The sequence below is a fragment of the Mycobacterium mantenii genome (assembly GCF_001667865.1).
In the GTDB taxonomy this organism is placed as follows: Bacteria; Actinomycetota; Actinomycetes; order Mycobacteriales; family Mycobacteriaceae; genus Mycobacterium; species Mycobacterium mantenii_A.
Genome location: NZ_LZJP01000128.1, coordinates 1 through 57,671, shown reverse-complemented (window position 1 = coordinate 57,671; position 57,671 = coordinate 1). Strand labels below are relative to the sequence as shown.

Annotated in this window: 44 protein-coding genes, 1 tRNA gene and 3 pseudogenes (1 of these 48 running past the window's edge); 25 read left to right on the top strand and 23 right to left on the bottom strand. The window is 67.1% G+C overall.

The features are described 5' to 3' along the window. On the top strand, window positions 1-2,690 hold the 3' portion of the coding sequence (locus tag A5688_RS24715) for an ATP-binding protein (protein WP_067909246.1). Its footprint begins 484 nt before the window's first position; only the last 2,690 of its 3,174 coding nucleotides appear in the window; its start codon lies off the left edge, out of view; it ends in the stop codon at window positions 2,688-2,690. 8 nt (window positions 2,691-2,698) lie between these two features. On the opposite strand, the gene A5688_RS24710 is transcribed toward A5688_RS24715, so the two are convergent. After that, complete coding sequence (locus A5688_RS24710; RefSeq protein WP_067837179.1) at window positions 2,699-4,186, bottom strand: FAD-dependent oxidoreductase; 1,488 nt, start codon at window positions 4,184-4,186, stop codon at window positions 2,699-2,701. Between the two features lie 172 nt (window positions 4,187-4,358). Between A5688_RS24710 and A5688_RS24705 the strand changes: the two genes are divergently transcribed. Beyond that, window positions 4,359-7,034, top strand: a complete 2,676-nt coding sequence (locus A5688_RS24705; RefSeq protein ID WP_067909305.1) for an ATP-binding protein — start codon at window positions 4,359-4,361, stop codon at window positions 7,032-7,034. 22 nt (window positions 7,035-7,056) lie between these two features. Beyond that, window positions 7,057-10,245 (top strand): adenylate/guanylate cyclase domain-containing protein, encoded by a 3,189-nt coding sequence (locus A5688_RS24700; RefSeq protein WP_242660225.1) that lies wholly within the window; start codon window positions 7,057-7,059, stop codon window positions 10,243-10,245. Window positions 10,246-10,280: 35 nt separating this feature from the next. Here the strand turns inward: A5688_RS24700 and A5688_RS24695 are convergent, their stop codons facing one another. Beyond that, window positions 10,281-10,472 carry a CsbD family protein gene (locus A5688_RS24695; RefSeq protein WP_067909248.1) on the bottom strand — a complete coding sequence of 64 codons (192 nt, stop codon included), beginning with the start codon at window positions 10,470-10,472 and terminating at the stop codon, window positions 10,281-10,283. A gap of 164 nt (window positions 10,473-10,636) precedes the next feature. Here A5688_RS24695 and A5688_RS24690 point away from each other — a divergent pair, with 164 nt between their 5' ends. Continuing rightward, on the top strand, window positions 10,637-13,288 hold the full coding sequence (locus A5688_RS24690) for an ATP-binding protein (protein WP_082955040.1): 2,652 nt from the start codon (window positions 10,637-10,639) through the stop codon (window positions 13,286-13,288). On the opposite strand, the gene A5688_RS24685 is transcribed toward A5688_RS24690, so the two are convergent. Continuing rightward, on the bottom strand, window positions 13,289-14,113 hold the full coding sequence (locus tag A5688_RS24685) for an SDR family oxidoreductase (protein ID WP_067909254.1): 825 nt from the start codon (window positions 14,111-14,113) through the stop codon (window positions 13,289-13,291). Between the two features lie 57 nt (window positions 14,114-14,170). Between A5688_RS24685 and A5688_RS24680 the strand changes: the two genes are divergently transcribed. Further along, window positions 14,171-14,863 carry a demethylmenaquinone methyltransferase gene (locus A5688_RS24680; RefSeq protein ID WP_067837334.1) on the top strand — a complete coding sequence of 231 codons (693 nt, stop codon included), beginning with the start codon at window positions 14,171-14,173 and terminating at the stop codon, window positions 14,861-14,863. A 7-nt stretch (window positions 14,864-14,870) separates the two neighbouring features. Here the strand turns inward: A5688_RS24680 and A5688_RS24675 are convergent, their stop codons facing one another. Next, window positions 14,871-15,281 (bottom strand): DUF732 domain-containing protein, encoded by a 411-nt coding sequence (locus A5688_RS24675; RefSeq protein ID WP_067837191.1) that lies wholly within the window; start codon window positions 15,279-15,281, stop codon window positions 14,871-14,873. A 113-nt stretch (window positions 15,282-15,394) separates the two neighbouring features. Beyond that, entirely contained in the window at window positions 15,395-16,633 is a 1,239-nt protein-coding gene (menJ, locus tag A5688_RS24670; RefSeq protein ID WP_067909257.1) for a menaquinone reductase, read from the bottom strand. Window positions 16,634-16,653: 20 nt separating this feature from the next. On the opposite strand from menJ, the gene grcC1 reads away from it, so the two are divergent. From grcC1 to A5688_RS24655, 3 genes are all read left to right on the top strand, one after another. Next, window positions 16,654-17,661, top strand: a complete 1,008-nt coding sequence (grcC1, locus tag A5688_RS24665) for a nonaprenyl/(2E,6E)-farnesyl/geranylgeranyl diphosphat synthase (RefSeq protein WP_067837195.1) — start codon at window positions 16,654-16,656, stop codon at window positions 17,659-17,661. Window positions 17,662-17,751: 90 nt separating this feature from the next. Continuing rightward, window positions 17,752-18,615 carry a zinc metalloprotease HtpX gene (gene htpX, locus A5688_RS24660; protein ID WP_067837198.1) on the top strand — a complete coding sequence of 288 codons (864 nt, stop codon included), beginning with the start codon at window positions 17,752-17,754 and terminating at the stop codon, window positions 18,613-18,615. A 41-nt stretch (window positions 18,616-18,656) separates the two neighbouring features. Continuing rightward, entirely contained in the window at window positions 18,657-18,899 is a 243-nt protein-coding gene (locus A5688_RS24655; protein ID WP_067837201.1) for a helix-turn-helix domain-containing protein, read from the top strand. Between the two features lie 163 nt (window positions 18,900-19,062). Here A5688_RS24655 and A5688_RS24650 read toward each other — a convergent pair whose 3' ends face one another. Together A5688_RS24650 and A5688_RS24645 are read right to left on the bottom strand one after the other, a co-directional pair. Continuing rightward, a complete protein-coding gene (locus A5688_RS24650; protein ID WP_067909260.1) occupies window positions 19,063-20,613 on the bottom strand; it encodes a SulP family inorganic anion transporter in 1,551 nt (516 codons plus the stop codon). Between the two features lie 243 nt (window positions 20,614-20,856). Next, window positions 20,857-21,882, bottom strand: a complete 1,026-nt coding sequence (locus tag A5688_RS24645; RefSeq protein ID WP_067837207.1) for an NAD(P)H-dependent glycerol-3-phosphate dehydrogenase — start codon at window positions 21,880-21,882, stop codon at window positions 20,857-20,859. A gap of 172 nt (window positions 21,883-22,054) precedes the next feature. Here A5688_RS24645 and A5688_RS24640 point away from each other — a divergent pair, with 172 nt between their 5' ends. Continuing rightward, a complete protein-coding gene (locus A5688_RS24640) occupies window positions 22,055-23,470 on the top strand; it encodes a trypsin-like peptidase domain-containing protein (protein WP_242660226.1) in 1,416 nt (471 codons plus the stop codon). A 12-nt stretch (window positions 23,471-23,482) separates the two neighbouring features. Here A5688_RS24640 and A5688_RS24635 read toward each other — a convergent pair whose 3' ends face one another. Together A5688_RS24635 and A5688_RS24630 are read right to left on the bottom strand one after the other, a co-directional pair. After that, complete coding sequence (locus A5688_RS24635; RefSeq protein WP_067909263.1) at window positions 23,483-24,994, bottom strand: flavin-containing monooxygenase; 1,512 nt, start codon at window positions 24,992-24,994, stop codon at window positions 23,483-23,485. Window positions 24,995-25,180: 186 nt separating this feature from the next. Next, window positions 25,181-25,672, bottom strand: a complete 492-nt coding sequence (locus A5688_RS24630; protein WP_067837214.1) for a YajQ family cyclic di-GMP-binding protein — start codon at window positions 25,670-25,672, stop codon at window positions 25,181-25,183. A 69-nt stretch (window positions 25,673-25,741) separates the two neighbouring features. Between A5688_RS24630 and A5688_RS24625 the strand changes: the two genes are divergently transcribed. From A5688_RS24625 to A5688_RS24615, 3 genes are all read left to right on the top strand, one after another. Beyond that, window positions 25,742-25,825, top strand: a tRNA-Tyr gene (locus A5688_RS24625). 149 nt (window positions 25,826-25,974) lie between these two features. Beyond that, complete coding sequence (locus A5688_RS24620) at window positions 25,975-27,915, top strand: alpha/beta hydrolase (RefSeq protein WP_067909266.1); 1,941 nt, start codon at window positions 25,975-25,977, stop codon at window positions 27,913-27,915. A gap of 95 nt (window positions 27,916-28,010) precedes the next feature. After that, window positions 28,011-28,484, top strand: a complete 474-nt coding sequence (locus A5688_RS24615; protein WP_067837229.1) for an LppA family lipoprotein — start codon at window positions 28,011-28,013, stop codon at window positions 28,482-28,484. Between the two features lie 9 nt (window positions 28,485-28,493). Here the strand turns inward: A5688_RS24615 and A5688_RS24610 are convergent, their stop codons facing one another. Continuing rightward, entirely contained in the window at window positions 28,494-29,456 is a 963-nt protein-coding gene (locus tag A5688_RS24610; RefSeq protein ID WP_067909269.1) for a DMT family transporter, read from the bottom strand. A 118-nt stretch (window positions 29,457-29,574) separates the two neighbouring features. On the opposite strand from A5688_RS24610, the gene A5688_RS24605 reads away from it, so the two are divergent. Next, on the top strand, window positions 29,575-30,075 hold the full coding sequence (locus A5688_RS24605) for a hypothetical protein (protein ID WP_067909271.1): 501 nt from the start codon (window positions 29,575-29,577) through the stop codon (window positions 30,073-30,075). A 53-nt stretch (window positions 30,076-30,128) separates the two neighbouring features. Here the strand turns inward: A5688_RS24605 and A5688_RS28615 are convergent. Then, window positions 30,129-30,320, bottom strand: a pseudogene (locus A5688_RS28615) (molybdopterin dinucleotide binding domain-containing protein); the annotation flags it as partial. 183 nt (window positions 30,321-30,503) lie between these two features. Between A5688_RS28615 and A5688_RS24595 the strand changes: the two are divergent. Further along, complete coding sequence (locus tag A5688_RS24595) at window positions 30,504-31,793, top strand: NRAMP family divalent metal transporter (protein WP_067909277.1); 1,290 nt, start codon at window positions 30,504-30,506, stop codon at window positions 31,791-31,793. Window positions 31,794-31,904: 111 nt separating this feature from the next. On the opposite strand, the gene A5688_RS27595 is transcribed toward A5688_RS24595, so the two are convergent. Then, on the bottom strand, window positions 31,905-32,261 hold the full coding sequence (locus tag A5688_RS27595) for a hypothetical protein (RefSeq protein WP_131812124.1): 357 nt from the start codon (window positions 32,259-32,261) through the stop codon (window positions 31,905-31,907). A 43-nt stretch (window positions 32,262-32,304) separates the two neighbouring features. Here A5688_RS27595 and A5688_RS24590 point away from each other — a divergent pair, with 43 nt between their 5' ends. After that, window positions 32,305-32,526 carry a hypothetical protein gene (locus A5688_RS24590; protein ID WP_067909280.1) on the top strand — a complete coding sequence of 74 codons (222 nt, stop codon included), beginning with the start codon at window positions 32,305-32,307 and terminating at the stop codon, window positions 32,524-32,526. Window positions 32,527-32,636: 110 nt separating this feature from the next. Here the strand turns inward: A5688_RS24590 and A5688_RS24585 are convergent, their stop codons facing one another. From A5688_RS24585 to A5688_RS24570, 4 genes are all read right to left on the bottom strand, one after another. Then, window positions 32,637-33,275 (bottom strand): hypothetical protein, encoded by a 639-nt coding sequence (locus A5688_RS24585; RefSeq protein WP_165607503.1) that lies wholly within the window; start codon window positions 33,273-33,275, stop codon window positions 32,637-32,639. A gap of 240 nt (window positions 33,276-33,515) precedes the next feature. Continuing rightward, window positions 33,516-34,859, bottom strand: a complete 1,344-nt coding sequence (locus A5688_RS24580) for a hypothetical protein (protein ID WP_067837248.1) — start codon at window positions 34,857-34,859, stop codon at window positions 33,516-33,518. Window positions 34,860-34,989: 130 nt separating this feature from the next. Then, the gene (locus A5688_RS24575) at window positions 34,990-36,219 is read right to left on the bottom strand and encodes a cytochrome P450 (protein WP_067837250.1); all 1,230 of its coding nucleotides are present in this window, start codon (window positions 36,217-36,219) and stop codon (window positions 34,990-34,992) included. Between the two features lie 151 nt (window positions 36,220-36,370). Then, window positions 36,371-37,261: an NYN domain-containing protein gene (locus A5688_RS24570; RefSeq protein ID WP_067909286.1), complete on the bottom strand. Its 891-nt coding sequence runs from the start codon at window positions 37,259-37,261 to the stop codon at window positions 36,371-36,373. Between the two features lie 46 nt (window positions 37,262-37,307). On the opposite strand from A5688_RS24570, the gene A5688_RS24565 reads away from it, so the two are divergent. Further along, the gene (locus A5688_RS24565) at window positions 37,308-38,180 is read left to right on the top strand and encodes an alpha/beta fold hydrolase (protein WP_067837255.1); all 873 of its coding nucleotides are present in this window, start codon (window positions 37,308-37,310) and stop codon (window positions 38,178-38,180) included. Between the two features lie 61 nt (window positions 38,181-38,241). Then, window positions 38,242-39,612 carry a cytochrome P450 gene (locus A5688_RS24560; RefSeq protein ID WP_067837258.1) on the top strand — a complete coding sequence of 457 codons (1,371 nt, stop codon included), beginning with the start codon at window positions 38,242-38,244 and terminating at the stop codon, window positions 39,610-39,612. On the opposite strand, the pseudogene A5688_RS24555 reads toward A5688_RS24560, so the two are convergent. Further along, window positions 39,609-39,839 (bottom strand): annotated as a pseudogene (locus A5688_RS24555) (IS630 family transposase); the annotation flags it as partial. The gene A5688_RS24560 and the pseudogene A5688_RS24555 sit on opposite strands and share 4 nt — an antisense overlap. A 160-nt stretch (window positions 39,840-39,999) precedes the next feature. On the opposite strand from A5688_RS24555, the gene A5688_RS24550 reads away from it, so the two are divergent. Next, the gene (locus A5688_RS24550) at window positions 40,000-41,394 is read left to right on the top strand and encodes an HNH endonuclease signature motif containing protein (RefSeq protein ID WP_068268296.1); all 1,395 of its coding nucleotides are present in this window, start codon (window positions 40,000-40,002) and stop codon (window positions 41,392-41,394) included. Between the two features lie 5 nt (window positions 41,395-41,399). Here the strand turns inward: A5688_RS24550 and A5688_RS24545 are convergent. Both A5688_RS24545 and A5688_RS24540 read right to left on the bottom strand, forming a co-directional pair. Further along, a pseudogene (locus A5688_RS24545) lies at window positions 41,400-42,650 on the bottom strand (cytochrome P450); the annotation flags it as partial. A gap of 86 nt (window positions 42,651-42,736) precedes the next feature. Next, window positions 42,737-44,914, bottom strand: coding sequence for an FUSC family protein (locus A5688_RS24540; RefSeq protein WP_067907488.1), 2,178 nt, complete (start codon window positions 44,912-44,914; stop codon window positions 42,737-42,739). A 37-nt stretch (window positions 44,915-44,951) separates the two neighbouring features. Between A5688_RS24540 and galT the strand changes: the two genes are divergently transcribed. The 4 genes from galT to A5688_RS24520 all read left to right on the top strand — a co-directional run bounded on the left by galT (window position 44,952) and on the right by A5688_RS24520 (window position 48,875). Next, window positions 44,952-46,139 carry a galactose-1-phosphate uridylyltransferase gene (gene galT / locus A5688_RS24535; protein WP_067837265.1) on the top strand — a complete coding sequence of 396 codons (1,188 nt, stop codon included), beginning with the start codon at window positions 44,952-44,954 and terminating at the stop codon, window positions 46,137-46,139. After that, the gene (locus tag A5688_RS24530) at window positions 46,136-47,236 is read left to right on the top strand and encodes a galactokinase (protein ID WP_067907486.1); all 1,101 of its coding nucleotides are present in this window, start codon (window positions 46,136-46,138) and stop codon (window positions 47,234-47,236) included. The genes galT and A5688_RS24530 overlap by 4 nt, the downstream gene beginning before the upstream one ends. After that, entirely contained in the window at window positions 47,237-47,992 is a 756-nt protein-coding gene (locus A5688_RS24525; RefSeq protein WP_067907484.1) for a Mut7-C RNAse domain-containing protein, read from the top strand. It begins immediately after the preceding gene. Between the two features lie 196 nt (window positions 47,993-48,188). Further along, complete coding sequence (locus A5688_RS24520; protein ID WP_067837273.1) at window positions 48,189-48,875, top strand: PAS and ANTAR domain-containing protein; 687 nt, start codon at window positions 48,189-48,191, stop codon at window positions 48,873-48,875. Window positions 48,876-48,878: 3 nt separating this feature from the next. Here A5688_RS24520 and A5688_RS24515 read toward each other — a convergent pair whose 3' ends face one another. Both A5688_RS24515 and A5688_RS24510 read right to left on the bottom strand, forming a co-directional pair. Next, window positions 48,879-49,364 (bottom strand): hypothetical protein, encoded by a 486-nt coding sequence (locus A5688_RS24515; protein ID WP_067907481.1) that lies wholly within the window; start codon window positions 49,362-49,364, stop codon window positions 48,879-48,881. A gap of 82 nt (window positions 49,365-49,446) precedes the next feature. Further along, entirely contained in the window at window positions 49,447-50,124 is a 678-nt protein-coding gene (locus tag A5688_RS24510) for an LpqN/LpqT family lipoprotein (protein WP_067907478.1), read from the bottom strand. A 203-nt stretch (window positions 50,125-50,327) separates the two neighbouring features. Between A5688_RS24510 and A5688_RS24505 the strand changes: the two genes are divergently transcribed. Continuing rightward, complete coding sequence (locus A5688_RS24505) at window positions 50,328-52,973, top strand: GH92 family glycosyl hydrolase (RefSeq protein WP_067907475.1); 2,646 nt, start codon at window positions 50,328-50,330, stop codon at window positions 52,971-52,973. A 4-nt stretch (window positions 52,974-52,977) separates the two neighbouring features. On the opposite strand, the gene A5688_RS24500 is transcribed toward A5688_RS24505, so the two are convergent. Further along, window positions 52,978-55,353 (bottom strand): lysylphosphatidylglycerol synthase transmembrane domain-containing protein, encoded by a 2,376-nt coding sequence (locus A5688_RS24500; RefSeq protein WP_067907472.1) that lies wholly within the window; start codon window positions 55,351-55,353, stop codon window positions 52,978-52,980. Window positions 55,354-55,511: 158 nt separating this feature from the next. Here A5688_RS24500 and A5688_RS24495 point away from each other — a divergent pair, with 158 nt between their 5' ends. Together A5688_RS24495 and A5688_RS24490 are read left to right on the top strand one after the other, a co-directional pair. Further along, window positions 55,512-56,474 carry a class I SAM-dependent methyltransferase gene (locus A5688_RS24495; RefSeq protein WP_067837286.1) on the top strand — a complete coding sequence of 321 codons (963 nt, stop codon included), beginning with the start codon at window positions 55,512-55,514 and terminating at the stop codon, window positions 56,472-56,474. A 2-nt stretch (window positions 56,475-56,476) separates the two neighbouring features. After that, a complete protein-coding gene (locus tag A5688_RS24490) occupies window positions 56,477-57,424 on the top strand; it encodes a class I SAM-dependent methyltransferase (protein WP_067907469.1) in 948 nt (315 codons plus the stop codon). Between the two features lie 173 nt (window positions 57,425-57,597). On the opposite strand, the gene A5688_RS28260 is transcribed toward A5688_RS24490, so the two are convergent. Beyond that, the coding region (locus tag A5688_RS28260) for a hypothetical protein (protein ID WP_242660170.1) at window positions 57,598-57,671 on the bottom strand (74 nt) is incomplete at its 5' end.

Sequence of the window (57,671 nt, the reverse complement as noted above, 5' to 3'; positions counted from 1 at the left end):
GCGAGCAGGTGGGTTTGGCGCAACGGATGGAATCGGTCGCTCCGCCGGGTGGGGTGACGCTCAGCGTCTCCACCGCGCGACTGGTTGCCGGCGCGGCGGCGCTGGGTGAACCGGAGATGGTCCACATCAAGGGCGTCGACGTACCGGTCACCGCCTACCGCCTGCGGGGCATGGGGGACCGGCATCGCGCGACCGAGCGCGCTGAGTCGATTCTGGTCGGCCGCGGGTGGGAATTGTCCGTCGTGGAGGGCTTGTTGGAGCGCGCACTCGGTGGACGGGGCACTGTGGTCGAGGTGGTGGGCGAACCCGGCATCGGCAAGAGTCGCCTGGTGCGCGAGGTCGTCGCGCTGGCCGGGGTCCGGGGCGCGGAGGTGTTCAGCACCTTCTGTGAATCGCACACCAGCCAGCTCCCGTTTCACGCCGTGGCACGCCTGCTGCGGGCGGCCATCGGCCTCGACGGTCTTGACGGGGAGGCGGCCCGGGCCCGGGTGCGAGACCGCATTCCAGACGCAGACCGCGAGGACGCGTTGCTGCTCGATGACCTGCTCGGCGTCGCCGACCCGGGCACCGCCATACCGGCGATCGATCCCGATGCGCGCCGGCGGCGGTTGGCCGCGCTGGTGAACGCCGACAGATTGTCCCGGCAAAGCCCGACGGTCTATGTCGTCGAGGACGCTCATTGGATCGATGAGGCCAGCGAGTCGATGCTGACCGATTTCCTTGCCGAAATTCCTCAGACACCCTCGCTGGTGCTGGTTACCTACCGACCCGAATATCACGGAGCGTTCACCCGAGTGGCCGGCGCCGACACCATAACCCTTGCACCACTGAGTGATTCAGACACCGCAGCACTGGTCGCGCATCTCCTCGGCGCCGACCCGTCGGTAGACGCACTGGGCCGAAGGGTCACCGAAAGGGCCGCCGGTAATCCGTTCTTCGCCGAGGAGTTGGTGCGCGAACTGGCCGAGCGCGGTGTGCTGCATGGGGGGCCCGGTGCCTATCGGTCGGCCGCGGAGGTTAGCGAGGTGAGCGTGCCCGCCACGTTGCAGGCGACCATTGCCGCGCGCATCGACCGGCTGGATCCGAAAGCCAAACGCACGCTGGGCGCGGCCGCGGTCATCGGCTCGCGCTTCGGCCTGGACCTGCTCACGGAACTGGGTGTTGAGCCGGTGGTTGACCAACTCGTGGCGGCCCAGGTCATCGACCAGGGCAGCCCTGCCCGGCAAGCGGAGTATGTGTTCCACCATCCGCTGATTCATTCGGTGGCCTACGGAGCGCAGCTCCGATCGGATCGCTCTGATCTGCACCGCCGGGTGGCCGCCGCGATCGAGGCCCGCGAGCCGGAATCGTGCGAAGAAAACGCGGCGTTGATTGCAGAACATCTGGAGGCCGCCGGTGATCTGCACGCCGCCTACGGCTGGCACATGCGCGCCGCAACCTGGGCGACCAACCGCGACATCAACGCGGCGCGACTGAGTTGGCAGCGAGCGGCGGAGATCGCCGACGCCCTGCCCGCCGAGCACCCTGGGCGGGAAGCCATGCGCATCGCCCCGCGCACCATGTTGTGCGGGACCGGCTGGCGAGTCCATGCCAGCATCGCCGGTGACCGCTTCGATGAGTTGCGCGAATTGTGCAGCGCCGCGGGGGATAAGGCCTCACTGGGAATCGCTACGGCTGGATTGGTGGTTGGCTGCGCGCATCAGGATCGGGTGCGCGAGGCGTCGCAGTTGGGATCGGAAGCCTGGGCGCTGGCCGAATCGATCGGAGATGCGACCTTGACCGTGGGGCTGTCCTTCCCGGTGATCTTCGGCAAGATCGAGAGCGCCGAATGGTGTGACGTGCTGCGGTGGTCACAGACCGTTGTCGATCTGGCTGACGGGGATCCGTCGAAGGGCAACTTCCTGGTCGGGTGTCCGTTGGCGCTGGCTTTCGCGTCGCGGGGTATTGCTCGTTATTTCTTGGGCCGGCCCGGATGGCTGGGGGACCTGCGGCACGGCGTGGCTATGGCCCGCCGCGCCGACCCCGCCTCCTACGCCGGGGTGGTCGGCTATGCCTATTTGCTGGGGATACCGTTCGGCGTGCTGAGGCCCGACGATCGTGCGCTGCACGAGATCGAGAATGCTCTACGGATCGCCGAGCGTACTAGTGACGACGTCGTGGTGGGTTTCATCGGGGCAACGTTGGGCGTTGCGCTGGTGCACCGCAACACGATTGCGGAACGCGACCGCGGGCAACGGTTGTTGGCCGAAGTCGGCGAGGTGTTTCTGAGTCGGGGACACAACCTGAGCGATCTGCCGATCGTCGAGGTCTACTCGGCACGGGAGACGGCACGGCGAGGAGATCCCGATGCCGCCATACCGGTGATCCGCGCCGCCACCGACCATCTGTTCCGCCCGGGACATCTGCTGTTGTGGGGCATTCCGGCGACGGCGACCCTGGTGGAGACGCTGCTCGATCGCGGGGCCGATGGCGACGTGGCCGAAGCCGAGGCCGCGATCGGCCGGTTAGCGGTCGCGCCGGCCGATGAGGGTCTGGTGATGCGCGACGTCTGGTCGTCGCGGCTGCGGGCGCTGCTGGCCCGGGTCCGGGGTGACGACGCCACTTACACGCACTTGCGGGACGAGTACCGCGACATGGCGAAAGCGCTTGGCTACGAGGCACATACCGCGTGGGCCGAGGCGATGCCGTGATGCGGTGCTTACGTCTTGGCGCCCGGAATGCACTGCGCGTCAAGGGGACCGCAGCGAATTTGGAATCGCTCCCGCACGGTGTCGAGAACGCGCCGCTGACGCTCGCATTCGCGGCGGTGCGTGAGCATGAACCGCGCCAGGCCCGGCACACGCCGCGGGAGCGGGTACCACTTGTCGAAATCGAGGCCGTTCTCGGTGAATACGCGGCTGGGCACGTTGTCGTAGATCACGCCGAGGTTGTGCTGGACAAGCGCGAACAGCACGTACGGGAATGCCAGCGGCGCCTTCTGCCTCAGGCTCATCCAGTCGATTTCGTACAGCGGGATCTCGGTGAGCTTGTTCAAGAACAGCAAGTGGCCCAGGAAATACCCCATGAACGCGGGCAAGTGCAGCATGGCCGACCGCACGTTGATGGAAACGACTGCGCCACTTGGCGAAACGTACGGTTCGTATGGATATTCGTCGGGGAATTTAACGTATCCCGTGCAGTTGACAACCCAGCTGCCCGGTTCGATCGTCTTGGTCGATCCGCTCCGGAACACCAACTCGGTCGTGCCATTGCGGTCGACTGCATCCTCGAAGTAGTCCATGACGAGATCGTTCAGCCCGGCGGAGATCGTGCGGTTCTCGGCCTCGGACAAGACTCCCAACACGAAGTTGTCCGCCTGCGGGGTCAGGAAGGTGCCATGGGTGGCGCGGTACCAGTCTTGGACTTCCGATTCGTTGGTGCCGTCGTAGCGGTGGCTTAGCTGCGTGGCGACGGCGCTCGGCGGCGTGCCCGTCCACCACCGCCGAGCGCCGCTTGGCAACAGATCGTCGCGGCTGGAGAAGAATGTTCCCCGGCCGGCGACGAGGTTGACCTCGCGTCCGGGATATGCCGTGATCAGTGCGTGTGCGGTGTCCATCGCGGTCTTCCCGCCGCCGATGATCCACACCGGCGCATGGCTCTCCCTGATGTCACCCGCCCGGACGTCGCAGTAGTCCGGTGACACCGAATGGATGCGTGCGCTCGAGACGGCGAGCGGTTCGTTCGGCGTGACTCCCAGGCCATACGCCTTGATCAATCGCTTGGCCTCGACGACGAGCCTGCGACCGTCGGCGGCGCTGCAGGCGACCCGCACGATTCCGTCCGCTTCTTCCTCCGACTCGAAGTCCCAGCCGAAATACTCGTCGACCTGGACTCTCTCCCTGATCACGTCGATGCAGTGCTGAAAATGATCGAGCACCTCGCCCTTGGTCGCCAGGTAGCTGCGGTCCTTGCCGAGGGTCCACTCGATGTTGCCCGCCGTGAACATCGGGTGGGGCTGGTGCAGGCGTACGTAGGGGTACACATCGACCCACATGCCGCCGACACGTGCCCGACGATCGATCAAGATCACCTTCTGATCGCGCGACAGGTACCGGCTCGCGGCGAACAGGGCGTTCAGCCCGGCGATGCCGGCTCCGACGATGCACACGTCGCAGGTTTCCACGGCGGACGGCTGGGGTGCGGACATCGGACCGCCTTTCCTCGCAGAGGTCATAAGTATCTGTCCAGACCGCGCCGCCGGGATGAGTAATCGACTACTCGATTGATCACAACTCGCGTCCGCAGCGGTTTGCTGGGTGGTGGTGGGCTTGGTGTGACATTCTGTGCGGGTGTCCGCAGGGGGCCCGCCTTCTGGGGTGGTGACCTTTCTATTCACCGATATCGAGGGTTCGACCCGTCGGTGGGAGTCAGACGCGGACGGGATGCGTGCGGCGCTGGCCGCCCATGACGAGGTGTTGCGCTCCGCGATTGAGACGCACGGTGGCTTGCTGTTCAAGCACACCGGCGATGGGGTCTGCGCGGCGTTCAGTTCTCCGAAGGCGGCGATGGAAGCGGCGGTCGCCGCGCAGCTGGCCCTGGAGTTGCCGGTGCGGATGGGGCTGGCGACCGGTGAAGCCGAGCTGCGGGACGGGGATTACTTCGGGGCGGTGTTGAACCGTGCGGCGCGGGTGATGGCGGCCGGTCATGGCGGTCAGATTCTGTTGGCCGAGTCGACGGCTGGTCTGCTCAGCGGGGTCGATCTGGTGGATTTGGGGCCGCGACGGCTGCGGGATGTGCCGATGCCGGTCGGGGTTTTCCAAGTGCGAACAGCAGGGCTACGCGCAGACTTTCCGCCGTTGCGGGCGCTGGATACGTCTCCAGGGAATCTGCGGTTGGCGACGAGCAGCTTCATCGGACGCGAGGCCGATCTCGATGAGGTGCAAGCAGCGGTCAAGGCGCACCGCTTGGTGACGCTGACCGGGGTGGGCGGCGTCGGCAAGACCCGGCTGGCGTTGGAGGTCGCAAGGCGTCTCACCGATGAATTCCCCGATGGGGTCTGGGTTTTCGAGTTGGCCGCGGTTACCGATTCCGCAGCGGTGCCCGATGCGGTCGCGTCGGTGCTGGGCATCACCCAGCAACCGGGTAAGAGCATGAGCGAGTCGGTGGCCGCTGCCATGGAAGGCACGATCCGGTTGTTGGTGATCGACAACTGCGAACACGTGCGCGAGGATGCGTCCGATCTGGTCGAGGCGATTTTGGCGCGATCGGCGACGGTGAAGATCCTGGCGACCAGCCGCGAAGGACTAAGGGTTGCCGATGAGCAAGCGTGGCTGGTGCCCTCTCTGGACGTCCGCGCTGGCACCGACTCCGCCGCGGTGGCGCTGTTCGTCGAACGCGCACGAGGCGAGGCATCGCGTTTCTCGGTGGCCGCACCTGATGAGGCGGCAGCGGTAGTTGAGATCTGCCGCCGTCTCGACGGGATCCCCTTGGCCATCGAGTTAGCGGCTTCCCGCATGGCGTCGATGACCGCCGGCGAGGTGCGGGATCGTCTCGACCAGCGGTTCCGTCTGCTGGTGGGCTCGCGACGCGCTCTGGAACGCCACCACACCCTGCGGCACGCCGTCGCCTGGTCTTTCGAACTCCTCGACCACACGGAAAAGGCGTTGCTGGAGCGGTGTTCGGTATTTTCCGGTGGATTTGACCTGAAAAGTGCTTGCGCGGTAGCAGGATTCGACCAGGCGGACGATCTCGCCGTCCTGGACTTGCTCGACGCGCTTGTGCGCAAGTCGCTGCTGGTCGCGGACCGCTCAGCCGGACGGACCCGCTATTCCATGCTTGAGACGATCCGCCAGTTCGCCGAGGAACAACTTGTCGTGCGCGGCGAAGCAACCGAGGTTCGGGCGGCCCACTCGAGGTACTTCGCGGGACGGGAAACCGACATCTTGGCCCTGTGGGACAGCCCCCGTCAGCGTGAGGCCTACGACTGGTTTACAACCGAGCTGGCCAACCTGCGCACCGCATTCCGGTGGGCTGCCGACCAAGGTGATCTCGACAGTGCTACATCTCTCGCCTTCTACGCGACACTTTTCGGCCTCATGGTCGAACAGTACGAGCCCGTTGGGTGGGCCGAGGAACTCATCGAACCTGCAGGCAAGGTGAACCATCGGCGGCTCGCGCACCTCTACGTCGTCGCCGCGCAGTGCCACGCGGCGGGGCGCTCACATGACGCCGTCGGGTATCTCGATGCCAGTCGGCAGCTAACGGAGAGCGGCGATTTCGACAAGATTCCCTACGAGTTGCAAAGCTCAACCGGAATTGTGTACACCCATGCCGGTCAGAGCGAGCGATGGGTTGAGTTGTGCCGCAGTGCGATCGAACGAGGGGCGGGTCCTCTAACGGTCACCCGTGCATGTCTGGTCATGGCGTTCTACTTCTTAGGTAATGGCGATGAAGCGATGGCGGCATCGCCGGGAATGCTTGCCGCCGCAGACGCCGCTAACAGTCCGAGTACGGCCTGCTTCGCGCTATTGGCGCACGGCCTTGCCCATTACGATGATGACCCCTCGGCGGCGTATGACGCCCTACGGCGATCCCTGACGATCGCTCAGGAGAGCGGCAACCGGCAAATGGAATCCGCTTCAGCGTCAACGGTGTTGCTTGTTGCGGCCACCTATCGTGAGCCCATCGAATGTTTTGAAACTCTGCTCGTATTGATCGGCCGCTATTACGACGTCGGCAACACGGCTCTCTTGCGAAACCCGCTGGCAATACTCGCGTCCCTGTTAGAAGGGCTCGGACACCACGAACAAGCCGCGATCATCAGCGGGTTCGCCTCCACCGACTTTTCACGCGCGAGTTATCCCCAATTGAACGCGGCGATCGCCCACCTTCGCGATGTCCTCGGTGATCAGACTTACGAATCGCTGGCACGCCAAGGCGAGACCATGACCCCCGCCGACATGGTGGCGTACGCCTACGACCAAATCGACCAGGCCCTTGCAGAACTGAACGCAGCCTCGGAATACACGACGAGGCAAAACGACGGACATCGCTGACCAGCAATGACACGATAATCACGTGGAATCCAGGCGGGATGGCGGCGGACATGTCGCGACGGAGCTGATCTGCGGTTCCTGCGGCGCGCAGTCGACCTCGGCGGCGAAGTTCTGCAGCGAGTGCGGTGCGCGACTGGCGCAGATCAACCAGTCGGCCGAGTACAAGCAAGTGACGGTCCTGTTCGCAGATGTTGTTCGCTCGATGGACATCGCCGCCGCGGTGGGGGCGGAGCGGCTCCGCGAGATCATGGCCGAACTGGTTGATCGCGCGGTGCTGGCGGTGCAGCGCTACGGCGGCACGGTGGACAAATTCACCGGCGACGGCATCATGGCCGTTTTCGGCGCGCCGGTGGCGTTGGAGGACCACGCCACGCGTGCCTGTCTGGCGGCCTTGGGTCTTCAGGAAGCGGCGCAGCGGCTTGCCACCGAAGTCCGAAACCTCGACGGCGTGGACCTGCGACTGAGGGTGGGCCTCAATTCCGGCCAGGTGATCGCCGGCGAGATCGGTTCGGGGCCGTTCGGATACACCGCGATCGGTGAGCAAGTCGGCATGGCTCAGCGGATGGAGTCGGTCGCCCCACCGGATGGGGTGATGCTCAGCGCCTCGACGGCCAGGTTGGCGGGAACCTCAGTAGTCCTCGGTGAGCCCGAACCGGTGCATATCAAAGGCGGCGATCGAGTGATCGCCAGGCGATTGTTGGCCACTGGCGAGCATCAGCCGCATCGTCGCACCGAATCCAAACTGGTCGGCCGCACATGGGAATTCACGACGATCGGCGGGATCCTCGAGGAAGCGATCGCCGGCACGGGTTGCATCGTCAACATCGTCGGACCGGCAGGTATCGGCAAGAGCAGATTGGTCCGTGAAGCTGCCGCGCTTGCCAGCGGTCGTGGTGTACCGGTGTTCGGCACCTATTGCGAATCGCATGCCAGCGATATCCCCTTCCACGTGGTAGCCCGGATGCTCTGCGCGGCAATAGGACTCGAGGGACTTGATGCCCACACAGCGCGCACGCGCGTACGCGAGCGGTTTCACCAGGCCGACCCTGAAGACCTGCTGTTGCTGGACGACCTGCTGGGGATCCGCGATCCGGCCGCGTCGCTGCCGGATATCGCCGCCGACGCGCGCCGCCGGCGATTGACCGCGCTGGTCAATGCCGGAGCACTGGACCGGCCCGAGGCGGCGGTGTACGTCATCGAGGATGCGCACTGGGTCGATGAAATCAGCGAATCGATGCTGGTCGAGTTCATGGCCGTCGCGCAACAGATCCCGTCGTTAACCCTGATCACTTTCCGCCCGGAATACCAAGGTGCGCTCAGCCGCATCCACGGTGCTCAAACAATTGCGTTGCGGCCGTTGAGCGATGTACACACAGTGGCGTTAACAGCGGAGCTTCTAGGCGCCGGTTCGTTGACGGGCGAGTTGGCGGCGCAAATCGCCGGCCGTGCGGCCGGAAACCCGTTCTTTGTCGAGGAAATCGTGCGCGATCTGGCCGAACGCGGGGTGTTGCAGGGCCGGCCCGGCGCCTATCGACCGCGTGGTGACGTCGCGGAGGTTGACGTACCGGCCACGCTGCAAGCCACCATCGGCGCACGCATAGATCGCCTCACGGCGTCGGCCAAACAGACGCTGAATGCGGCGGCGGTCATTGGGGCGCGATTCGACACCGATCTGCTGGCCGCACTAATTCCGGACGTGGACGTGGCGCCGCTGATCGAGGCGGAACTTGTCACTCAGGTGAGGTTCGCACCGAGCGCCGAGTATGCGTTTCGCCACCCGCTGATCCGCACGGTTGCCTACGAGTCACAACTCAAATCCGTTCGTGCGCACTCACATCGACGGCTCGCGGGAGCCATCGAGGCACGCGGTCCGGCGGACGAGAACGCGGCGCTGATCGCCGAACACCTGGAGGCGACCGGGGATTTGCACGCGGCCTTCGACTGGCACATGCGCGCCGGGACATGGTCGACCTTCCGGGACATGGGCGCGGCACAGACGAGTTGGCGGCGGGCCCGACAGGTCGCCGACCGGCTGTCTCACGATGATCCCGATCGGTTGACCATGCGCATCACGCCCCGAACGCTGTTGTGTGCTACCGCATTTCGGTCGGGCAGTGGGGCCGACACCGGCTTCGAGGAGCTTCGTGAGTTGTGCTCCGCCGCCGACGATCGGCGATCGCTCGCGATTGGGATGGCGGGCCAGGTGACGTGGCGGACGATGAAAGCGCACCGGCGGGAGGCATCACAACTCGCCGACGAACTCGTCGGGCTGCTGGAGGCGATCGGCGATCCTACGCTGACGGTCGCGCTGGCCTATGCCGCGATGCTCGCAAAACACGAGACCGCCGAAATGGGCGACATGCTTCGGTTCGCCCAACTCGTGATCGACCTCGCCGAGGGTGATCCCGCCAAAGGCAGCCTGATCTTCGAATCGCCCCTGACGGTCGCAACCACCATGCGCGGGTTCGCCCGATGGTGCCTGGGCATTGCCGGCTGGAAGGATGACTTTGACCAGGCTCTCACGGCGGCACGTGCGGGCATGACCGATCCCGGGACGTTGGCCGGCGTCCTGTGGTTCACGTACGTCCCCGCGATCCCGTACGGGGTACTGGTACCCGATGCAGCACTCCTGCGTGGGACCGCGGAATTCCTGTCGATAGCGGAGCAATCGGGCGACGATCTGGCGCTCGACCTGGCTCGGGGAATTCATGGCCTTGCGCTGGCGTATCAGGACGGCCCGAAGCGCAGAGGTGGCTTGGAGCTGCTCGCCAATGTGCGGGAGCGGGCCGCAAGCAACCGGTTCGCCTTGACCAATCTGCCGTTGATGGACCTGCATGTCGCCCGGGAAAAGGCGCGGACCGGCGATGTCGGCGGCGCCATCGAATTGGCTCGCGCCGTCGCCGACGAATTGTTCAACTCCGGCGGGTGCTTCTGGACCGCGCTTGCCGTCAGCGTCCTGGCGGACGCACTGGTACAACGTGGCGGTCAAAGCGAGCTCGACGAGGCCGAGAGCGCGATGGACCGGTTGGCGGCGGTGCCGAGCGATCCCGGCTTCGTGGTGCACGAGATTTCGCTGCTGCGATTGAGGGCGCTGCTGGCTCGCGCGCGGGGGGACGAGGGCAGCTATCGCGATCATCGCGACCGCTACCGCGACATGGCGGAAATGCTCGGCTTCGAGGGGCATATGCGGTGGGCCGAGGGAATGCCATGACGGGATGACTCGACATCCCGCGAAGGATTCGCCGGCTAGACCTGTCGGCGCCGACGGGGCCGGAATGCGTCTTTGACCTTTTCACCGGCATCTCTCAAATGGGCCGCCCGCTGGTCCGCCCTGCCCTCGGCTTCCAACGCCGGGTCGTTGGTGGCGCGGCCGGTTGCCGCCTTGAGCTTGCCCGTGACCAGCCGCACCTTGTTTCGGGCCTTATCCGCGCCGCTCATAGCGTGTCCTTCAATTTCGTTCCGAGTGGTAGTAGGGCGCTTACCCCTTTTCCTGCCGAGCCACGCGCCTGACCCACGGAAAGTCAGTCGCGGTTTGCTGGGTGGATGTGGGCTCCTTGTGAAATCCTGTGAACGTGTCCGCGGTACCCACCCCCTCGGGGGTGGTGACGTTTTTGTTCACCGATATCGAGGGTTCGACCCGACGGTGGGAATCGGACGCGGACAACATGCGTGCGGCGCTATTCACGCATGACGCGGTGTTGCGCTCTGCGATTGAGTCGCACGGCGGCTTCCTGTTCAAGCACACGGGCGACGGGGTGTGCGCGGCGTTCAGCTCCCCGAGGGCGGCGGTGGACGCCGCTGTAGCCGCACAGCTTGCGCTGGAGTTGCCGGTGCGGATGGGGCTGGCGACCGGCGAAGCCGAGCTGCGCGCCGGGGATTACTTCGGTGCGGTGCTCAACCGTGCGGCGCGGGTGATGGCGGCCGGGCACGGCGGTCAGATCCTGTTGGCCGAGTCGACGGCCGGTCTACTCGGCGGAGTAGGCCTCGTCGATCTGGGGCCGCGACGGTTACGGGATGTGCCGATGCCGGTCGGGGTGTTTCAGGTGCACGCACCCGGCCTGCGGGCAGACTTTCCGCCGTTGCGGGCGCTGGATGCGTCTCCGGGAAACCTGCGTCCGGCGACCACCAGCTTGATCGGACGTGAATCGGAGGTCGCCGAGGTCCAAGCGGCGGTCAAGGCGCATCGGTTGGTGACGCTGACCGGGGTGGGTGGTGTCGGTAAGACCCGCCTTGCGTTGGAGGTAGCGGCACGGTTGGCAGGTGAGTTCCCAGATGGGGTTTGGGTTTTCGAGCTGGCTGCGGTCACCGATCCCGCAGCGGTACCCGATGCCGTGGCGGCGGTGCTGGGGATTACACAACAACCGGGCGAGACCGTGAGTGAGTCGGTAGCCGCCGCATTGGAGGATCGGGTTTGCCTGTTGGTCATCGACAATTGCGAGCACATTTTGGACGCAGCCGCCGACTTGGTGGAGGCTGTCCTCGAGCGCTCGGCGACCGTGCGTGTATTGGCCACCAGCCGCGAAGGACTCGGGGCCGCTGACGAACAAATATGGCGCGTGCTGTCGCTCGATGTCAGTGCGGGCTTCCAATCCGCCGCCGTAAGCCTTCTCATTGAGCGGGCCCAGAGTGTCGCGTCGGACTTCTCGGTCGACCGCCCCGCCGAAGTGGACGCCGTAGTAGAAATCTGCCGCAGACTCGACGGCATTCCGTTGGCTGTTGAATTGGCCGCCTCACGGATGGCGTCGATGAGCGCGAGCGAGGTAAGTAGCCGTCTCGATCACCGATTCCGGCTGCTGGTCGGGTCCAGACGCGGACTGGCGCGGCACCAAACTTTGCGCCACGCGGTGGCATGGTCGTACGACCTGCTCGATGACGCGGAAAAGTCGCTACTGGAACGGTGCTCGGTGTTCGCGGGCGGTTTCGATCTCGAAAGCGCCCGCGCCGTAGCCGGTTTCAAGGATCACGATGATTACGCCACTCTTGAGGTACTCGATGCTCTGGTGCGTAAGTCCTTGCTCATTGCCGACCGGTCAAAGGGGCGGACTCGGTATTCGATGCTGGAGACGATCCGCCAGTTCGCCGAGGAACAACTCGTCGCCCACGGCGCGGCTGTTGAAGTCCGCGTTGCGCACGCTCGCTACTTCGCTGCAAAAGATGCCGACATCATGACCCTGTGGGACAGTCCCGAGCAACGCTATGCGTACGACTGGTTTACAACCGAGTTGGCCAACTTGCGCACCGCATTTCGCTGGGCCGCCGACGACGGTGACCTCGATGCTGCCGCTGCCATCGTGACGTTGTCAGGTCTGTTCGGTGTTTTGCTGGAGAATTTGGAGGCGGTTGCTTGGGCCGAGGAACTCTTCGAATCTGCTCAGGCCGTCGGCCATCCGCGCCTGGTGTCAGTGTGTTCGATCGCCTCGCTGTGCTACATGCTTGGTCGAATCGACGACGCTCTCGCCTATAGCGAGGCCGGTCGGGCGGCAATGGAGCGGGGTGTAGGCGGTGTGCCGATCGGTCTGAGCGAGCTTTGGCTTGGTGCCGTCTACAGTGCAATCGGCGAGGCTGATAAGTATGCCGATTTTTACCGTAACCACTTGACTCGCTGTCGGGATACCTATGGGCTTGCTCGGATCTGCGTCGCCATATCACTGGCGAACGGCGGTCGTCCTGACGAAGCGCGCTCTGTTGCGACCGGAATGATCGAGGCGGCCGAGGCAACCCGCAACCCTTACGTCGTTTCTTTCGCGTTGCTTTGCTATGGCATGGCGTGGAGTGACGAAGACCCGCATCGTGCACTCGATGCTCTGCGCAGGGGCGTGGCGGTCGCGCAAGAGAGCGGAAATCGGGCCAATGAGACATATTTGGCGATGACGCTGGCGATGACACTGCCTCGGATCGAGGCTGATCCCACCAATCCGCTCGTAGAACTCGACAACATCACTCTGGCGATCCGGACGTACTCCGGCGCGGGCAACACCGGCCAGATCCGTGCCGCACTGGGGCTCTTGACGACCTTTCTCGACCGGCACGGATACTACGAACCCGCCGCCGTCGTGGCCGGCTTCGCGTGTGTGGCCCCGACGGCAGCGTCAATGGTGCGAGACTTCCGTACGGCAGTCGCGCACCTACGTGATGTGCTCGGTGACCCGACGTACGAATCGCTTGCCCGCAAGGGAGAGGCGATGACCACCGCCGCCATGGCGACCTACGCCTGTGACCAAATCGACCAGGCCCGAACAGAACTGAACGCCTGATTACCCCTGCGCCAGCTCGGCCACGGGCTGCCATTCCTCCCAGTTCTTCAGCCGGCTTTCGTAGTCGGCCTTGGCCGTCTCCAGTGGGGAAGCGCCGAAAAAGACTCGCAGCGGCGGCTTTTCGGCGTCGACCACCTTGAGCAGCGCGGCGGCGGACGCCGACGGGTTGCCCGGGCTGGCCCACCGGCGGCCGCGCTCGGCCTGCACGGCGGCGCGTAGGTCGTCGTAGGCTGGCATCGGCTCGGCGTGTTTGGCCGAGGAGCCGGCCCAGTCGGTGTCGAAGCCGCCCGGCTCGATCAAGGTGACGTGCACACCGAACGGCGCGACCTCCTGCGCCAGTGCCTGCGAGAAGCCCTCCAGCGCCCATTTCGACGCGTGGTACATGCCGACCACGGGGAACGCGGTGATGCCCCCGATCGAGGACACCTGGATGATGTGGCCGCTGCCCTGCTCGCGCAGATAGGGTAGCGCGGCCTGTGTGATCCACAGTGCCCCAAAGACATTGGTCTCGATCTGATCGCGCGCGTCTCGCTCGGAGAGTTCCTCGACGAACCCGAACTGCCCGTAGCCGGCGTTGTTCACCACGATGTCGAGCCGGCCGAATTGGTCGTGCGCCTGCTTGACCGCCGCGAAGTCCGCCGCGCGGTCGGTGACGTCCAATCGGATCGGCAGCAGCGCGTCGCCGTACTTTTGCGCCAAGTCGTCGAGCGAGGCCGTGTCTCGCGCCGTGGCGGCGACCTTGTCGCCGCGCTCCAGCGCAGCGATCGTCCACGCCCGACCAAAACCCCGCGATGTCCCGGTGATAAACCAAACTTTTTCAGTCACGCCTTCCTACAACGCCGACCGCCTCACCTCATTCCCGCAACAGGTAGCGTCTCTGTGGTGAGTCGCGCGGAGTTGGACAAGGATCCCCGGGATGTCGCGTCGATGTTCGACGGCGTCGCCCGCCGCTACGACCTGACCAACACCGTGCTGTCGATGGGCCAGGACCGGTACTGGCGCAAAGCCACCCGGTCGGCACTGGCCATCGGACCAGGCCAGAAGGTGCTCGACCTCGCCGCCGGCACCGCGGTGTCCACCGTGGAGCTGAGGAAATCCGGGGCGTGGTGTGTGGCCGCCGACTTCTCGGTCGGCATGCTGGCGGCGGGTGCCGCGCGTGACGTTCCGAAAGTCGCCGGTGACGCCACCCGGCTGCCGTTCGGCGACGACGTATTCGATGCCGTCACAATCAGTTTCGGGCTGCGCAACGTCGTCGACACCCAGGCCGGTCTGCGCGAGATGGCTCGCGTCACCCGCCCGGGCGGCCGATTGGTGGTCTGCGAGTTCTCCACGCCCACCAACGCGTTGTTCGCCACCGTCTATAAGGAGTACCTGATGCGGGCACTGCCGCGGGTGGCGCGTGCGGTGTCCAGCAATCCCGACGCGTACGTGTACCTCGCGGAATCGATCAGGGCGTGGCCGGATCAGGCGGCGCTGGCGCAGCAGATAGCTCAGGCCGGATGGTCCGGGGTCCGCTGGCGCAACCTGACCGGCGGCATCGTCGCGCTACACGCGGCGCACAAGCCTCTGCGCTGAGAACGACCTAGTGCGTGCCGGCGCGCTGTACGAACGGGACCTGGTCGGGGCAGTAGTGGTCAACCGCGGCACCGAGGAACTGGAACGCCTGGCCCTGAGTGGTGCCCCGCGGCAGGTTGTGCTGAATGAAATTGGCCGACTTGTACGGGTCGCCGTCGACGCCCCGGCCGATCCGGTCGCAGGTGATCTTGCCCAGCCATGCCAACTGGTCCTGCGGCTGGTAGATGCCGAAGCCGTTGACGGTGTTCTTGAACGGCGCGTCGTAGTCGCTCGGGGGCGACGGCGTGCGCGGCGTGGGGTACGGCGCCGTGGGCGGCGGATCCGCCTGCGCCGGCACCGAGAGCTCCGCCGGCATCGCCAGCGCGGCCAGAGCGATAGCAGCAGCGGCTCCGATAGTAGCCAGGCTCGTTCCCTTCATTAGCTGGACTATACACGCCCCGGTCTGGCCGCGCGGACGAAAGCCGAACGCCGAAAGGCGGCTGCCATGGGGGCCGTGAACCCCGCCGACCAGCGGCGATGCGGGGGCTTCGGTCAGCTGAACGGCGTTCGGCGGTCCAGCAGCCGCGACAACCGGCCGCCGCCCCGCCAGGCGCGCGCCACCCAGTCCGCGTCGTCGTCGGTGACCAGGTTGGCCATCACCCGCACCGCGATCGTCATCAGCGTCGTCGAGCGCATGGCGATGGGTCCGGTCGCCGGCAGAAACCGCTGGAACGTCAACAACAGCGCCAGCCGGCGCGCTACCGAGAATCCGCGACCGTAGTGCTGCCGCAGCAGTGACGGCCACACTTGCGAGAGGTCGGGGCAATCCAGCAACGCAGCGGCCAGCCGCCCGGTCTCGAGCCCATAGTCGATGCCTTCGCCGTTGAGCGGGTTCACACAGGCCGCGGCGTCGCCGATCAGCATCCAGTTGGCGCCGGCCACCCCGGACACCGCGCCGCCCATCGGGAGCAGCGCCGAGGCCACCGCCCGCGGGTGGCCGGTGAACCCCCATTCGTCGCGGCGCAGGTCGGTGTAGTAGTCGATGAGCGGGCGCAGCGCCAGGTCGGCGGGCCGTTTCGACGTCGACAGCGCTCCGACGCCGATGTTCACCTCGCCGTTGCCGAGCGGGAAAATCCAGCCGTAGCCGGGCAGCACTTTGTCCTTGGAGCCGTCGGGTCCACGCAGCTCCAGATGCGACGTCAGCCAGGGGTCGTCGGCGCGCGCAGTGGTCAGATAGCCGCGGGCGGCGACGCCGTACACCGTCTCCTGGTGCCAGCGCCGGCCCAGCTTGCGGCCCAGTGACGAACGGGCGCCGTCGGCCACGATCAACTTGCCGCAGCTCACCTCGCTGCCGTCGGCCAGCGTCAGCGATGTCACCCGGCCCGATGAATCATGTTGTGCCGCAACGGCCTTCGTCCCGAGCAGCATCCGCGCCCCGGAATCCTCGGCGACTTTGCGGATCCGGTCGTCCAACTCGAGGCGGGCCACCGCGCTGCCGGTCGACGGGAACGACGGTCCGGGCCAATCGACTGCCACCTCGCCGCCGAACCCGCTCATCCGCAATCCCCGATGCCGGATGCGGGTGTCCAGCCAGTCGCACAGCCCGAGGCGTTCCAGCTCGGCGACCGCGCGCGGCGTCAGCCCGTCGCCGCAGGCCTTGTCGCGGGGGAAGCTCGCCGAATCGATCACCAGGACCTCATTGCCGGCCCGGGCAGCCCAGGCCGCCGCCGCGGAACCGGCGGGCCCGGCGCCCACGACCACCACTTGGGCCTTGAGGGTTCGGCTCTCCACGTCACCAGTATGTTGGTCGCGTGAGGACTCCGGCGACGGTGGTGGCGGGCGTTGACTTCGGCGACGCCGCTTTCGCGGCGACCGTACGGGACGGTGTCGGGCGGATCGAGCAGCTCATGGACACCGAGCTGAGCAGCGCCGATGACATCATGACCGAGTCGCTGACGCACCTTTTCAAGGCCGGCGGCAAGCGGTTCCGGCCGCTGTTCACTGTGCTGTCGGCGCAGATCGGGCCCGACCCGGACAGCGTGGACGTGACCATCGCCGGCGCCGTCATCGAGCTGGTGCACCTGGCCACGCTGTACCACGACGACGTGATGGACGAGGCGGAGGTTCGTCGCGGCACGCCGACGGCGAACGTGCGCTGGGGCAACAACGTCGCGATCCTGGCCGGGGACTATCTGTTCGCCACGGCATCCCGGTTGGTCTCGCGGCTGGGGCCCGAGGCGGTGCGGCTCATCGCCGAGACATTCGCCCAGTTGGTGACGGGACAGATGCGCGAGACCCGCGGGTTCGTCGAGGGATCCGACCCGATCGAGCACTACCTCAAGGTGGTGTACGAGAAGACCGCCTGCCTGATCGCCGCGGCGGGCCGGTTCGGCGCGATGTTCTCGGGTGCCGACGCCGATCAGGTGGAGCGGCTGAGCCGGCTCGGCGGCATCGTGGGCACCGCGTTCCAGATCTCCGACGACATCATCGACATCGACAGCGACTCCCACGAGTCCGGCAAGCTGCCCGGCACCGATGTGCGCGAGGGCGTGCACACCCTGCCGATGGTTTACGCGCTGCGCGAACCCGGGCCCGAAGCGGCGCGGCTGCGTGAGCTGCTGGTCGGGCCCATCGACGACGACGAGGCGGTGGCCGAGGCGCTGACGCTGTTGCGGGCATCGCCGGGGATGGCCAAGGCCAAGCACTCGCTGCAGGAGTACGCCGCGCAGGCCCGCCAGGAGCTGGCCCTGTTGCCGGACGTGCCCGGCCGGCGCGCGTTGCAGACGCTGGTCGACTACACCATCAGCCGGCACGGCTAGCGCCTGCGGAACCAACACGGCCGTCTCGGGCGTTCAATGAGCTGTAATCGGCAATAACGCGCGCTCCCGAGTGTTCCGAGGAGGACACCGATGACCTGGCATCCGCATCACAACACGTTCAAGACGTTCGCGTTGTTGGTTGGCATGTCCGCGTTGATCGTGTTCGTCGGCTCGCTGTTCGGCCGGACCGCGATGTTCCTCGCGGTGCTGTTCGCCATCGGCATGAACGTCTACACGTACTACAACAGCGACAAGCTGGCGCTGCGGGCCATGCACGCGCAGCCGGTATCGGAAGTGCAGGCGCCGGCGATGTACCGGATAGTGCGTGAGCTGGCCACCGCCGCGCACCAGCCGATGCCCCGGCTCTACATCAGCGACACCAACGCGCCCAACGCGTTCGCGACCGGACGCAACCCCCGCAACGCGGCGGTCTGCTGCACCACCGGCATTCTGGACATCCTCACCGAGCGCGAGCTGCGCGCCGTGCTGGGGCACGAGCTTTCCCACGTCTACAACCGCGACATCCTGATCTCGTGTATCGCCGGTGCGCTGGCGTCGGTGATCACCGCGCTGGCCAACATAGCCATGTTCGCCGGCATGTTCGGCGGCAACGACCGCGACGGCGAGAATCCCTTTGCGCTGCTTCTGGTTTCGTTGCTGGGCCCGATTGCCGCGACGGTGGTGCGGTTGGCGGTGTCGCGGTCACGCGAATACCAGGCGGACGAGTCGGGCGCGGTGCTGACCGGCGACCCGCTGGCGCTGGCGTCGGCCCTGCGCAAGATTTCCGGCGGCGTCCAGGCGGCTCCGCTGCCGCCGGAGCCCCAGTTGGCCAGCCAGGCGCACCTGATGATCGCCAACCCGTTCCGGGCGGGCGAGCGGATCGGGTCGCTGTTTTCCACCCACCCCCCGATCGAGGACCGTATCCGCCGATTGGAGTCCATGGCCGGGCGTTAGGCCCCGATCGCACGTACCATCGGACTTGGATGTGATGTGCGATGACTGAACGCGACTCGATAGACATTCACGAAGCCGGGCTGGCGCTGGATCTGCCTGACTTGATCTTCGAAACACGCGCCGGTGCCGGGATGAACCAGGCCCAGCTGGCGCAGGCGCTCGGCACCACCCACGAAGCCGTCGCCGCGTGGGAGGACGGAACCGAGGTGCCCCGCGTCGACGTGCTGCAACGACTGGCGCAGGTATGCGGCAAGCGGCTGCATATCCGCATCGACGTGGACTGACGTTGCAGGGCGCTCTTTCCGGGGAATGAGTGAGCTCCGATTTCGATAGCCCATGCGCTATCGGATTCGGCGCAACCCACATGGTCCCGAGAGAGCGCCGCGGGCCGGGTCAGCCTGGCCCCCTGGGCCGCGCTAGCAGTGCCGGGTCAGCCGGTCAACCCAATTACGCTGCGGCGCCTGGTCTTTCGGCTTCGACCAAGGGCTCCTGCGCGTCCCGCCGGCCCGTCGCGATCACGCCCTGGATGTCAACCGTGCCGCCGTTCGCCTCGTGCTGTAGCTGCCAGTCCGTAATCGTCTGGTGGGCAGCGTGATCGAGGTAATGCACCGCAATGGCCACCGTCACCGTCGCACCCTGCGGAACCGCTGCCAGCACCCGCGTCAGCCTCGGCAGCGCCAGGAAGGTGCACGCCGCGCCCTCGATGCTCACCCGCCAGTCGTCGTCCACCGGCGAGGCGTCGATCTTGGCCCGGATCACCCGCCATCCGGTCAGCGTGATGGCCAACGCCAGCCCGATGATGACCCCGTGCAGCAGGTTGAGGAAGATCACGCTGACGGCCGTCACGACGTACACCGCCAGATCGCCGTGTTTCATTGCGGTTTCGATGTGGGCCGGCTTCAGCAGCTGAACCCCGATGACGATGAGCAGACCGGCAAGGGCGGCGGTGGGGATCTCCTCGACCAGCCCGGCGAACGGGATGGTGAACAGCAGGATCCAGACACCGTGCATGATCGCCGAGGCTCGCGATTTGGCGCCCGCGTTGACATTCGTCGAGCTGCGGACGATGACGCCGGTCACCGGCAGTCCACCGATGGCGCCCGAGACGATGTTTGCGGCTCCCTGCCCCACCAGCTCGCGGTTGAAGTCGGTGCGTGGCCCGTTGTGCATCCGATCGACCGACACCGCTGACAGCAGGCTCTCGACGCTGGCGATGAGCGCCACCGTGATCACCCCGATCGCGAACGCGCCCCAGTTGCCGTGGGGAAGGTCGGGCAGCTGCAGCGCGTCCAGCGGTGACCCCTCGAGGTCGATCCGGCGCACGTGGAACGGGAAGACCACCGAAATCACCGTCACAGCCACGATCGCGACCAGGGGACCGGGAATGCGGCGCACCTTGGCGGGAACCCAGCGCCAGGCGACCAGGATCGCGATCACCAGCACCCCCAGGATCACCCCCGGCCGGTGCGCGCCGACGATCTGGCCCGGGAGCCCGATCAGGTTATGCCAGGCCGTGCTCTTGGATTTCCCGCCGAGCAGCACGTGCGCCTGCTGCAGGGCGATCGTGATGCCGATGCCGGCGAGCATGGCGTGCACGACGACCGGTGAGATCGCCAGGGCGGCACGCGCGACACGGCTGAGTCCCAACAGAACCTGTACGACACCGGCGGCGACGGTGATCAAGCATGTTATGCCCCAACCGAAATCGGATACCAGGTCGGCGACCACCACGGTCAGCCCGGCCGCCGGGCCACTGACCTGCAGGGGGGATCCACCCAGCGAGCCGACGATGATCCCGCCGACGATCGCGGCGATCAGGCCGGCGAGCACCGGGGCGCCCGAGGCGATCGCGATCCCCAACGACAGGGGGAGCGCGACCAAAAACACCACCAGTGATGACGGCAAGTCGTGCCGGATGACGCCGCGCAACCAAGTGATGCGCGGGGCGCTGGCGCTCTGTCCCCGGGACTTGTCGCCCGACTGTTCAACGTTGTGCATCGGTCGCGTCCCTCGTTAGGTGTTAGCGGGGGATGTTCCGATATCCGCCCCATCGTGCGCCCATTACCTCTTCGTAACGCGCTGGCGTACAGCCGATTACGACGGACCGACCCGCAGGATCGCGCCCGGAAACCACTGGCCGCCTGGACTGACGGTATTTTGCTGGCAAAGCGGCGGTCAAGCCGACGTGCCCTGCCCATAGAGAACGCAAAGATTTGAATTACCTGGTGTTAAACCATTGGGTCAGAAGCCGGAGCCGTACACCTCGTGACCGGGCACCTCGGCGATCAGGCCCCGATAGGCCTCCTCGACGGTCGAACCGTGGTTGATCACGGCATCGACCTCGCGGGCGATCGGCATGGTGAGGCCGAATTCGTTGGCGAACTCCATGATCACGCTGGCGGCCTTGACGCCCTCGGCGACCTGATTCATCGAGGCGATGATTTCGTCGATTGGCTTGCCCGCCCCCAGCTGTTCACCGACGTGGCGGTTGCGGCTGCGCTGGCTGGTGCAGGTGACGATGAGGTCGCCCAGGCCGGCCAACCCGGGGAAGGTGTCGGGATTGCCGCCCAGCGCGACGCCCAGCTTGGTCATCTCGCGCAGCGCGCGGGCGATCACCAGCGCGCGGGTGTTTTCCCCGATGCCCAGCGAGTAGCCCATCCCGACCGAGATGGCGTAGACGTTTTTCAGCGCGCCGGCCATCTCCACCCCGATGACGTCGTCGGTGGTGTAGACGCGGAAGCGGCGGGTGCGGAACAGGCCCGACAGCCGGGTCGCCAGATGCTGGTCGGGCATCGCCAGGACCGCGGCGGCGGCGTAGCCCTCGCCGACCTCGCGTGCGATGTTGGGCCCGGCCAGGATCCCCGCCGGATGGCCGGGCAGCGTCTCCTCGATGATCTGCGACATCCGCATGTTGGTGCCCTGCTCGAGGCCCTTGACCAGCGACACCACCGGTACCCACGGTCGCAGTTCCTTGGCCAGCTCGCTCAACACCCCCCGAAAGCCGTGGGAGGGAACGCCCATCACGACGACGTCGGCGCAGTTCGCGGCCTCGGAGAAGTCGGTGGTGGCGCGCAGCGTGTCGCTCAACACCACATCGTTGCCCAGGTAGCGGCTGTTGCGATGGTTGTCGTTGATGTCGGTGGCGGTCTCCTCGGAGCGCACCCACTGCAGCGTCGGCCCGCGGCGCGCGCAGATTGATGCCACGGTGGTGCCCCAGGAGCCGCCACCGAGCACAACGACATTGGGTTCGCGCTTCTCAGATGCCATGGCGATCAGCGTATTGCCGACATCTGCGATTTAGAAGCAGTTCACGAAGTCGCGCCGCGCAACAGCGCGGATCCGGTCGAAACCAATGACCTCATGCCTGGGGACTTCGGTCCCTACCCCAACCGCACGGGGTGCCGGATTGTCAGAAGTGGACTCGATGCGAGGAGGAACGATGCCCTTACGTGCTCGCTGTGGCCGGGCCCTGGCATTGGTGTCGGCGGCTGTTCTGGCGGTGTTGATCACCTCGCCGGGCATTGCGACCGCCGACGACCGCCCCCAGGCCAACCCGCAGGAGAGGGCTGCGGCCAAGATACGGCCGGCCGTCATGTATCTGGGTGCGCAAGCCTATGGCATGGTTCGGCTGCCCAACGGGCGCAACCTGTCTCAGCTCGGTGAGGGGACGAACATGCCCTTCATCGCAACGTGGAGCTGCACCGCGTTCGTCGTCAATCCCGACGGTTGGGTGGCGACGGCGGGTCACTGTGTGGATCCCGAGACCGCCAAGCAACTGATACTCAAGCGCGCCGCAGGCGAGTACATCAGTGAGTTCCCGGACTCGCCCGAATCGCGGGACCCGGCCACGGCCGCGGACTGGCTGGCCAAAAACGCACGGGTCGAAGGGGACTCCGTGGATGGGGCGCCGCAGATGAGCGTGACGCTGGTCTACGGCAGCGGGACGAACGTCGCCGGCAAGCTCGCCGCCAACGTGGCGGACTTCCGCCCCCTGAGCAAAGGCGACGTCGCTCTGCTCAAGCTGGAGAAGCGCAACTTGCCGTCCTCGGAGCTGGCCACCGATGCCGATGTCAGCATTGGGACCCCGATTCTCGCGGTGGGTTACCCGGAGAGCACCCGGAACATCACCGGTCCTTCGCTGGATCCGACCAACAAGAGCGGGACGGTCAGCAAGAAGTCGATGATGGGACCGGCGTCCGAGTACGAAATCGATGCGCCGGTCACCGAGGGCATGAGCGGTGGACCCGCCATCGAGCTCAACGGCAAGGTGATTGGCATCAGCAGTTTCGCTCCGGCCGGTGAGCCGCAGCCCTTCAATTTCGTTGCGCCCGCGGATAGCCTGGCCGCGATGATGGCCGGCAAGGGCATCAAGGCCCGTCTGGGACCCGCCGACGTCTACTACCGGAAGGGGCTCGACCACTATTTCGCGGGTCACTACACCGACGCGATCGACGATTTCGACACGGCCCTGGCGCTGTCACCCGATTATCCCGGCCTTGCCGGACTCAAGACGAACGCGGTCAACCTGCGCCAGCAGTACGGCGACCTGTCGGTTCTCAGCGGTGCGCCGCTGGTGTGGTACACCGTGGGCGGCATCGTGCTGGTGCTCGCGGCCGGCGCCGGGTTGACGATTCTGTTGATGAAAAACCGCTCGGGTGCGGGTGAATCGGCCAAAGCGTCCGGGTTGCAGCTAGTCACCGCCGTTCCCGGGAAATCAGCTGTCGCCGAGCCGGATACGGCGACCGAACCGCACTTCTGCTCGAGCTGCGGGGCACAGCATCATCCCGCCGAGAAGTTCTGCCCGAACTGCGGTAACCACATCCTGCTGGGTGGATCCGCGTTGGGCACCAAGTAAATTCGTTCCCGCCTAGCCCGCCAGTGGCGCGGGCTCGGCGACCCGGCCGAACACCATCGCCTCCTCGATGCGGTCGAAGCGGTAGTCGATGGCGTCGGCGAGATAGTTCTGCCGCACGTTCCACGGCCGCTTGGTACCGGACTTCGGCAGCGCGTGCAGCGAGCGCAGCACGTAGCCGGCGTTGATGTCCCACGACGGCTTCTCGGTCATCGGCTCGTTGCCCCGATGCGGGGCGGCGTGGGTGTAACCGTGCGAGGCCATGTGTTCGATGAGTTTTGCCGTTGCCCGGGCGGTGATGTCGGCCCGCAGCGTCCACGACGCGTTGGTGTAGCCCACACACCAGAACAGGTTCGGTACGTCCTCGAGCATGTGTGCTTTGTAGACGAAGCGATCGCTGGTCTTGATCTCGTTGCCGTCCAGGCTTATCGCGGCCCCGCCCAGCGCCTGCAGTTGCAGGCCGGTGGCGGTGACGATGATGTCGGCGTCTAGGTGTCCGCCGGACTGAAGCGCGATGCCGGTCGCGTCGAAATGGTCGATGTGGTCGGTGACCACCTCGGCACCCCCCGCGGTGATGGCGTTGTACAGATCGGCGTCGGGGATCAGGCACATCCGCTGGTCCCACGGGTTGTAGCGCGGTTTGAAGTGGGTGTCGACGTCGTAGCCTTCGGGCAGGCTACTGATCGCCTTGCGCCGCAGCAGCCACCGCACCAACCCCGGCGCCTTGCGCGACAACGCAAAGAACACCGCCTCGGTCAGGGCGCTGTACATGCGGACCACGAGATGAGCGGGCTTGCGGGGCAGTACTTTTCGGGAGATCGCGGCGACCTTGCCGTACTTGGACGCCGAAATGAGATAGGTGGGCGAGCGCTGCAGCATGGTGACCTTGGCGGCGCGGTCCGACAACGACGGCAGCAGCGTGACCGCGGTCGCCCCACTGCCGATCACCACGACCTTCTTGCCGGAGTAGTCGAGGTCTTCGGGCCAGTGCTGCGGGTGCACCACGGTGCCCCGGAACTTCTCGATGCCCGGGAAGTCGGGCGTGTAGCCCTCGTCGTAGTTGTAGTAGCCGCTGCCGAAGAACAGGAAGCGGCAGCGGTACAGCGTGCGCGCCCCATCCTGCTCGACGGTGACCGTCCAGGTGTCGGTGGTCGAGTCCCAGTCCGCCGAACGCACGTAGCTGTTGAAACGGATGTGGCGGTCGATGCCGTACTTGCGCGCGGTGGCGACCAGGTACTCGCGGATGTGCACGCCGTCGGCTACACCCTCTTTCCGGGTCCACGGCTCGAACGGGAAGGACAGCGTGAAGATGCTGCTGTCCGAGCGCACCCCGGGGTAGCGGAACAGGTCCCACGTCCCGCCGATCTGCGCGCGCCGCTCCAGGACGGTGTAGGTCAGGTGCGGATTGCGCTCGGTGATCCGGTAGGCCGCGTCGATGCCGGAGATGCCGGCGCCGACGATGATCACGTCGGAGTAGCCGGCCTCGGTCGCCCCGCTATCGGCGGCTTCCTGGGGCGTCACGGTCATCGTGAACCTCGCTCAAGTTGTGGGACTGGTCACTAGCGTAGAGACCCACCGGTTGGTCGGGCTACTAACTCGGGAATACGCGCCGCTGCGTGCGGATCGCGGCGGAGGCCCGCTTGGGACCGCGAGCGTAAGCCGACCGGGAAAAAATGCGCCTGAAATCGCGGTGCGCTTACGCTCGCGCGCCCGTCATCGGTAGTTGACGAACTGCAGCGCCACGTCCAGGTCGGCCTGCTTGAGCATCGCGATCACGGCCTGCAGATCGTCACGCTTTTTGCTGGTGACCCGGATCTCGTCGCCCTGGATCTGGGTCTTGACGGCCTTGGGGCCGTCGTCGCGGATCAGCTTGGTGATCTTCTTGGCGTTCTCGCTGCTGATGCCCTGCTTGAGGGTGCCGCTGATCTTGTAGGTCTTGCCGGAGGCCTGCGGGTCGCCGGCGTCGAAGGCTTTCATCGAGATGTCACGGCGGATCAGCTTCTCCTTGAACACGTCGACGGCCGCCTTGACGCGTTCCTCGGTGGACGACGTCAGCTCGATGGCCTCGTCACCCTTCCAGGCGATGGAGGTGTCGGTGCCGCGGAAGTCGAACCGGGTGGCCAGCTCCTTGGCGGCCTGGTTGAGCGCGTTGTCGACCTCCTGGCGATCCACTTTGCTGACGATGTCGAACGATGAGTCCGCCATGCGATCCGTCCCTTCACTCGGTGATAGGCGTTTGTGCTTTGTCTACTCGCTCGTTGTAACCTGTCTGGCGGCAGGTTGCCCGAGCGGCCAATGGGAGCGGACTGTAAATCCGTCGCGAAAGCTTCACAGGTTCGAATCCTGTACCTGCCACCACCAGCTCAGGGGCTATTTGCCCCGGCCGCAACGTGTCGAAGCCTCGGCACGCCGCAGCTGAATTGATCGCCGGGTCCGCGGCGGTAACCTTTTTCCCAGCGCGGAAGGGGTGGCGATGCTGGTCGGTCAGGTGGGCGGCTGACGATCCCATGCAGCTCCGGTACCTCAGCATCCCGGCGCTGATCGCCGCGGCCGGTGGCGACCCGTGGGCGATCAATCAAAGCCTGCAGGCCGGCAGCCCGCTGCAGATCTCCAACCTCGCGGAAGCCTTTCGCAAAGCGGGCGTGTGCACGACGGAGAGCAACAACGCGTTCGAGCAGGCCCGCACCCGCTTCGAGGCCGCCTGGAACCACCAGGACGGCGGCCACCCGATCAACGACTCCGACGAAGTCCAGCGGGTGACGAAATCCCTTGGGGCGCAGTCATTGCAGTTGCCGAAGATCGGTGCGGACCTGGAAACCATCGCCGCGGCGCTGGCCGAGGCGCAAAAAGCCGCGGCCGGCCAGATCGCGACCCTGGAGGCCCAGCTGCAGGAGCTCGACGATCTGATCGGTGAAGCCGACGAGATGGAGGACGACGAGGGCCTCACCGCGGCCGACATCGATGCGCTCGAAGCGCTCATCGCCAAGTGCGAAGACGACGCCATCCGCGACACCAAAGCCGCGCTGGGCCAGCTGCAGGCGACCCGCGACGGCTACTCGAACACGTTGCAAAACGCCTTGGGGGCGCTACACAGTGATGGATACGACCTTGCAGGTATCCGGGCGGTAGAGGGCCCGCTGTCACCCCTGCCCGCGCTGCCGGAGGACCCCAAGCAATTCGCGCAGGTGTGGAACTCGCTGACGCCCCAGCAGAAAGACGCTGAGTACCAAGACAATCCGTACATCGGCAACCACAACGGGATGCCCGCGGTGGACCGCGATCACTACAACCGGCTCACCCTCGCCGCCGAGTTGAACGGCGCTCAGACCGCCGCCGCCCAAGCCGACGCGCTCAAGGCGCAACACCCGGATTGGGCGCAGGGCAAGAACATCCCGCCGCCGAACGAGCCGGGCGCGATCTTCGACGATCGCCTGACCTACGAGGCGTGGCAACGCCAGTACGATGCCGCCCAAAACGGGGCCAAGTACCTGCCCGACCTCCAAGCGGTCGACAAGGCCGTCAAAATGAGTCCGGATCGGAAACTCATGTTGCTGGACACCAAAACCGGCAAGCAAGCCCGCGCCGCGATCGCGGTCGGCGACCCCGACACCTCCACCCACGTGTCGGTCACCGCGCCCGGCCTCAACACCACGGTGCACGGTGCCATCGGCAGCATGTCCGACGAGGCGACCCGCCTGCGAAGCGAGGCGCTGCGACAGCTGAGCCTCGCTCCGGGCCACGAACACGACACTGTCTCGGCGATCGCGTGGATCGGCTATGACCCGCCGCAGGTGCCCGGCCTCGACGACCTCGGCAAGTCGCTCGCCGGCGGGTGGGGCGTCAGCCACGACGACATCGCCAGGACCGGCGCCCACGACCTGGCCGGCTTTTACGACGGGATACAGGCCGCCCATCACGGCGGCCCCGCCGATCTCACCGCGATCGGCCACTCCTATGGGTCACTGACCACCGGCCTGGCCCTGCAAGAGCCCGGCGACCACGGCGTATCGCGTGCACTGTTCTACGGATCGCCGGGCATCGAGGCGTCCACGCCACAACAACTGCACCTGCAGCCCGGCCACGTGTTCACCATGGAAACCCCCGACGACCCCATCCAGTGGACCTACGACGGCCCCGCGATCGCGCACACGGTGGCCCCGTTCCTGCCACCGCCGTTGAGCACGCTGGCCGAAAGCGTCCTGGGTGCGGCCGACGCCAGCGGCGCCGGTCACTTCGGGCCGAACCCGGCCACCAACCCCAACTTCACGCACCTTGCGACCGGGGCAGCCACGGTGCCCGACGGCCACGGTGGCACCCTCAACCTGTCTGACGCGCACGGGCACAGCGATTACCCCCGCTTTCCCGACGGCGGAGGGACCAGAACGACGAACTTCAACATCGCGGCCGTCCTGGCCGGGCTGAGCGATCAGGCGGTGCCGCAGAAATGACGAACAACCGAATGACGAGCACCCCGAGACCGCGTCGTCTCCGACTCCTCCTGGCCACCCTGGCCGTCACCGCACTAGCCGCAACAGGATGCCACGTGAACCAACCCCACGACCCCACCCCGTCCACCGATCCCGCCAAGGCCCTGGCGACGCTGAAATCCCTGCCCTCGTTCGAAGACACTCAAACCCAGGTGCAAGCCGCGATGGCCGAAATCACCGCGGCCGCAAGCAGATTGATTCCCTCGATCAGCTGGGAGACCCCGCACGAGGGCTCGGGTCTGGGCTGCGAACGGCCCTACGATCAGACCGACGGACGGGGCTACTTCCTGCCGGACGAGGTGGCCGCGAACGTCGCGGTCTCCGAGCAGCAGTGGGCGAGCATCCAGGAGAGCGCCAAACAGGCGGCCGCCAAGCTGGACGCCACCGACATGCAGGTCATGCACGACAACCCGGGCAACCACGACGTCGGCTTCTACGGCCCGACCGGAATCTTCATCAAGGTCGGCTACCGGGGAAACCTGGTCGTGTCCGGCTATACCGGCTGCCGCCTGCCGCGCGACAAGAAATAGCTCCGAGCCTCACTCGCGGTGATCGCGCCCGCCACTCGCCCCGACGGACGCCAGCGCGGCTTCGTCGCGCTCCGAAGGTGTGGCGGGTGGCGCGGCCGCGGCGTCGGCGTTGTCGATCGCCTGGCTGCGGCCCAGCGCGATCGTCGCCGCCACCATCGCCGCCACCGCGACGACGAGGGCGAGCGCCGTCACGCTGCCCACCGCCAGGTGCTCGCCGAGCACGACAACCCCGAGCAGGACCGCGACGACCGGCTCACCCACCAGCATGATCGGCACCGACGCCTGCAGCGCGCCGGCGTGAAACGCCGAGTTTTGCACCACGGTCACGGTCACCGCCAGCGCGACGAGCACATACGGGGCGGGGACGGTCAGCAGCGCATGCCAGCCGCCGACCGAGTAGCGGTGGGTGCAGACCTTGGTGACGACGGCGATCATGCCGAGCAGGACCGCCACCGCGGCCCCCAGCAGCGACGCGCGCACCCGGCCGGCGGCGCGGTGGGCGGCGATGACGCACGCGATCACCGACGGCACGGTGATCGCCAGGGCCAGGGTCCACGCCGGCAGCGGGGGACGGCCGTGGCCTTCGCGCGGCTGGCCCACCAGCAGGAAGACGGCCAGCGCGGCCGTCAGCAACATCGCCCAGCCCCACTGGACCCGGCTGATGCGTTGGTGGCACAGCGCCGCGCTGAGCGGCAACGCGAACAGCAGCGACGAGACCAATAACGGCTGGACGAGCAGCAGGGATCCATGCGCCAGCGCCACGGCCTGAAACACATAGCCGGCGACGGCGGCAAACGTCCCCGCCCACCACAGCGGTTCGCGCGCCAACGTCGTCGCCATCGCCGCGGACATGGCCTCATCACCGGGAACGCGGTGGGTGGCCCGCTGTCGCACGACGATTCCCACCGCAGCCCAGAATGCGGAAAGCAAAGCTGAGAAGATTGCGACCGCATGCGTCGTCACCCACCCCATGCCCGGATGGATACCCCTGACCTGCGGGCGGTTAACTCACTGTGTCCGAGACGATCCATCCCCGCCTACCCTGGGTGGCCGAGGAGTTCGCCCCGATCGGGGCCGATCGGAAGGAAACATGCTGCGTAGCAAAGTAATCACCATAGTGGCGTTGGTCGCCGCCATCGCGTCCGCGGCGCTGACATTTCTGCCCTGGATCGACTTGAGCCACTTGGGATTCCCCATCCGGTGGAATGGCCTCGGCATCTACGACGGCGAGGACGCCGAACACTATGGCCCCATGCTTGCGGGCATGGTGAACAGCACGCCGGGATGGATCGTTCTGATCGCTGCGATCGCGGCCGCCGGTGCGTTGCTGGCCGCATGGCGGGTGCGCCGGCTGGGGCTCGTCGCGTGCGGCTGCGCGGTGGTCGCATTTGCCGTCGCGGTTTTGTGCCTGGCGTATCCATCAGTGCTGGTCGGCGGCACCAAGGAGGAGTTGGGTGCGTCCGGGCTGGCGGCCCGGGACTTTGTGAACTCCAGCGCATTGATCGCCGAGGCCGTGGCCACCGGCGTGCTGGCGATCTGCGCCGTGCTCGTCGCTGTCGGCACGAAAAGTGGTGCCAGCGAAGCTGATTGAGAGCGCGTCAGGCGGTTGACGTTGGCCACGTGGTGGCCGTGCGGGATCGAGACCGCCCCGCGCCGGATGGCGTCGTCGACCTTCGCGATTCCGGTCAGCTCACCGCTGGCGCTGCGCACCGTCACCTTCTGGCCGTCGGTCACTCCTGCGGCGGCGCCGTCATCCGGATGAATGAGGATCTCGGGGGCCTCGCCGAGAAAGTCGAGCTGCCCGTTGAGCTTTCGGCGCTGCCGACGCGGCACCATCACCAGGGGTGCGGGTGGTTGCAGGGCCGCGAGCTGGTCGACCAGCAGCGGCGGCGCTTCAGGCGGCCATGCCGTTTTGAGAATGCGCTCTTCGGGAAAATGCTCGCGCTTAGGCGAGCCTTAGCTATCCTCGTGGCGGATCGGGTTGCACGACCGCAGTCGTAGCGAAGGAGTGGGCCAGGGGTGACGGAGACAACCGCGCAGCCGGTGACGGACGAATTCGACGCGCCGCCGGTATCGCTGCGAACGCGTGGCCGCTGGCTGCGCTGGGGGCTGCTGTCGGTGTGGGGCCCCGGCCTGGTGGTGATGCTGGCCGACACAGACGCGGGCTCGCTGATCACCGCGTCGCAGTCCGGCGCCCAGTGGGGCTACCGGATGGTGCTGCCGCAGCTGATTCTGATGCCCGTCCTCTACGCCGTGCAGGAGATGACCGTGCGGCTGGGCATCGTCACCAAGCGCGGCCACGGTTCGCTGATCCGGGAGCGGTTCGGGCGCGGCTGGGCGTGGCTGTCGGCGTTCACCTTGTTCGCCTCGGCGATCGGGGCGTTGCTGACCGAATTCGCCGGCGTCGCCGGCGTGGGCGAACTCTTCGGCGTCTCGCGGTGGGTGAGCATTCCGGTCGCGACGGTCGCGCTGCTGGCGCTGGCGCTGACCGGCAGCTACCGGCGGGTCGAACGCATCGGCCTGGTCGTCGGCGCGGCCGAACTGGCGTTCCTGGTGGCCATGGTGATGGCCCGGCCCGATCCGAAGGCACTCGTGGACGGTCTGTCCTCGATGCCGCTGGGCAACTCGTCGTACCTGCTGTTGGTCGCGGCCAACGTCGGCGCGGTCATCATGCCGTGGATGATCTTCTACCAGCAGGGCGCGGTGGTCGATAAGCACTTGTCCGAGAGCACGATTCGCCAGGCTCGTTACGACACGGCGTTCGGCGCGGTGCTGACCCAGCTGATCATGATCGCGGTGGTGATCACCATGGCCTCGACGATCGGTAAGCACGGCGGCGCGGCGGAACTGGAAACGGTCGGTCAGATCGCCCAATCGCTGACGCCCTACCTGGGCCACGTCGGCGGGACGGTGCTGTTCGGCCTGGGCATGCTGGGCGCGGCGCTGGTGGCCGCGATCGTCGCCTCGCTGGCCGGGGCGTGGGGCCTTGCGGAGGTGTTCGGCTGGAAGCACACGCTCAACGAGCGGCCCAACCGCGCCACCGCCAAGTTCTACCTCACCTACGGGCTCGCCCACATCGTGGGCGCGGTGCTGGTGCTGGCCAGTGTCGACCTGGTCAACCTGGCCGTCGACGTCGAGGTGATGAACGCGTTGCTGCTGCCCATTGTGCTGGGTCTGCTGCTGGCGCTGGAAGCCAGGGCGCTGCCCGAACAGTGGCGCATGCGGGGTGTGCACAAATACGTCACCCGCGCGCTGTGCTTCGTGACCATCGGTTTCGGACTGTACATGGTCCCGCTGGGCTGGACTTAAAACGTCCGATTCGTCATCGTGCCCCTGCGATTTGAGGGCATGGCGAGAGGCGGGTCATCAGTCCGGTCGCACGAGCCAACGGTCGGATGCCAGCGCTTTGGCGGGATTGATTCAAAACACAAGTAGGGCGGGGGATCTCGTCGCGAACACGACATGAGATTCTTCGCCCAAACCGATCACCACCGGCATCGATTTCGGCCTGTTTATCGGGCCGGTACCACCGTCTGGCGCTACCGTCGCCGAGAAGTGCTGTGCGCCAATGTGGTTGCGCAGTTTCCGCTCGTTTCGCGGTTGCTGGGCCGGGGCCAGGCATTCAGATCGAGGCGCTCCTAATTTGTCTGCATAGAGCGCGAGGAGGGCGGCGGCGCCGTCGTCGATGGCTTCGCGGTCGCCTGTCCTGACGACTCGACGGCGGAGGCGCACCTCGACAAGGACTTTGGTGTACTTGGCACCTTGCCGATCAGTCATGACAAGGGCGATGATCGTGACTGACGGCTAAGGAGACTCAATCATGATGCTCAATAGATTCGCCGCCTGGACCGGGCTGCTGTCCACACTCCTTGCGTTCGCCGCGCTGCCGATGGCCCTCTTCGCCGCCGGCACTGGCCACCCGGGTTGGGCGTTGGTGGCGGCCGCCGCGTTGCTGTCCTGCGTCGGCCTCGGGGGCAGCGTGGTCGCGGCGGTCGTGCACTACGACCACCGACATCAAAGGAGCACTCCCCACCTCTTCTAGCGACTCGGCGGTTTACGCGGATCGCGCGTACGCCCTGGGGTGGTGACTTGGCGTGACTTAACCGCTGTGAGTGGTTTCTTAACTCGCCATTCGCATCGACGCGGGCAGGATCAACCAGGCCGAGTTCGGGTCTGTCGGTTCCTTGGTCCGCCCAGCGTCCGCACCGCGCCTGCGGCGCGCAGGGCCTGCCGCGAACCGCGAAGCTCCGCCGCGAGGTCGTGTTCGAGCGCCGGGACCTCCAATCCGCGACGGCGCAGCTGTCGATCCAGCGCCGCGATGAACAGGCCCTCGCCCTGGCGGCGGCACCCAAGCACCGCCCGCTCGTTCATGACGTCTCGAGTGAGCGCCGCGGCCGGACAGGACGCGACCACCTCCAGCGAGGCCCGCATGTCCAGCGTGGTCGTCACCCCGCACGATGGCGAGGCGCCGATCCCCACGATGCCGGCGACCGTGATCCCGGACCGCTGGTAGTCGGCAACGTCGCGAGCGACCCGCCGCGCCAGTCGGCGATAGACGAGGCGGGTCCAGACCACGAACGCCCGCAGCAATGGACCGCGTAGCGGATACAACAATCCGCCCTTGGAGTGGTACAGGCGCAGACTGTGGGGTTTGAGCACCCCGCCCCAGGCCAGCCGCTCAGGGCACGGCAGCTGGTGAATTCCGTAACCCGCGCTGATCAGCTCGCCGACCGCCTCGGGCACCGCGCCCGGTCGGGTAGCGCCGCCCGCGTAGCGTGTGTTCTCGTTCAACAGACAATGCGAGACGAGCACCACCCGGCGGCCGCGCTCGTCTCGCAGTTGGTCGAGCAGCAGCTGCGTTTGGGACGGCGCCGCTCGGCCTGATGATCGCCTGCCACGCATACCGAGAGCATCGACAACCGCGCGGCCGTTCAGTAGGGGCCAAGGTCACCGGAGGCCGAACAGCTCGGTGGCGAAGGGATTCCCGCGCCGTCGTTTGCTGGGGATTCCTCGATGAATGGATGGCGCGGTTCAGGACCAGGGCCCGGGATAGCGGCCGTCCTGGTCTTGCACCATGACGATTTCCTTGCACTCGCCGTTGGCGCCCGGCGCGGTCTCACCGCGGCAGACCAGCGTCCATCCGGAGATCCGCTCGAAAGGCCGCAGCGCCCAGGTCGTCGGGACGGGATCGGTTGCCGGCAAGCTGATCACGGAGAACGTCCCGCCGGTGCCGGTGATGTAGAGGTGGTCTTCGAAAAACGCCAGCTTGGAAATCGACAGCTTCTTGGCGTCGTCCCGGTTCTTCTGGAAGTCCCACTGTTGGCTGCGCAGGTTCCACACGCCGAAGCCGAACTGGGAGGTGTCCGAGCCGTGGCCGTCGACGAACAGCTTGCCGTCGGACAGCGCCGCGGTCAGCCCGCCCCCGGAGATCCGGTCGGAATCGCCGACTTTGATGATGGATTTGGCGTTGAGGTCGTAGAACATCGTCGACAGCACCGGCGGGTTGTACGAATCCCAGTGCGTGATCTTCACCAATTTGGTTGGGCCGTCGGTCAATTCGGCGTCGACGGATTGCACGTCGTTGTCCTGGTAGATCGCTTCCCCGCCCGGCAGGCGCAGCTCTGCCCCAGACGTCTTGCCGGGCTCGGTGTTGCGCTGGAATGCGAGCACGTCCTGCCAGACCCGGCCGGGTTGCGGATCGTTCCACATCATCGACAGGTCGCCGCCGGACAGGACGACGGTCCGGGGCGCCGCGGCACCGTGGCCGTCGGTGAAGGCGTTCAGCCACGCCACACCCGAGGCGGTCGAGGACAGTCCCCAATCCTTGGGCGCGGACAGCTTCAGGTCGGGGGCCGGCGGCTGCAGCTCCTTGGTGGCCACCTGCTGGCCCGACTTGGAGTCGTAAACGTAGCCGGTAGTCGTGGTGACTTCCGGTGCGGGGCCCTGCGCCGGCTTGACGGTCGTGACGAGGTACACGACCTTCATGTCGTCGGCCGTGCCGGTCAGCGCGCAGATGCCGCCGGTGAGGTTCTGCCCGGCCGGAATCGCCGGGACGGCGGGGGCGACGTACCGTCCGGTTTTCGGATCGAAGATCTTCGGCCGGATGTCCTCGAGCGCCGATTTGCTGGTGGAAAACTTCTCCGGACAGCCGAAATAGGCCGTGCCGCCGTAACTTTTCCAGTCCTTCTCCAGCGGACCGGTGATCGGAGCGGGCGGGGCGACCGCGCGGGTGCTGGTCTTCGAGGCGGCCGTCGAGGTGGTCGGGGTGAGCGCGGGCGGCGCCGCGGTTTCCGAACAGGACGCCATGGCCAGGCAGGCAGCCGACGCAACCACGGCACGCCAGTGGGTGAACAGGCTGTGCCGCGCCGGATGCATCCAGGCTGCAGGCATCGAAAACCCCCGTTAAGTTCGTGTAACCAAGCAGCGTAAAGCCGCCCCGGTGCGACCGCGACTTGGGCGCATAGCGGGCTTAGTCACATGGGCCGACATCGCCGGCCCGGCGCGACTATCGGTCGAACTCGATGGGCAGGCTTTTCGGCCCGCTCAGGCTCACCATCGGCTTCCACGGCGCCGGCCCGGCCGTTCGCGGGTTGCGCAGCCGGTGCGCGAGGACGTTGAGCGCTTCGGCGATCTCACGCCTGGCCAGGTTGGCGCCCAGGCAGTAGTGCACGCCGCCGCCGAAGGTCAGGATGGGCGGCGCAGCCTCGCGGGTGATGTCGACGCGGTCGGGGTCGTCGTAAACCACCGGATCACGGTTGGCCGCAAAGGTATTCACCAGCACTGCGGTGCCGGCGGGGAATAAGTAGCCGTCCAGCTCGGCGTCCTCGGCCACCAGGCGCAGGGTTCCGCAGGCGATCGGTGAGTGACGCATGGTCTCCTCGACGGCCCGCATCGCCAGCTCGGGCCGCTGCCGCAGCAGCTCCCACTGTTCGGGGTGATCGCAGAGCACGTGCACCGAGGCGGCCACCTGGTTACGGGTGGTGTCAGTTCCCGCCAGCAGCAGGCCGCCCGCCAGCATGCGCAGCTCGGCGGCGTCGAGGCGGTCGTCCTCGTCCTCGGCGCGAATCAGGTCGGACAGCAGGTCATCGGTCAAACTCTGCCGCCGGCGCGCGACCATCTCGTCGACGTAGCCGTCGAGCTCGCCCCACGCGCGCATCACCACCGGCTCGACTTCGCGCAGATCGACGGTGAAGCTGAAGGCCTTGAACACGTCGTCGGCCCACAGCGAAAACTGTTGCCAGTCCTCACGGGGCGCGCCGAGCAGCGCACAGATGATCGGCACCGGGTAGGGACGCGCGATATCGGTGACGACGTCACAGCGGCCCGCGTCCGCCACCCGATCGACCAGTTCGTTCAGCACGCCGACCATGGTGTCGTGCAGGCGCGCGACCGTTCGGGGGGTGAACGCCCTGGAGCACAGGCTGCGCAGCCGGTGGTGCGCGTCGCCCTCCAGGCACAGCAGGCTGTTGGCCACTTTGTCCCACAGCGGGCCGGATTCGATGCCCTGGGCCAGCAGGTTGATGCCGGGTGGGATCTGGAATCGGGGATCGCGGAGCACAGAACGGACCAAGTGGTAGGACAGCACCTCGGGGCCATGCGGTCCCAGCGCGACCGGTGCCTGGCGCTGCGCCTCCCGCAGCCGCGGGTAGACCTGCGCGGGCGTCTCTTCGGGGTCGTAGGTGAGCACCGGCAGTTCGGCGTCGAAAAGACTTGGGGGAGCGGCACCGACGGTCATGACGGTCTCCTTGGTTCCGCAGACGGCTGCGGACGACTTTGAGTCAATGTATGGCCAGCGCGTAAGAGTGTCAACGATATGGGCCCCGTTGATCCCAATCGCCATACACCGGATCGAAAAATGCATTGCCGCGACGGGCGCACCGCGATGCTCAGTCCGGCGCGCGCAGCCGCACCATCCGCGTCGTCGACGTCTCGTCCAGCTCGACGGCATCGGCGCGCGAACGCAGGAAATCGCTGAATGACCGGAATCCCAAGGATCTTTCGCTGAACGACGGGTCCATCCGCTTCATTTGTGCCTTCACGGCCGAGTTGTGCAGCCAGTCGACGTCGTCTTTCTCCAGGCCGATCCGCAGGGCACGCGTCAGCAGCGCGGTGGCGGCGGCCTGCGGGTCGGCCTGCTCGTCGGGTTCGTCCCGCTTGGCCTGCTTGCTGCGGCCCGCCTTTTTCTTCGGCTCGGCCGCCCCCGCGTCCGACGGCGCCGGTTCGGGAACCGGGACCCCCGGCAGCGCGTCGTAGATGACGAACTCGTCGCAGGCCGCCGCGAGCGCGCGGCTCGACGCGCCGGCCACCCCGATGCCCACCACGTAGCGGCCGAGCCTCTTGCAGCGCTGGGCCAACGGGATGTAGTCGGAGTCACCCGCCACGATCACGACGTGGGTCAGGTCGGGCAGCCGGAACATGTCCTCTACCGTGTCGACCGCCAGCCGGATGTCGGCACCATTTTTGCCGTAGGCCGCCGCCGGGAACAACTGCACCAGATCGACCGCGCGGCCCACCAACTGTCCGCGATACCCGGCGTTGATCTCCGCCGACCAGTCCGCATAGGCGCGGGTGAGCACCAGGGTCCCGAACGACGACGCGAAGTCGAGGATCGCGCCGACGTCGACCGTCGCCTGCCCCAGCCGTTCGGAGTGCTGCTCAAGCCCCTTGGCCTTGTCCCGCTGAAACGAATTGCGGCCGTGAATCTGGTCGTACCGGGAGATCACGATGTTGTCGAAGTCGAGGTAGACGGCCACGCGGCTGGCAACCGGTTCGGTCATGCCCTAGATCATTGCTGAGCAGGACCAAAGCGGGTACCCCGCCCACATGAATGAGGTGAAAGTTCTCGAACTGCACGGCGATCGCATCGCCTACCGCGACAAGGGTGAGGGCGAGGTGCTGCTGCTCATCCACGGCATGGCGGGCAGTTCGGAGACCTGGCGGTCGGTGATACCGCCGCTGTCGAAGAAGTTTCGGGTCATCGCCCCCGACCTGCTCGGCCATGGCGACTCGGCGAAGCCCCGCACGGATTACTCGCTGGGCGCGTTCGCGGTGTGGCTTCGCGATTTCCTCGACGAGCTCGGCGTCAGCCAGGCCACCATCGTCGGTCACTCGCTCGGTGGCGGGGTCGCGATGCAGTTCGTCTACCAGCACCCCGACTACGCCCAACGGTTGATCCTGATCAGCAGCGGCGGCCTGGGTCCCGACGTCGGCTGGGTGCTGCGGCTGCTCTCGGCCCCCGGGGCGGAGCTGGTGTTGCCGATCGTCGCGCCGCCGCCCGTGCTGTCCGTCGGCAACAAGCTGCGGTCCTGGTTGAGGGGCGCCGGCATTCAATCGCCGCGCGGGGCCGAGCTGTGGAGCGCCTACTCGTCGTTGTCGGACGGCGAGACACGGCAGTCGTTCCTGCGGACGCTGCGATCGGTTGTCGATTACCGCGGGCAGGCGGTCAGCGCGCTGAACAGGCTGCGGCTGCGTGAGGATCTACCCGTCATGGCGATCTGGGGCGAGCGCGACGGCATCATTCCCGTCGATCACGCCTACGCCGCGCACGAGGCACGCACGGACGCGAGGCTTGAGGTGCTGCCCGACGTCGGTCACTTCGCGCAGGTGGAGGCCCCCAGCCAGGTGGTGGAGTTGATCGAGGACTTCATCGCCACGGGCGAGCGCCGCGACACGGCGATCACCCAGCTGCACGACTGATCTGAAGGCACCGCCAATCGATTTCCGCTGCATCGGGCAGGCCGGTCGTAAAATAACGGCAATGCCCAAAACTGCGGGTGCAGCGCTTCCGCCGGGGCCCCGCCTGCCCCGGGCAGTCCAGGCCGCATTCATGTTGCAGCGCGGGTCGCACTTCGTCGCCGCCTGCCGGCGTCGTTACGGGAACGTGTTCACGCTGCGCGTCGCTGGGATGGGCACGCTGGTGTATCTGGCCGATCCGGCCGACATCAAGACCGTATTCGCAGGCGACCCGCGAACCTTCCACGCCGGCGAGGCCAATGCGATTTTGGGCGGGCTGCTCGGCGACACCTCTCTTCTGGTGATCGACGAAGATGTCCATCGCGATCGGCGACGGCTGATGCTGCCGCCATTTCATCGCGACGCCGTCGCGCGCCAGGCCGGGCTGATGGCCGAGATCGCCGCGGCGAAGATCGCGGGGTGGCCGGTGGGCAAGAGCTTCGCGGCTGCGCCCAAGATGTCGGAGATCACCCTGGAGGTGATTTTGCGGACTGTCATCGGCACCACCGACCCTGCCCGGCTTGCTGCGCTGCGTTCGATCATGCCGCGGCTGCTCACCGTGGGCCCGTGGGCGACCCTGGCGTTGGCGAAGCCGGACCTGCAGCGCCTCTTTCCGTGGCGGGGGCTGCAACGGCGGATGGCCGAAGCCGACCGCCTGCTCTCCGCCGAGATCGCCGAGCGCCGCGCGGACCCGGACCTGGCCGAACGAACCGACGTGCTGGCCATGTTGGTCCGCGCCGACGACGGCGGGCGCAAGATGTCCGATCGGGAGCTGCGGGACCAGCTGATGACGTTACTGGTGGCCGGGCACGACACGACAGCGAACGGGTTGTCCTGGGCGCTGGAACGGTTGACCCGTCACCCGGCCGTGCTCGCCAAGGCCGTAGCCGCCGCGGAGGCCAGCGCGGCGGGCGATCCCGCGGGCGACGCGTATCTCGATGCGTTGGTGAAGGAGACGTTGCGAATCCGTCCGGTGGTGTTCGACGTCGGACGGGTGCTCACCGAACCGGCCGACGTGGCCGGCTACCGGCTGCCGGCCGGGGTCATGGTGGCGCCCGGAATCGGCTTGGTGCACACCAGCGCCGCTGTGTACCCGGATCCGGACCGATTCGACCCGGACCGGATGCTGGGCGCCACCCTGAGCCCGACCACCTGGTTCCCGTTCGGTGGCGGCAACCGGCGCTGTCTGGGCGCCGGCTTCGCCATGGTCGAGATGCGCGTGGTGTTGCGCGAGATCCTGCGCCGCGCGGAGTTAGACACCACCGCCGCGGCCGGCGAACGACAGAAGCTGAAGTTCGTTGTGCTGGTGCCGCATCGCGGCGCACGCATTCGACTGAGGGCGATCAGGGATGTCCCCGCACCAGCGGCCACGGACACGCAGGCGCCGGCCCGCTAGTGTCGCGCGTCTGAAATATGTTTACGGGTGTGGGGTGAGGTTTCGTCGGCGGTCTTGGTCCATGTGAATGGGTGGCAGCGTTGGTTCCAGCCGTCGATGAATGCGCCGATGGCCGCCATGAGTACGTTGACGCTGTCGAATGAACCTCGGCGGATGGCTTGGCGGGTGATGATCGAGAAGAACACCTCGACCAGGTTGATCCAGGATCCTGAGGTCGGGGTGACATGCACTAGTTCTGACGGCGGTGACGGGTTTCGCGTGCCAGCGGTTTGGGACCCAGTCGCGATTATGGATATCGAAAACGCATAGCGAAATCACTTGTGCCACTGTGGTTTCAACGGCCACAATGCGGGGATTTCTGTCGGTGGGCTTCGATAGTTTCGGGGTGTGAGTGTAGATCGGGAGGCCCTGTCGGCGGCGTTCGACGCGATCGATGCTGCCCTCGACGACCTGGTCGGGTATGACTGCGATGCGTTGGCCACCCGCGAGCAGTTGGCGATGCTGGAGCGCTGCGAGAAGGTGCGTCGCCGGTTGCCGGCCATCGAACACCCGCTGATCAATTCCCTTGCCCGCCAGGCCCCGTCCGAGGAACTCGGCGGCTCAGTGGTCCATGCCATCGCCGAAGCCACTTTGATCAGCCGCCCCGAAGCCTCCCGGCGCATCAAAGAGGCGCGCGATCTAGGCCCACGCCACGGCCTGACCGGCGAGCCCATCGCGCCCGCACTCGCCGCCACCGCGGCCAGACAGCGCGCGGGAGAGCTCGGCTCTGGTCAGGTGGCGGTGATCCGCAAGTTCTATCACCAGCTGCCCGGCTGGATCGACGCGCCCACCCGCGAGCAGGCCGAGGCCAAACTCGCCACGGAAGGAACCCGGTATCGGCCCGAGCAACTGGGCAAGCTGGCCGACGTCCTGGCCGATTGCCTGAACCCCGACGGCGCCTTCACCGACGAGGACCGGGCTCGGCAACGCGGCCTGACGCTGGGCAACCAGCAGCCCGACGGCATGTCGGCGTTGCGTGGCTGGCTCACGCCCGAAGCACGCGCCACGTTCGAAGCCGTGCTGGCCAAACTCGCGGCACCGGGCATGTGCAATCCCCTGGACGACACCCCATGTGTGGATGGGGCTCCCAGCCAAGAGGCGATCGAACACGATCCGCGATCCGCGGCCCAACGCAACCACGACGGACTGCTGGCCGCGCTACGCGCGGTGCTGGCCTCTGGAAAGTTGGGGCAGCACAACGGGCTGCCGGCCTCCATCGTCGTCACCACCACGCTGCAGGAGTTGGAGGCCGCGGCCGGTCGGGGGCTGACCGGCGGCGGCACGATACTGCCGATGAGCGACGTGATCCGCCTGGCCCGCCACGCCCGTCACTACCTGGCGATCTTCGAAAAGGGCAAGGCGCTGGCGCTGTATCACACCAAGCGGCTCGCCTCACCCGGGCAGCGAATTGTGTTGTACGCCAAGGATCGCGGCTGTTCGGCTCCGGGCTGCACCGTGCCCGGCTACTACTGCGAGGTCCACCACGTCACCGATTACGCCAAGTGTCGCACCACCGACGTGGATGACCTGACCTTCGCCTGCGGACCGCAACACCGCCTCCTGCAACCGGGCGGCTGGAGCACCCGCAAGAACGCCAGGGGCGACACCGAATGGATCCCGCCCCCGCACCTGGACCGAGGCCAACCGCGAATCAACACCTTCCATCACCCCGAGAAGCTGCTTTGCGACGAAGACGAGGAGGGAGACAACGAGGGCGAAGACCACAGTCCGGGGGCGGCATGACACGTGTGGGGGACCGGCGCTTGCGACGCCCGGTAATCGACGTGCCAGTGCTTGATGCCGTTGATGAACGACGACCGCAGCCGCTCGGGATCGGCCAGCGGAGTCAGGTCGGGCGCATGATCGGCGAGCGCGTTGAACATCAGGTCGATCGTCATGCGCGCCAGGTTCGCACCGATGCAGTAATGCGCCCCGGTGCCGCCGAAACCCAGATGCGGGTTGGGGCTGCGCAATATGTCGAACGCGTACGGGTCGTCGAAGACCTCTTCGTCGAAGTTGGCCGAGCGGTAGAACAGCACCACACGCTGGCCCCTGGCGATCCGGACCCCGCCAAGCTCGGTGTCCACCAGCGCGGTGCGCTGAAACGCCGTGATCGGTGTCGCCCAACGGATTATCTCGTCGGCCGTGGTCTTGGGCCGCTGCGCCCTGAACAATTCCCACTGCGCCGGGTGGTCGGTGAACGCCATCATGCCCTGCGTGATGGAGTTGCGGGTCGTCTCGTTTCCGGCGACGGCGAGCGTGACCACGAACATGCCGAACTCGGCCTCCGACAGGCTCTGGCCTTCGGCGTCGGCCCGGATCAGCGTGGTGACGATGTCGTCCCCCGGCTCTTCACGCTTGCGTGCGGCCAATTGCATGGCGTACCACATCAATTCACCCGCCGACGTCAGCGCGTCGTTGCCGGCGAACTCCGGGTCGTCGCTGCCGATCATGTTGTTCGTCCAGTCGAACAGCTTCTCGTAGTCCTCCTGCGGAACCCCGAGCAGACCGCAGATCGCCTGCAGCGGTAGCTCGCAGGCCACCTGACGCACGAAGTCGCCCGAACCGGCCGCCGCGGCGTCGGCCACAATGCGCCGCGCCCGCTCGCCGAGTTCGGCGCGCAGCCGCTCCACCGCGCGCGGAGTGAACGCCCGCGAGACGATCTTGCGCAGCCGGCTGTGCTCGGGGTCGTCCATCATGATCATCGACGCCCGTCCGGCCTCAATCTGGCCGTCGGCCAGGTCATTCCGGTAACGCGGAACAATCGACTTGGTCGCCGACGAGAAGACGTCGCTGCGCAACGAGACATCGCGGATGTCGCGGTGTTTGGTCACCACCCAAAAACCGCCGTCGCCGAAGCCGCCCTGATCGAGGGGCTGGTCGTTCCACCAGATGGGTTCCGTGGCGCGCAGTTCGGCGAATTCCCGCACCGGGAGCCGTTCGGCGTAGATGTCGGGATCGGTGAAATCGAAGCCCGGCGGAAGGTTCGGTGTCGCCATGGGATTGCTCCTCGACTCCCGCCGACCGGCCGCGGCGGTTAGCAAGATGGTAGCCGCGCCCGTTCGGATCGCCTAGCAATGCGCCGTCAGCTCGACACGGCCGCCGGCACGCTCTCGCGCCCACCCAGATTGCCCGCCGCGGTGGCGACGGCCCGCTCGATCTGGCGAAGGGAGTGCACGGCGGTGAGGAACCGCCGGATGTCGAGCGCGTCGTCCGGTGCGGCCTCGCGTTGCCGGGCAACGGCTTCCGCGGCGTCCAGCGCGTCGGTGGCGGATTCGATGGCGTGCGCGTGCGTGCCGTCGATCACCGCGATCAGGACGTCGATGTTGCGGCGAGTCTGAGCCGCGGCCGCGGTGAAGGCTGCGGCCAGCTCCGTGTCGCCGGACGGGTCGCAATGTTGCTCGCTGCTTCGGGCCAGGGTCCGTCCGTACCGGTCACATGCGGTGAACAGGCGCAGGCCACGCCGGATGTTGCGCCGGCCGGCGAACCCGGCGACGCCGGCCAGCAGCGGTTTGGCGGTGATCCTGAATTGCTGCAGGGCGCGGTCGAGTTCGCGGGCTTGTTCGGTCGGGCTGGCGGTGGCGCCGTCGTCGAACATCCTCGCGGTGGATATCTCGATCAGCGTGGACAGGGCCGTCAAGAAGTCCCGGGTGTCGTGGCGGATGGCCGTCCTGGTGTTCGTCGGCAGCACCAGGATGGCCGCGGCGACCCCGATCACGGCGCCCAGGGCGGTCTCCTCGATTCGCAGCAGCAACACGCCGAAACTGAACTGCCCGAGCAGCCCGTACAGCAACGCCAGCATCGCGGTGATCCAGAAGGTCATCAGGCTGTAGGTGACCGTCATGAAGTAGAAGGCGCAGAACAGGCACACGAAGATCATGGCGAGCGAGCCAAAGGTGTTGCCGGAGAACAGCGTCGCCACGAAGATCCCGCAGGGCACGCCGAGTATGGTGCCGAGCAGCCGTTGCCACCCTTTGGTGAGGGTTTCGCCCCACGAGTTGGTCCCGGCGAAGATGACGAACGCCGCGATGACGGCCCAGTACCAGCGGGCCGGTGACACGAGCTCACCGACCACGATCGCGAACGCCGCCGCGACGGAGACCTGGATCGCCTGCCGGGTGGTGGGCAGCAGACCGCCATCCCGTTGCCCGTCCGCCGGCTCGGTGGTGAGGTTGGGCAGCGCTGCGGGGTCGGGGCTTTCCGGGCCGGCGGGGGCGGGCAGCGCGCCGGTGGTGGCGCGTTCGACGATGGCCCGGACGTCGGCGGTCGCCTTGGCCGCGTTGATGATCCCGAGGGCGAGCCGGCGCACCGCGGTCGCGGCGCGGTCGTCGGTCTCGCCGGGCGCCAGGTCGAGTATCCGCTGGGCCTGATCGGCGACCTCGCGCAGTCGGGGCGGTTGTGGTTGGCGAATGGCACGGGCCAGCTGGGTCAGCGCGCCGACCAGCGAGGCCCGGGTCGATTCGGGTATTCGGTCGGCGACGCCGGCGACCTGCCGGGCGGAGGTGGCGACCCAGCCGATGGAAAGCTCGGCGTCGAACAGCCAGGGCGTCAGCTGTTCCGCGGTCACCCCGGGCCACAGGTCGCCCGGGTCGGCCTTGTCCTCGATCTGGCTCAGTACCATCAGCGCGGTCTCGTTGAGTTGGTTCGTGCGTCGGCCCAGGCGACGACGCCGCTTGTCGTCCAGGCGGCCGGTCCGCACGGCCTCGGCCGCGGTGTCGACCACGATGGCCATCCGCGCCCGCAACGCCCGAATGGTGGCGCGCAGCACCCGCTCCGGCCGGTCCGGCAGCACGTAGGTGCTCATCACGAACGTGCACACGGTGCCCACCGCGACCGCCCCGATCATCCAGGGCAGCTCCGCGAGGCGGGCCCGCAGATACAGCGTGAAGAAGTAGGACATGAATGCGACCATGCCCAGCGCCCTGCCCCGCGCCCCGTAGCGCCGGATGTATGCCGCGGTGAACACGACGCCGACGAAGACGACGTCGCTGGCAACCGTGTGCGGCGCCAGCACCGCGGCGGCGGTGATCGACGCCGCGGCGGGCAGGGGCAGCAGCGCCATGGTGATCCGCTGCTGGCGCGGGTCGGGTTCGTTGACGGAGCGTGACGCGACCATGGTGATGACGACGCCCAGCAGGGCGACGGTCAGCGGTTGTCCCGTCGCCCTGGTCAGCAGGTACAGCACCAGCAGTGAAAGGCCGAGCGCGGCGGTCGTCCGAGTCGCCATGCGCAGCCGAAGCAAGCCAGGATCGGAGCCGATCAGCCAGTTGCGGGCGCGTTCGTAAAGAACAGTTATCCGGATGACCGCCTCTCTTGCGCTTACCCCACATGGTTACCCGAACCGTGCCGCGGCGACCAAGCTAGTCTTCGACATCGTGACGGGGCCGACTCGGGCGAACCTGGCTGACGGTCGTGAGCTGCTGTTCTTCGCGCTGCCGGGGCATCGCCCGGCGCCGGTCGAAGACCGCCGGCCGCTGTCGGCGCGTGCCACGGAGCCCGCTGCGCAGTCGCAGTTGCGATTCGACCGGTCCACCGGGCAGTGGGTGATCATCGCGGCGCTGCGCCAGGACCGGACCTACAAGCCGCCGCCGGAGGCGTGCCCGCTTTGCCCGGGCCCGACCGGGCTGACCAGCGAGGTGCCCGCCCCCGACTACGACGTCGTCGTGTTCGAGAACCGATTCCCCAGCCTGTCCGGCGCGCTGCCCGGCACAGCGCCCATGCCCGCCTTGGCGCCCGTGCCCGCCGGGGAAGGCTTCGTGACCGCGCCCGGGCTCGGCCGCTGCGAGGTGATCTGTTTCTCCGCCGACCACACCGGGTCCGTCGCCGGGCTCAAGCCGGCGCACGCGCGGCTGGTCGTCGAGGCGTGGCGGCATCGCACCGCCGACCTGATGGCCAGGCCGGGCATCGAGCAGGTGTTCTGCTTCGAGAACCGCGGCGAGGAAATCGGGGTGACGTTGACCCATCCGCACGGTCAGATCTACGGCTATCCCTATCTGACGCCGCGCACCGCCACCATGCTGGAGCAGGCGCGTCAGCATCGAAAACGGCACGGCAGCAACCTGTTCGGTGATCTGCTGTCCCGCGAGATCGACGACGGCGACCGCATCATCGCGCGCAACGAGCTGTTCACCGCCTTCGTGCCGTTCGCGGCGCGCTGGCCGGTGGAGGTGCACATCTACCCGAACCGGTTCGTGCGCAACCTGACCGAGCTGGGCGAGGACGAACTGGACGCGTTCGTGCACGTCTACCTCGACGTGCTCGGGCGCTTCGACCGAATGTATTCCGCACCGCTGCCCTACATTTCGGCGCTGCATCAATACGCCGACACCGACGCCCAGGCCGAGGGCTACTTCCACGTCGAGTTGATGTCCATCCGGCGCAGCGCCACCAAGCTCAAGTACCTGGCGGCCTCCGAGTCGGCGATGGATGCATTCATCGGTGACGTGCTGCCGGAAAGCGTGGCCCAGCGGCTGCGGGAACTGCGATGACGATCCGCTACGCCGCGCCGGGGCGGATCAATCTGATCGGTGAACACACCGACTACAACCTGGGTTTCGCGCTGCCGATCGCACTACCGCAGCGCACCGTGGTCACTTTCACGCCCACCGACGACGATGCGATCACCGTGGTCAGCGACCGCGCGGATGCCCCGGTGCGCGTTCGGATCGGCACCGTTCCCGGTGAGGTGGCCGGCTGGGCGGCCTACGTGGCGGGGGTGATGTGGGCGCTGCGTCAAGGCGGCCACCCGGTGCCCGGCGGCACGATGTCGATCACCAGCGACGTGGAAATGGGGTCGGGGCTGTCGTCCTCGGCGGCGCTGGAATGCGCGGCGCTGGGCGCGATCACGTCGGCCATCGGTGTCCGCATCGACGCCAAGGACCAGGCCCGGTTGGCTCAGCGCGCCGAAAACGAGTATGTCGGAGCGCCAACGGGTTTGCTTGACCAGCTCGCCTCCCTCTTCGGCCGCGAAGCGACGGCGGTGCTGATCGACTTCTCCGACCTCACCGTCACACCCGTGGTGTTCGACCCGGACGCCGCGGGTGTCGCGCTGTTGCTGATCGACTCGCGGGAGCGCCACCGGCACGCCGGCGGCGACTACGCGGCGCGCCGCACGTCGTGCGAGCGGGCCGCCGCCGACCTGTCGGCGACGTCGCTGCGTGCGGTGCAGGACACCGCGGGCCGTGCCGGGCCCGACGTCCTGTCCGCGGTGCGGGACCCCACCGACGCCCGTCGCGCCCGCCACGTGCTGACCGAAAACCAGAGGGTCATCGATTGCGTTGCGGCGCTGCGGGCTTCGGACTACCGCGAAGCCGGGCGGATTTTCACCGCCTCGCACGCCTCCATGCGCGACGATTTCGACATCACCACCGAACGCATCGACCTGATCGCCGACACCGCGGTGCGCGCCGGCGCGCTCGGCGCGCGGATGACCGGCGGCGGCTTCGGCGGGTGCGTGATCGCCCTGGTTCCGCTGGGCCGCGTGGACACGGTCGGCGAGGCGGTGCAACGGGCCGCGGCCGCCGCCGGCTTCGAGCAACCCACCGTCACCCGAACCCGCGCGGCCGCCGGCGCGGGCCCCGCGTGAGTGAACGAGCCGACCGGCTACGTCGAAGTTCGGGCATACGCCGAACTCAATGACTTCGTGGCCGCGCCGCTGCGCGGGCACACGGTGCGCCGGCCCTTCCGGCCCCACCAGACCGTCAAAGACGTGTTGGAGGCGATGGGAATCCCGCACACCGAGGTCGACCTGATCCTGGTGAACGGTGCCGCCCGGGGGTTCGATCACCGCCCGCGCTTCGGCGACCGCATCGCCGCCTATCCGGTGTTCGAGGGGCTCGACATCGGCCCGACCGCGAGGTTGCGGCCCGTGCCGCTGCGCGAGCCGCGTTTCGTCGTCGACGTGAACCTCGGCCGGCTGGCGTGGCTGTTGCGGCTGTTCGGATTCGACGTGTGGTGGTCCCACGACGCCGACGACAAGACCCTGGCCGACATCAGCGTCGAGCAGCGGCGAATTCTGCTGACCCGCGACCGCGGCCTGTTGAAGCGCCGCGCCGTCACCCATGGTCTGTTCGTGCGCCCCGACGATCCCGAGGAGCAGGCACTCGCCGTCATCCGACGGCTCGACCTGCGGCAGCGACTGGCACCGCTGACCCGGTGCGTGCGCTGCAACGGAACTTTGACCGCGGTCGCCAAGGACGAGGTGATCGACCAGCTGGAGCCGCTGACCCGCGAGCACTACGACGACTTCAGCCGGTGTACGCAATGCGGCCGGATCTATTGGCCCGGGTCGCACCACGCCAAGTTGGTCGCCCTCGTCGAAGAACTGCGGCGGCGGATCTGACCGGAAAAGTTACTCGCCCGGCAATTTCGTCGTTCCGGGCATGACCAGTGGTCAGGAAATGTAGCGTAACCGCCATGGAGTTATTCCACTCCTGCAGGCGCAGTCCCGGTCTTCTCGCCCGGGCGGTAGCGATCCACGTGCGGTCGCTACCGATTACTGCCGTCAGCTCCTTCGCCGACGACGTGAAACGTTCGCTGTGGCTTGGAAATTAGACGGCCAAGCCGCGGCGATCGAGCGGGGTCTGGCCGGCGCTACGCCACAATGCGCGGGCTGGTTCCGCTTCTACTTCGAGGGCCACCGCTGGGTCTGGTCCGACCAGGTACAACGCATGCACGGGTACCAGCCCGGCACCGTGACACCCACCACCGAGCTGGTGCTCGCGCACAAGCATCCGGCCGATCGTCCCCAGGTGACCGACGGCATCAACGACATGATCAAGCGCCGCCAGGCGTTCTCCACGCGGCATCGCATCGTCGACACCGGCGGCATGATCCACCACGTCCTCGTGGTGGGCGACCAATTCTGCGATGACGACGGCAAAGTCGTCGGGACCCACGGCTTCTACATCGAAGTCACGCCGGCACCCACCCGCAGCCGCGAGGACTCCATCAGCGCGAAAGTCGCCGAGATCGCCGGGCGGCGCGGCGTGATCGACCGCACCAAAGGCATGTTGATGCTCATCTACGGCATCGACGAGGACGCCGCGTTCAACATGCTCAAAACGGTGTCCCAGACGCGAAACATCAAGCTCGGACTGCTCGCCCAACGGATCGCCGAGGACTTCGCGGCACTGGGCAAAGAGGTCATCACCGCGCGGTCGCGCTTCGACCAGCGCCTGCGTAGCGTGCAACCGCGCGGACCCGACGAGGCCGAGGGCGCCTGAGCGCTATTCGGCCGGACTCAGCCGGACCGCCCCTAGGTGCAGCCGGTCGACGGCCTCGGCGAACTCATCGCGGGTCGGTATGCGATGGTCGCGAAACTTCAGTCCGATCATGCGTTGTGCGCGCTGGACTCCGTAGGACTCGGCGCAGCGCAACAACAGATCGGCGACGGCGGCCCGGTCGCGGATGAGCTCACCGCGCATCGCCGTCGTCTTGGCGTCGTAGACAACCTGGACGGGGCCGCCGTCGCGGAAGTTCTGCTTCCAAGGATTGCCGGTCAGCGCGTACAGCTGGCCGTCAATCGTGTGAGCGCTCAACGGGATTGAATACGGGCGTCCCGTCTTGCGCCCGGTGAAACTCAACACCATGAACTGGTTGCGCGCGAGGCCGGCCAGCGGACTGCGCAGCAAGAATGCCATCATCGGATTGACCAGACGCATCAGTGCCGACGGCGGGTGCCCGGCTTCGACCGCATATGACTGCTCTGTCATGCGTTTCTCCTATGTCAACCCGGCTTTGCAGCCAGCGATGCGAGCCGCGGAGCTTGTCGGTCTCCGCGGCTCGCCTCGGGGGTCAGCCGGTGATGGTGGTTTGGTCGTCGATGATGTTGGTGGCGTCCATCAACGGGCCTTGATCGCTCTCCAGGCCGTCGGCGTTGAGTTGAAGCACATAGACCGCGCCTTGGCTCGGGATCACCACCGTCTTCTGCGCGATCACGCGGGTTTTGCCGCCCCGCTGGTACGTGCCGCCCACCTGCCAGGCCTGGAAACCGCCGAGCGTGGACGCGGAGCCGTCGCCGCCGCCCTGGTATCCGGGCAGATTCTGCACCTCGCCGGGGGCGTACTGGATGAGCTTGGCCGGGTCGACATTTCCGGTCAGTCTGGAGAACAACGCCGAGACGGTGGGCGGATCGGAGGGGTTGGCCGGCTGACTCTGCACGATGCCGCCATAGGAGGTGCCGGAGTTCTGGTTGAGCTGCCACCCCGCGGGCACCGGCAGGTCGACGTTCGGGCCGGGGTCGCCGTGGTGCACGGGCGTCTCGGAGATGTTGTTGTCCTTGACGTAGTCGGCGATCGTGTACTTGGCTTTCGCCGCGGGTGCCGTGCTGCTTTGCGACGACGTCGATGACACCGACGAGGTGGTCGTCGATGTTGACGTCGACGTCTTATCACCGGATTTGTGGTCGTGCCCGCAACCCACGAGCGCCAAACTCAGCGCCACAGAAATGGTTGCTAGAGTCAAATGTTTCATTAATCCAATCTCCCGAAAATTGGGGCTGGTACCAGCGCCAGCCATGGTGGGCATGACAGTAACCGAAATAAGCTGCGGGTTTGCCAGAATCTTTCGGAGTTTGTCTCGACGACGCCGCCGTCCGCCAATCGTTATCCAGTTCGTCGGCGAAAACACCTGCCGGAATGCGCCCCCATCCAGCCGTTATCGAGTATTAGACAGGTATGCGGTCGCGGCGGGCCCTCATTGCGGTCATCGCGGCGTCGGCTGTCTTCATGGTTTTCGTCATGGTCGCCGTCGCGCCGGCCCCGCCGAAGGGATACGACGGTCCGCCCCTGTTCGTGGCGAATCCGGTCGACCACGTCGCGACGCTGATCGGCACCGGGACGGGCGGCGAGACGGTCGGGGAGATCAACAACTTCCCGGGTGCCACGGTCCCGTTCGGGATGGTGCAGTACTCGCCGGACACCGCAGGCAACTACGCGGGCTACAACTACGACAACCCGCGCGCCACCGGGTTCAGCATGACCCACGCCTCGGTGGGATGCGCGGCGTTCGGCGACGTCTCGATGCTGCCAGTCACCGGAAAAATCGCGCCGCAGCCCTGGTCGGCCGCCGAGGAAATCGCCCACGACGACACCGAACAGGGCGTGCCCGGCTACTACGCGGTGCGCTTCCCCGGCACCGGGGTGAAAGCGGAACTCACCGCCACCGCGCACACGGGGGTCGGCCGATTCAGCTATCCGCACAACGGCCGCCCCGCCCTGCTCCAGGTGCGTTCCGGTTCGTCGCTGGCCGGCAATTCCCGTGCGACCATCCAGATCGGGGAGGACAACACCACGATCAGCGGGTGGGCCACCAGCGGGGGATTCTGCGACAAGCCGAACGCCTACACGGTGTATTTCGCGATGAAGTTCAGTCAGCCCTTCACGTCGTACGGATCCTGGGATGGCAGTGCGGTGTATGCCGGCGCCCGCAGCGCGAACGCACCGTACAGCGGCGGTTACGTCGAGTTCCCGGCCGGCTCGACGATCGAGGTGCGCACCGCGATCTCCTACGTCGGAATCGAGGGCGCGCGGGCGAACCTCGCGGCCGAGGGCGCGGCGGGCTTCGACGAGGTTCGCGCCGCGGCCTCCAGGGAATGGAACGCCGCGTTGTCCCGGGTGACGGTCGCCGGCCGAAATGTCGATGATCTGACGACGTTCTACACCTCACTGTATCGAACGATGTTGCACCCCAACATGTTCAACGATGCCGACGGCAGCTACGTCGGGTTCGACGGCTCCATCCACACGGTGGCCGCCGGCCACACGCAGTACGCCAACTTCTCCGACTGGGACACCTACCGATGCCTGGCGGCGTTGCAGGCGCTGCTGTTCCCCGAGCGGGCCAGCGACATGGCCCAGTCGCTGGTGAACGACGCCGAGCAGAGCGGCGCGCTGCCGCGCTGGGCGTTCGCCAATGCCGCGACGGGCGAGATGACCGGGGACAGCGTGGTGCCGCTCATCGCGAACCTGAACACGTTCGGAGCCAACGACTTCGACGTCAAAACGGCGTTGCGCTACATGGTGGATGGGGCCACCAAAGGTGGTGTCGGCCTGGACGGTTATGTGGAGCGCCGCGGCATCGCCACCTACCTGCGGTTCGGCTACGCGCCGTACACGCTGGAGTTCGCCCGCAACGGGTGGATCGCCGACGCGTCGATCACCCTGGAGTGGTCGATCGACGACTTCGCCATTTCCCGATTCGCCGACTCGCTGGGCGATGCCGCGACCGCCGCGGAATTCCAGGACCGGTCGCAGTATTGGCAGAATCTGTTCAACCCGACCACCCGGTCCGTCGTGCCGCGCAGCTGGACCGGCCTGTTCCGGCGCGGCCCGGCAGTCGTGGTGGCCCCGGAAAACTTCGGGCAGGTCGGCTACGACGAGGGCAACGCCGAACAATACGTCTGGTCGGTGCCGCACAACGTCGCGGGCCTGGTGACCGCGCTCGGCGGCCGCGGGGCCGTGGCCAACCGGCTGGACCGTTTCACCGAGCGGCTCAATGTCGGCCCCAACCGGCCGTATCTGTGGGCGGGCAACGAGCCGAGTTTCGGTGTGCCGTGGCTGTACAACTACATCGGCGAACCGTGGAAAACGCAGCACACCGTCGACCGGGTCCGGGGGCTCTTCGGTCCGACCGCCGACGGTGAGCCGGGCAACGACGACCTGGGCGCGCTGGCCAGCTGGTACGTGTGGGCGGCGCTGGGCCTGTACCCGGCCACCCCGGGAACGCCGATCCTCACCGTCGGCGCACCCCTTTTCGACAGCGCCGAAATCGCGCTTCCGGCAAACAAATCCATCCGGATCTCGGCCCCGGGCGCGTCGGGTCCGCGCCACCTCAAATACGTCAGCGGCCTGAAGGTCGACGGCCAGGCCACCGGCCACACGTGGCTGCCCGAGTCGATCATCCGCACCGGCGGCACGCTGGCGTTCTCGCTTGCCGCCTACCCCGACAAGCGTTGGGGCACAGCCGAAGACGATGCGCCACCGTCGTTCGGGGCGGGTAGTTCGGCGGTGGCCGTCAACCTGTCTACGCCCGTCGTCACGATCGCACCCGGGCACACCGGCAGCGTGACCCTCGACGCGCAACGCATGACCACCGGCGCTGACGGCTACGCCGTTGCGGGCACGTCATCGGATGCCGGGATCGGCGTCACGCCAACCTCTGGCCGATTCGCCGCCGACGGATCGGCCGGCGTCACCGTCCCGATCACCGTGGCACAGTCGGTGCCCGAGGATTACTACCTGGTGTATTTGACCACCACCGTCGGCCAAAGCGTGCGCACCTCAACCGTTCTCGTGGTCGCGCAGTCCGAATCCGAGAGCTAGGCCCTCAGACCATCTCGTTTTTGGTCAGCCACCGCATCACCGGCCAGCCGACGAAGACCGGGAGCCAACAGGTCAGCACCCGATACAGCAGGACGGACGGCACTCCGACGGCCGCCGGCACGCCGAACGCGGCCAGTCCGCCGATCAGCGCCGCCTCGACGGCCCCGACACCGCCGGGCGTGGGGGCGGCCGAGGCCAGGGTCCCGCCGACCATGGTGACCACGGTGACGGCGACGAAAGTCGTTCCGCCGCCGAAGGCTTCGATGCTGGCCCACAGCGCCAGCGCGGCGCCGAGCGTCGTTCCCGCGCAACCCAGCAGGATCAGGGCCAGCCGCCGCGGTTCGCGGGCGAGCTTGATTAGATCGGTCACGACCTCGTTCAGCTTGGGGCGCACCTCGGTCGCCAGCCACTTGCGCAGGGTGGGCACGAACAGGAACGTGCCGACGATGCCCAGCGCGACCCCCGCGATCAGGTACAGCAATGTCGCGCTCGGGACGAAATGGCGCAGGTTCATCGAGGCTCCGGCGGCGGCGCTGAACACCACCAGCAGCGCAAGGTGGGCGATCACCTGTACCGACTGCTGCAGCGCCACCGCCGCGGTCGCTCGCATCGCCGACAACCCGCTCTTCTGCAAAAATCGCGTGCTCAGCGCCAGCCCGCCGACGCCGGCCGGGGTGGTAGTCGCGGCAAAAGTGTTGGCCACCTGGGCGATTGACAGCGTCCAGAAGTTCACCATGCCGTCGGCGCAGGCCCACAACGCGGCGGCCGCACCGACGTAGGTCAGCGCCGACACCAACAGGCCCAGCAGGGACCACGACCAGTTCGCATGCCTCAGCTGGGAGAAGAACGTCGGCGCCGTGCTGATGAACGGATACGCGACGTAGACCAGCGCGCCGAAGAGCACCAGCTGGACGATCTGGCTGCGGGTGAACCTGGTGATGGTCTGGGGCTTGATCTGGTCGGCACCGGTTTGGCGCTTGACCTCGGCCCGGGTGGCGGAGATGAGGGCACCGGAGTTCGGCACAGACTTTCGAATAGACCGCGGCACAGCGACTTTCGTGAGCCGGCGGGACGCGCTCAGGATTGTGTCCTTGCCGAACGCCTCGATCGCCGCGCGCACCGCGGACTTCGGCTCGTACAGGGCGGAGGTGGTCACCAGCAGCTGTGCGATGTCGGACTGCAGTTGGGCATCGGTCGCTCCGTACTCGGCGCTGCCGAAGCCGCCGAACATCACGGTGTCGTCCTCCACCGTGATGTGGTGGCTGCGCAGGTCCCCGTGGGCGATCTGGCGGTCGTTGAGGACGCGCAGCGATTCCCACGGCCGGGCAACGGGAGTCGTCTTGGCGCATTCGTCGATGGGTGTTCCGCGCGGGGGCCGGTGCGAATACAGCATCCACCCGCGGTCCAGCGGCGCGACGGCGACCGTCGCCGTGTTGGCCAGACCCGCCTCGCCGATGGCGATCGCCATCAGCGCCCGATGCTCCACGGCCCGGCGCATGGAGGTCACCAGGGGTGCGGTCTCGGCGTCGCGCAGCTTCAGCTTCCCCCACAACTGACGCAACGCCCCGCCGCTGCGTTGATGCGGGCCGTACAACTCGATCAGCGCTGTCTCGCCGAGATGTTCGCCGTCAGCCGAAAGAATCAGCGGGCCGCGCCCGGCCGGCCGCACCACCGTGAGCCGCGAAACGGCGAAGCCGCCCTTGGCCAGGGCACGGACCGCGGCTTCCAGCGGCACCTCGAGCGCGGGAGTGCCGACGATGAGCACCACCAGCGCGCCGACCACCCACCCGACCGCCAGGCCCACCAGCGAGCGCGCCGGGACGATGGCACTGACCACCAGGTGGATGGGCACGAAGGCCAGTAACAGCGCCCACCACCAGCGCCGCCACCGCGCCGGCAGCCAGGGGCCCGAAACCGTGAGCACGGCCGCCAGCATCCCGATCCACCGCGGGTCGTCGAGCAACTGCGCCGGCAGCGTGGTCAGCCGGTCGAGGGCGTCGAAGTGCCACCGCGGCGCGGACAGGCCGGTACCGCTGATCGACAACAACAGGATGGCGCTCAACCCCGCGGCGGCATACGCGCCCAGCAGCTTCCACTGCCCGGCGACGATCAGGCCGATCAGGATCACGAATGGCAATGCCACGATCGCCAATCCGTAGATCAGGTACACCGCATCGGATTGCGTCGGCGATAAAACACCGACGATCTGCGAGACGGATTTCTCCAGCGCGATCCATTGCGGACGGGTGATTACCGAACCCGTGATCACCAGTGCCAGAAAGAGCACTGCCAGTATCAGCCGCAGGATGTCGTTGGTCCGTCGGGTCAGTGGCTGCAGCAAGCTGCCGGAAACGATGATCTCGCGCCCGTCAACTCGCATGTATCAACGATCCTTTGAGTTCGCGCTGCACGCTGCTTCCGGCCTGCTGGCCCGCGGACAAGTTAACTTAAATACCCGGTCCGTTGACAGCTCCCAGTCATCCGGCGCGCGTAGGGTCGGTTAGGTAGGCGTGCTAGCGAATTGGGGAGGGCACCGGCGTGGCCAGGACGGACGACGACAGCTGGGAGATCACCGAGAGCGTGGGGGCGACGGCTCTCGGCGTGGCGGCGGCCCGGGCCGCCGAGACCGAGAGTGAGAATCCGCTGATCAGCGACCCGTTCGCGCGGGTGTTCCTGCAGGCGGCCGGGGAAGGCATGTGGGACTGGTTCGCGGCTCCCAATCTGCCCGCCCAGATCGCCGAGCTCGAACCGGACCTGAAGCCGCGGATGCAGGGGATGGTCGACTACATGGCCGCGCGGACGGCGTTCTTCGACAAGTTCTTCCTCGACGCGGTCGGCGCGGGCGTGCGGCAGGTGGTGATTCTGGCGGCGGGGCTGGACTCCCGCGCCTGGCGGCTGCCGTTCCGCGAAGACGGGCCGGATGCCACCACCGTGTACGAGTTGGACCAGCCGCGGGTCCTGGACTTCAAGGCGGCGACGCTACGCGACAAGGGCGCCCAGCCAACCTGCAAGCTCGTCAACGTTCCCGTCGACCTGCGCCACGACTGGCCGTCCGCCTTGCAGCAGGCCGGATTTGACGCCTCTGCGCCCAGCGTGTGGTCGGCGGAGGGGCTGTTGCCGTTTCTGCCGGCGGCCGCGCAGGAGCTGCTGTTCGACCGGGTACAGGCGCTCAGCGCGCCAGGCAGCCGGATCGCCGTGGAGGCGCCCGGCCCCGACTTCCTCGACGAGGAGGCCCGGAACCGGCAACGTCAGACCATGCAGCGGGTGCGCGACCTGATGGCCGAACTGGACCCCGAGCGCGACATTCCCGACGTGCAAGACCTGTGGTACTTCGAGGAACGCGAAGACGTGGGTGACTGGCTGGGCCGGCACGGCTGGGAGGTGACGGTCACCCCGGCGCCGGAGCTGATGGCCGGCTACGGCCGCAGGCCACCACAGGGCATCGACGACGCCACGCCGCAGACGCTGTTCGTGGCGGCGCAACGGACGGGAGGGAACTGACCGTGGCGAGAACCGACAACGACAGCTGGGAGATCACCGAAAGCGTGGGCGCGACCGCGCTCGGGGTGGCCTCGGCCCGCGCCGCGGAGACCCGCAACGAAAACCCTTTGATCACAGATCCATTCGCCCAGGTGTTCCTCGATGCCGCCGGCGACGGCGTGTGGAATTGGCACTCCGGGGCGCAGTTGCCGCCCGAGATCGTCGAAGCCGAGCCGACGTTGCCGCTGCAGATGCAGTCGATGGTCGGTTACATGGCCTCGCGCACGGCGTTTTTCGACAAGTTCTTCCTCGACGCCACCGGTGCGGGCATCCGCCAGGCGGTGATCCTGGCGGCCGGCCTGGACGCGCGGTCCTGGCGGTTGCCCTGGCCGGCGGGCACCACGGTCTACGAGCTCGACCAGACCCGCGTCCTGGACTTCAAGGCGTCCACCCTGGCCGACCATGGGGCACAACCCGCCTGCAACCGCGTCCCGGTTCCGGTGGACCTGCGCCAGGATTGGCCGACCGCGTTGCGGCAGGCGGGTTTTGACCCGTCGGCGCCCAGCGTTTGGTCGGCCGAGGGATTGATGCCGTATCTGCCCGCGACCGCCCAGGAGTTACTGTTCGACCGCATCCAGGGGCTGACCGTTCCGGGCAGCCGGGTCGCCGTCGAGGCGCTGGGCCCGAAGTTCCTCGATCCGCAGGCCCGCGCCAAGCGCCGTGAGCGGATGGACCGGATCCGCGCGCTGATGACCGGAGTGGATCCGGACCGCGAGCTGCCCCGGACCGACGAGCTCTGGTATTTCGAGGAACGCGAGGACGTCGGCCAGTGGTTCGGCCGCCACGGCTGGGACGTGACGGTGACGCCGGCCGACGAGTTGATGGCCGGCTACGGGCGCGCGGCGCCCGAGGAGGTCCGGGACTACGTGCCCGGGAACCTGTTCGTGGCCGCGCAACGGGCCGGGGGCTAACGCCGTTAATCCCTTGTGCTACTTCATTTCAGGTCGTCGACGGTGCGGGTCTGGTTGTCGACCCAGGTGCCTATGACCCGGTAGGTAACCGTTAGTGTGATCGAATTCCTCGATGCTCCAACGTGTTTGAGCTTGGATGCATTGCCGGCGGTGGCCGGCCCCAGTAATCGGGGTTAGTTGTTGGTTGGTGGTGGTTGGGGTTGGAAGGGTGTGTACCACCACCAGTCGGCGCGTTCGCCGGTCGGTC

Bases quoted from the DNA above. Each gene is read 5' to 3' on its own strand.
- A5688_RS24710 (WP_067837179.1), bottom strand. From the start codon at position 4,186: ATGTCCGCACCCCAGCCGTCCGCCGTGGAAACCTGCGACGTGTGCATC.
- A5688_RS24695 (WP_067909248.1), bottom strand. From the start codon at position 10,472: ATGAGCGGCGCGGATAAGGCCCGAAACAAGGTGCGGCTGGTCACGGGC.
- A5688_RS24675 (WP_067837191.1), bottom strand. From the start codon at position 15,281: ATGAAGGGAACGAGCCTGGCTACTATCGGAGCCGCTGCTGCTATCGCT.
- htpX (WP_067837198.1), top strand. From the start codon at position 17,752: ATGACCTGGCATCCGCATCACAACACGTTCAAGACGTTCGCGTTGTTG.
- A5688_RS24655 (WP_067837201.1), top strand. From the start codon at position 18,657: ATGACTGAACGCGACTCGATAGACATTCACGAAGCCGGGCTGGCGCTG.
- A5688_RS24650 (WP_067909260.1), bottom strand. From the start codon at position 20,613: ATGCACAACGTTGAACAGTCGGGCGACAAGTCCCGGGGACAGAGCGCC.
- A5688_RS24645 (WP_067837207.1), bottom strand. From the start codon at position 21,882: ATGGCATCTGAGAAGCGCGAACCCAATGTCGTTGTGCTCGGTGGCGGC.
- A5688_RS24640 (WP_242660226.1), top strand. From the start codon at position 22,055: ATGCCCTTACGTGCTCGCTGTGGCCGGGCCCTGGCATTGGTGTCGGCG.
- A5688_RS24635 (WP_067909263.1), bottom strand. From the start codon at position 24,994: ATGACCGTGACGCCCCAGGAAGCCGCCGATAGCGGGGCGACCGAGGCC.
- A5688_RS24630 (WP_067837214.1), bottom strand. From the start codon at position 25,672: ATGGCGGACTCATCGTTCGACATCGTCAGCAAAGTGGATCGCCAGGAG.
- A5688_RS24620 (WP_067909266.1), top strand. From the start codon at position 25,975: ATGCAGCTCCGGTACCTCAGCATCCCGGCGCTGATCGCCGCGGCCGGT.
- A5688_RS24610 (WP_067909269.1), bottom strand. From the start codon at position 29,456: ATGGGGTGGGTGACGACGCATGCGGTCGCAATCTTCTCAGCTTTGCTT.
- A5688_RS24605 (WP_067909271.1), top strand. From the start codon at position 29,575: ATGCTGCGTAGCAAAGTAATCACCATAGTGGCGTTGGTCGCCGCCATC.
- A5688_RS27595 (WP_131812124.1), bottom strand. From the start codon at position 32,261: ATGACTGATCGGCAAGGTGCCAAGTACACCAAAGTCCTTGTCGAGGTG.
- A5688_RS24590 (WP_067909280.1), top strand. From the start codon at position 32,305: ATGATGCTCAATAGATTCGCCGCCTGGACCGGGCTGCTGTCCACACTC.
- A5688_RS24580 (WP_067837248.1), bottom strand. From the start codon at position 34,859: ATGCATCCGGCGCGGCACAGCCTGTTCACCCACTGGCGTGCCGTGGTT.
- A5688_RS24575 (WP_067837250.1), bottom strand. From the start codon at position 36,219: ATGACCGTCGGTGCCGCTCCCCCAAGTCTTTTCGACGCCGAACTGCCG.
- A5688_RS24570 (WP_067909286.1), bottom strand. From the start codon at position 37,261: ATGACCGAACCGGTTGCCAGCCGCGTGGCCGTCTACCTCGACTTCGAC.
- A5688_RS24565 (WP_067837255.1), top strand. From the start codon at position 37,308: ATGAATGAGGTGAAAGTTCTCGAACTGCACGGCGATCGCATCGCCTAC.
- A5688_RS24560 (WP_067837258.1), top strand. From the start codon at position 38,242: ATGCCCAAAACTGCGGGTGCAGCGCTTCCGCCGGGGCCCCGCCTGCCC.
- galT (WP_067837265.1), top strand. From the start codon at position 44,952: ATGACCGCCTCTCTTGCGCTTACCCCACATGGTTACCCGAACCGTGCC.
- A5688_RS24530 (WP_067907486.1), top strand. From the start codon at position 46,136: ATGACGATCCGCTACGCCGCGCCGGGGCGGATCAATCTGATCGGTGAA.
- A5688_RS24515 (WP_067907481.1), bottom strand. From the start codon at position 49,364: ATGACAGAGCAGTCATATGCGGTCGAAGCCGGGCACCCGCCGTCGGCA.
- A5688_RS24510 (WP_067907478.1), bottom strand. From the start codon at position 50,124: ATGAAACATTTGACTCTAGCAACCATTTCTGTGGCGCTGAGTTTGGCG.
- A5688_RS24505 (WP_067907475.1), top strand. From the start codon at position 50,328: ATGCGGTCGCGGCGGGCCCTCATTGCGGTCATCGCGGCGTCGGCTGTC.
- A5688_RS24500 (WP_067907472.1), bottom strand. From the start codon at position 55,353: ATGCGAGTTGACGGGCGCGAGATCATCGTTTCCGGCAGCTTGCTGCAG.